The following is a 57,671-nucleotide window of genomic DNA, read 5'->3' on the forward strand; positions in this document are numbered from 1 at the left end:
GTGCCGCCGTCTCCACCCTGGTGGACGAGTTGATCCGCGCCGGGCTCCTGGACGAGCTGGGCCCCGAGCGCCCCGGCAAGGTGGGACGCCCCGGCTCCGCGCTCGCGGTGAGCGGAAGCGGGCCCGCCGGCATCGGCGCCGAAGTCGGCGTCGATCACCTCGCCGTGTGCGCGGTCGACCTGCGCGGAGAGGTACGCGCGCGTGCCGTGCGTCAAGGGGACAACCGGGGACGTGCCCCGCAACCCGTCATCAAGGAACTCGTCGCGCTGGTACGGCAGGTGAGCGAGGAGGCCCGCCAGGCAGGGCTGCGCCCTGCGGGACTGGCCCTCGCCGTCCCTGGCCTGGTCGCCCGCGGCACAGGGGTGACGGTGCGCGCCCCCAACCTCGGCTGGCAGGACGTCGACCTCACTGCCCTGCTGCCCGGCACGCTGCCGCTGACGGTGGACAACGAGGCCAACTTCGGAGCGCTGGCCGAGCTGTGGCTCGGCGATGAGGCGCCCCAGGACTTCCTCCACGTGTCGGCGGAGATCGGCATCGGAGCCGCGTTGGTCGTCGACGGGCGGCTACTGCGCGGGACGCGCGGCTTCGCGGGCGAGTTGGGACATGTGCCGGTGTGGCCGGACGGGCCACCGTGCCCGTGCGGCGGGCGCGGTTGCCTGGAGCAGTACGCGGGCGAGGAAGCGGTGTGGCGTGCGGCGGGTCTTGATCCGGGTACGGACCGCGTCGGCCTGCTGGCGGAACGCGCCGCGCACGGCGACGAGAACGTACGAACAGCGCTGCGAGGGGCGGGGGCCGCACTGGGCATCGCGCTCACTGGTGCGGTGAATCTGCTGGATCCGCACTCGGTGGTGCTCGGCGGTGCCCTGTCCCGGCTCGCGCCGTGGTTGCTGCCCTCCTTGGAGAGCGAGTTGGGGCGTCGCACGGCGGGCACGGCCTGCGCTGTCACCGTTTCCGGGCTTGGCTCGGACGGCCCGTTGCTGGGGGCGGCGCACTCGGTCGTACGGGCGGTTCTGGATGATCCGGCAGGGGTGGCGGCGTAGGGTCGCTCTCTTGTCGCACGGCTCCTTCGCCCGCTTTGATGCGGGCCACGTCCCCGTCAGCGCCACTTCGCTCCCCCTGCGAAATGCACGTCGTACTTGTCGTGCAGCTCGTCCATGCTGTCCCACCCCGCCTCGCCTCGTGCGATGCGACCCAACTGCCGGAAATAGCCGAACCGTTCGATCCCCGGGGTGAGCACGGCGAAGAACTCCGCAGGTCCTTCGGCCGACGCTCCGAAGGCGTGCACCGTTCCGGGTGGCACCACGACGAGACCGCCCTCGCCCACAGCCGTGAGTACGCCGTCGATCAGGAACTCCATGGTGCCGTCGAGCACATGGAAGAGCTCGGTGGACAAGCGGTGGTGATGCGGGCGCGTGCCGTCGGCGCCGGCGGGCAGAGCGAGCCGATTGGCCCCCAGTAGTCCACCGGTCGCACGGCTGTCCTCCAGCAACCGGAACCGGCCGCCCCCGGGCAGGGGCACTTCCTCCGCGTCTCGTGCGTGGACGATCAGGGCGTGCGGGTCGTGGGACACGTGGTACTCCTTCGGATGCTGTGCAGGCTCGTGAGGCACCAGTCCATCGCGGGAACACGGCGCGTCCAAGAAGCTGTTCATGAAGGCAGTGATCACTTGAGCCGATGAATGTGCTCGCGTGGGCCGGATGCGGGAGGGGCGCGGACACAGTGGAGCTTCGGCAGCTGGAGTACTTCGTGGCGGTCGCGGACGAGGGCGGTTTCGGGCGGGCGGCCTTGCGGCTGCACGTCGTACAGGCCTCGGTGAGCCAGCAGGTCGCCCGTCTGGAGCGGGAGTTGGGCCTGCGTCTCTTCGACCGGACCACCCGCCGCGTGGGGCTCACAGCGGCCGGGGAGCGACTGCTGCCGGAGGCGAGGGCCGCGCTCGCCGCCGCTGGCCGCGTGCGCCACGTGGCCGGCGAGATCGTCTCCGGCGGAGAGGGCGTGTTGCGCCTCGGCACCACCCGAGCGTTCGCTGAACGCGTGCATCCGGCACTCGATCTGCTGGCGGAACGCGTACCGGGGCTACGGGTACGACTGCTCCAGGAGGCTCGTGAGCGACGTATCGAGGCACTACGGAGCGGGGAGTTGGACGCTGTACTCGTCCGCGGTGACGGTCAGCTGACGGGGCTTTCGGTGACTCCGGTCTGGGACGATCCGCTGATCGTCGCACTGCCCGCCACGCATCCGCTGGCAGCCTTGCCCCGCTTCGAGCCCGCCGATCTCGCAGGCCTGCCGCTGCGGTTGGCGCCACGGGACCACAACCCGGCGTTTCACGATCTGGTGACGGGGCTGATGCGGCGCGCGGGCATCGACGTGCCGACCGGCCCGCACTTCACCACCTTGCAGGAGACTCTGGCGGCGATCGCCGCGGACTCGACGAGCGGCTCGCCTTCCTGGACCGTCTTCGACCACGTGGGTGAACTTCCCCTGGCCCGGCGTATCGCCTTCGGGCCGCTGCTCGGCGCGCGCTCAGCCGTCAGCCTTGCCGGGCGGCCGGGACCGCGATCGTCAGCGACGCAACATCTGCTCGACGCCTTGGAGGCCACACGTGCGCAGTAAGTACTGGGCCCGGCCCTCGGGAATGGCGGGACTTGAGTCTCCACTAGGGGGAGACATGAAGGTGGGGCCATGAACGGCGACACGCTCCACTCGATCGGTGATCTGGCACGGCGGACCGGACTGACGGTCAAGACCGTCCGGTTCTACTCCGACGCCGGGATCGTGCCGCCCACCGACCGCAGCCCGGCCGGCTACCGCCTGTACGGCACCGACGCCGTCGCCCGCCTCGATCTCGTACGCACCCTGCGTGACCTGGGTCTCGACCTGCCCACCATCCGCAAGGTCGTCGACCGGGAGGTCTCGCTCCCCGCGGTGGCCGCGGCGCACGCGGACGCGCTTGAGGTGCAGATCAAAGTGCTGCGCCTGCGGCGCGCGGTCCTGACGGCGGTGGCCAAGCGCGGCTCCACCCCTGAGGAGTTGGATCTCATGCACAAGCTGGCCAAGCTCTCCGAGGAAGAACGCAACCGTCTGATCGACGACTTCCTGGGCACCGTCTTCGACGGCCTTGACGATCACCCCGCCTTCGCGGCGGTCGCCCGCTCTCTCACGCCCGAATTGCCGGACAACCCCGACGCCGAGCAGGTCGAGGCCTGGGTGGAGCTGGCCGAGCTGTTCCAGGACCCGGGGTTCCGCTCCACGATGCAAGGCATGGCCAGAGATCTGGCGGCCGACCGCGCCCCGGACAACAGCACCGGCCTGCCACGCGTCCTCGCCTCGGCCGTTCGCTCGCAGGTCTTGCCTGCCCTGGCGGCGGGCACCGATCCGGCCTCGCCCGAGGCAGAACCGATCGTCACGGCGCTCGCAGGACACTACGCACACATCCTCGGCCTCCCCGACGACACCACCCTCCGCCGACGCTTGATGTCCCGTCTCGTGACCATGGACGACCCCCGGCGGGATCGCTACCTGCTGCTGCTCGCGATCATCAACGGGTGGCCCGCGCCCGAGAGCCTGACACCGGTGCTCGACTGGATCGTCCGGGCTCTGCGCGCACGACTGCCCCGGTAGTGGGCCGGACCGACTGGCTCCACACCGACCCACCCGAGGGGGCGACACAGCGCGGCCCTGTGTCGTTCCGGTGAACCGAGCGTCGTCCTCGAATTCCGGGGCAGAACCCCGAAACTGGACTGACTGAACAGGCTCGGTCGCAACCGGGTGGAACGGACAGGGCCGGCACGTGAGGGGACAGCTATGGAAATGGACCGGCACGCCCACGTCCTGAGTGGCACCAGCGGTGAAGCCGCGGGCCATTACGAGCGAGCACTCGACGCGCTGCTGTTCTTCCGTGCCGAAGTCGCCGACGAGGCTCAGGCGATGGTGGCGGAATCTCCGGATTCGGCGATGGCGCACGTCTTTGGCGCCTATCTCGGGCTTCTCGGCACCGAGGAGAAGGACGCGGCCGATGCCCGGCGTACCTTCAGTGCCTTCCGAGCCGCAATCGAACCCTCCGGGCTCTCACCTCGCGAGACGATGCACGCGGCGGCTGCCGAGGCGTGGCTGGGCGGGGACATGCTGCGGGCCGGGCAGATCCTCGGTGAGATCAGCACCGAGTTCCCTCGCGACGCGCTCGCCCTGGCCGTCGGTCACCAGATCGACTTCTTCACCGGAGACGCGCAGCGGCTGCGTGACCGGATCGGTGGCGCGCTCTCCGCGTGGGACCGGGACGACCCGCATTTCGGCCCCCTGCTGGGGATGTACGCCTTCGGGCTCGAAGAGGCCGGGCACTACGGCCAAGCCGAGGAAATCGGGCTCCAGGCCGTCGAACGTCACCCACGGGATGTGTGGGGCATCCATGCGGTCGTTCACACGTACGAGATGCGAGGAATGTTCGGCCAGGGCATCCGCTACCTGGACGCGCGGACCGAGGACTGGACCGACGGCAACTACCTCTCCGTCCACAACGCGTGGCACTACGCCCTGTACGCCCTGGAGGCGGGCAGCATCGAGCGGGTCCTCGGCGTCTACGACAACACCCTCCACAACGAGTCGTCGCAGGCCATCGCCATGGAACTCCTCGACGCTTCCGCCCTGTTGTGGCGCCTGTTCCTGGTCGACATCGACGTCGAATCCCGCTGGGCGGCGCTCGCCCAGGCATGGGCCGGGCGCAAGGTCGGTGCCTACTACGCCTTCAACGATGTCCACGCAGTGATGGCGTATGTGGGGGCAGGACGGCTCTCCGACGCCGAGCGGCTGGTGAAGGAGCGCGAGGACTGGCTCGATCGGACCGACCCCTCGGTCTCGAATCACGCCATGACGCGCGAGATCGGCGTCCCTGTGTGCCGCGCCCTCATCGCGTACGGCCAGCACCGGTACGCCCGCGTGGTCGAGTTGCTCACCCCGATCCGCCACCACCTACATTCCTTCGGCGGCAGCCACGCGCAGCGTGACGCCATCCAGCGGACGCTCGTGGAAGCGGCCATCCGTTCCGGCCGACACGACTTGGCGCGCACCTTGCTCAGCGAACGCATCAACCTGCGTCCCATCTGCCCTTACAACTGGCGGGCCCGCGCCCGACTGGCGGACCGGCTGGGCGACACGGCTCAGGCGCAGTCCGCCCGCACCCGCGCGGAGGAACAGGCCGCCGCGGGTGCGGCGGTTCTGGGCTGAGGCGGACGGCTTGACGGCCGGCTCGAGCTGCGGCGGGTTGTCCGTGGCTGAGGGGCTGAGGCGGGATGATCCATTGCCTCGGCTCTCCCCCGGTGCGCACCGGCTTCCTATGCAACCTCGGCACCCACACGAGTGACCGTGTTATCCACAATCACGGTGCCGTACACAGATTCAGATCAGGCCCTTCCACCTCAACCAGCCAGCGCCGTAACGTAATTGACGCGGCACATCATCGCCTCGGCGACGGTTTCAAGTTCACGCGGATCGGGGGATTCAGGTGTCGGATGCAAGCCGTCGTGGGGCGCGTCTCGAGGCCGTCGGGCCGCACCTGGCCCACGAGGTCCCCACGGAACGACAGAGGAGTGCGGTCCAGCCATGAACGAGCCTCGAATCCTGACCGTGCGGCCGGAACCCGGCGAGTACGCGTGGACATTCGGCGGTGCGCCACCCGTGGCGCGGATCTCTCCCGGTACGGTGCTCGACCTGTACACGGAGGACTGCTTCGCGGGGAATGTGCGCTCGGAGAAGGACCTGGTCTCCGAGGTCTGCCAGTTCCCGTTCCTGAATCCGCAGACCGGACCCTTTTATGTCGAGGGAGCGGAACCGGGTGACACCGTCGCCGTTCACTTCGCGTCGATCGAACCGGCCCGCGACTGGGCAGCGTCCACCACGGTCCCCCTCTTCGGAGCGCTCACCTCCACCCACACCACCGCGTCACTCCAACCTCCGCTGCCCGAGACCGTATGGATATGGCAGCTCGACCGGAGCCGGCGCACCGCACACTTCGGCGCGCGTGACGGCGACTTCGAGGTAGCGCTGCCGATGGATCCGATGCACGGCACGGTCGGCGTCGCACCGGCGAATCTGGAGGTGCGCTCGGCTCTCGTGCCCGACGCGCACGGCGGCAACATGGACACCCCCGAAATGCGGACCGGTGTCACCTGCTACCTCGGGGTGAACGTGGAGGGAGCGCTCCTGAGCCTCGGCGACGGACACGCCCGGCAGGGCGAGGGAGAAACCTGCGGAGTCGCCGTCGAGTGTGCGATGAACACAGTCCTGATCGTCGAACTCCTGAAGGGGATCGCCACGCCCTGGCCACGCCTGGAATCCGACAGCCACATCATCTCCACCGGCTCGGCGCGCCCGCTGGAGGACGCCTTCCGAATATCGCAACTCGACCTGGTGCAGTGGTTGGTGCGCGACTACGGCTTCAGCGAGCTCGACGCTTATCAGTTCGCGACCCAGACCGTCGAGTCGCCGCTCGCCAACGTCTGCGACACCAACTACACGTGCGTGGCCAAGCTCCGCAAAGAGTGGCTGCCCGCGCGCGAAACTCACCGGGGGCTCCACGCGCGGCTGCGAGAGACGGCGGCGCTGCTGCCCCACTGAGAAGTCCAGCTGTTCCCCCCACCGAGAGGCAGGCCAGCAATGGATCGAGCAAGAGGCTTCCCCACCAGGCGCAGGCTGTTGCAGGGCGCTGCCCTGGCCGCAGTCCCCACCGCGCTCCTCCCCGCCACCCGCGCCACGGCCCGGCCTCGGGCGGTCGACTATCCACTCGCCGAGTGGGTCCCGGCAAGCAGCTCCAACTACACGGCCGCCAACCGCCCCAGCACCTACCCCGTCGACTACGTGGTCGTCCATGTCACCCAGGAGACCTACGCCGACACGCTCGCCATCTTCCAGAACTCTGCGAAGAAGGTGTCGGCCCACTATGTGGTGCGTTCGAAGGACGGTCACATCGCCCAGTGCGTCCGCGAGCAGAACGTCGGCTGGCACGCCGGCAACTGGGACTACAACACCAGAAGCATCGGCATCGAACATGAAGGATGGGTGGATCAGCCGGAGTACTTCACCGACGCGATGTACGAGCAGTCCGCGCTGCTGACCTCGGCCATCTGCGATACGTACGACATCCCCAAGGACCGCGAGCACATCATCGGGCACGTGGAAGTGCCCGGAGCCGACCACACCGATCCAGGCCCGCACTGGGACTGGACGCGCTATCTCCGTCTGGTCAACTCTGCTTGACCGCCCCCGCCACCGTCACCGCCTCACGTCCGGCAGGTGTCGCGGCGCTCGTCAGGGCGGTTGCCGCAGCGCTTGTCGGAGCAGGCTCGCGGGGCGACGATGGCTGCATCCATCGCCGTCCCGGGAGGCAGAGTTGTCCGAACCATGGGTGGCCCTGGAAGCCGGCGCCGATCCTGTCGAGCGGGGGCGGGTGCTGCGGCACGCGCACGAGAGGTTCACCGAGGCGGGGACGCTCACACGACCGGTGCGTACCGTGGTGGCCGAGTCCTGGCGGCGCTCCGCCAAGGCCAGAGTCAGCCCCGAGGACACCGGCGCGGCGGTGGAGCTCACCGACGGGGACCTCGGTTCGTATCGCGCCGAGCACCCGCTGGCCGGGGTAATGCCGCTGTTCCGTGAGCTGATGGGCACGTTCGCGATGGACGGTGAACATCTGCTCGCGGTGTGCGACGCGCACGGCAGGCTGCTCTGGGTCGAGGGACACTCCGCGACCCGGCGGAAGGCGGGGCGGATGAACTTCGTGCCGGGCGCGCGGTGGGCGGAGTCCGCGATGGGGACGAACGCCCCGGGGACGGCGGTGGCGGTGGACCGGCCGGTCCAGGTCTTCGCGGCCGAGCACTTCATCCGGCGCGTCCAGCCGTGGACGTGCGCGGCCGCCCCGGTGCACGATCCGCGGACCGGGCGGCTGCTCGGGGCGGTGGACATCACCGGGGGCGACGGGCTCGCACATCCGCACAGCCTCGCCTTCGTGCAGGCGGTCGCTCGGGCCGCGGAGTCACAACTGGCGCTGCTGGCACCGCCGGTGGAGAGCAAGGACACCGTGGGTCTCACCGCCCTCGGGCGTGATGAGGCGCTGTTGCTGACCGGTGGTCGCAAGGTGCGGCTGAGCCGCAGGCACAGCGAGATCCTCGTCCTGCTGGCCCGTCATCCGGAGGGGCTGACCGGTGACCAGCTGCTGTGCTCGCTGTATGAGGACGAGTCGGTGACGCCGGTGACACTGCGGGCGGAGTTGGCGCGGCTGCGGCGGCTTCTGGGGCCGGAGTTGCTGAGGTCACGCCCGTACAGGATCTCGGTGCCAGTCGAGTCGGATGTCGACACCGTCGAGCGACGGCTCGGGTCGGGGGCGGTCACGGCGGCCGCCGCCGCGTACGCGGGTCCGCTCCTGCCCACTTCGCAGGCGCCCGCCGTCGCCAGGTTGCGGCGCAGGCTCGCCGGCCAACTGCGGGCCGCGCTCATCGCACGCCGCGACCCGGATCTCCTGGCGGACTGGGTGCACACGCCGTGGGGTGAGGACGACCTGGCGGTGTGGCGAGCGCTGGCGCAGGTACGGTCGACGCCGCCGGTGCTGGCCCGACTCAGGGAGTTGGACGCAGAGTTGATCGAAGCGCGATAGAGCGGAGTTGATCAGGCGCGATAGAGCGGGGTTGATCGAGGCGCGGTAGAAGAGCACTGCGCCTGCCGGAGCACCACCTCAGTCTCCCGCGACGTACCTGCAACGTGCCTGCAACGTCCGTCCTCCTAGCCTCCGGGCGAGAGCTGCCCAACGGCGGGCAGCCTTCCCCGGGGAGGCCACCAAGATGACCCGTTACGCAGCGCCCGGCACCGACGGCGCAGTTGTCTCCTACGAGTCCCGCTACGACCACTTCATCGGCGGCGAATACGTCCCGCCCGCCCGCGGCCAGTACTTCGAGAACCCGAGCCCGGTCAACGGACAGCCCTTCACCGAGATCGCCCGCGGCACGGCCGAGGACGTGGAGCGAGCCCTGGACGCGGCGCATGCCGCCGCGCCCGCGTGGGGCCGTACCTCCGTGGCCGAACGCTCGGACGTACTGCGGAAGATCGCCGACCGCATGGAGGCAAACCTCGAACAGCTCGCGGTGGCCGAGAGCTGGGAGAACGGCAAGCCGGTACGCGAGACACTGGCCGCCGACATTCCGCTGGCCATCGACCACTTCCGCTACTTCGCGGGGGTCATCCGCGCGCAGGAGGGGTCGCTGAGCGAGGTGGACGACGACACCGTCGCGTATCACTTCCATGAGCCGCTCGGCGTCGTCGCGCAGATCATCCCGTGGAACTTCCCCATACTGATGGCGACATGGAAGCTCGCGCCCGCTCTGGCGGCGGGCAATGCGGTCGTCCTCAAGCCCGCGGAACAGACCCCGGCCTCGATCCACTACTGGATGAGCCTGGTCGCCGATCTGATGCCGCCGGGCGTCGTCAACATTCTCAACGGCTTCGGCGTCGAGGCGGGCAAGCCCCTCGCCTCCAGCCCACGCGTCGCGAAGGTCGCCTTCACCGGTGAGACCACGACGGGGCGCTTGATCATGCAATACGCCTCGGAGAACATCAAGCCGGTGACGCTGGAGCTGGGCGGCAAGTCGCCGAACATCTTCTTCGACGACGTGTGGGCCGCCAACGACGACTTCCGTGACAAGGCGCTCGAGGGCTTCACGATGTTCGCCCTCAACAACGGCGAGGTGTGCACCTGTCCGTCGCGTGCGCTCGTCCAGCGCGGACACTACAGCGAGTTCATGGAAGCGGCGGTCGCCCGCACCGAGCAGATCGTGCCGGGCCACCCGCTGGACACCGACACGATGATCGGGGCCCAGGCCTCCAACGACCAGCTGGAGAAGATCCTCTCCTACCTGGACATCGGCCAGCAGGAGGGCGCCAAGGCCCTGACGGGCGGTCAGCGGGTGACGTACGAAGGCGAATTGGCGGGCGGTTACTACGTCCAGCCGACGATCTTCGAGGGCGACAACCGCATGCGAATCTTCCAGGAGGAGATCTTCGGCCCGGTGGTCTCGGTCGCGTCGTTCAGCGACTTCGACGACGCCATCAAGACCGCCAACGACACGCTGTACGGCCTGGGCGCCGGCGTGTGGACGCGCGACATGAACACCGCCTACCGCGCGGGCCGCGCGATCCAGGCGGGCCGCGTCTGGACGAACTGCTACCACGCCTACCCCGCGCACGCTGCGTTCGGCGGCTACAAGCAGTCCGGCATCGGACGCGAGACGCACAAGATGATGCTGGAGCACTACCAGCAGACGAAGAATATTCTTTGTTCATACAGCGCTCAGAAGCTTGGGTTCTTCTAGAACCACAAGCTAGGTGCCTGAAAGGGAAAAGATCTCTTCAGGCACCTAGCAGGCGCAGCCGCTGTCCGTGACCGGTCATCAACCTTCCGGACTTGTTCACCACGATTCTCCGCCTGGCTCGGACCAGCCGGGGCACTACGCGGCGAGTGCGTCGGCCGCGCCACAACGGCGGCAGACGGCTCCTTCAGCTTCCCGGACCTGGCCCCCGGCTCGTACACCCTGCGCCTCCCACCGGAGAATTTCGCCCCGCCCCACGAAGGCGTTTCCCGGCTCGGCCCCGCGCTGGTGACCTCGGAGATCATCGGAGCCTCCTGTGGATCTGGACCGGCTTCGCCATGGTCCTCATCGGAGCGGGCCTCTCGTCGCTGCCGCGCGAGACACTCGAAGCGGCCCGTATGGACGGGGCGGGCGAATGGCAGGTGTTCCGCACGATTACCGTGCCCCTGCTTGCCCCGACCCTCACCGTGGTCTTCGTGACGCTGGTGATCAACGTGCTCAAGGGTGGTCGACCTCGTCCACATCATTGCCCCCGGCCCGGTACAGGAGGACGCGCCGTGCTGGCCACTCGGATGTGGCTGGTCTCCTTCGGCGGAGGCAACGATCACGGGCTCGGCAGCGCACTCGGAGTGCTGGTCCTGCTGCTGGTCGTCCCCGCCATGGTCTTCAACGTGAGCATGCCCGCCGAGAGGACCCCGTCGCCCTGGTTGAGCATCCCTTGCTCATGAGTTTCGGGACCGGAAAGTGAAGAGTGTCGGATACAAGGCCATAAACCTCGGAAGGCCCTCACGCGCCGCCCATGGACCCTGCAGGGAGTAGACGCCGTGTACGCCATCGCCCGCCATCGCCTCGCCATCACCCGTCGCCCGGTAGCGGCGCGGACCGCAGCGGGCACCCTCCGCCATGAGGGCGACAGGAGCGAAGTACTGGAGCACCGCCCCGAAGCCGCCTCCTCTGCCCGCCGCACCACGCAGGCCGTCATGAAGCGATGGCGAGTGGGCACCGACACCACCGAAAGCGTCACCCTCATCGTGTCCGAACTGGTCACCAACGCCATCGAGCACGCGGACCCGCCCTTGGCGCTCCACCTGCGCCGCGAAACCCAGGGCGGCGCCATCTGGGTCGGCGTTACCGACGGCGGCCAAGCCGACTCCGAAGGTACCTGGACCATCTCCTGTGCCGAAGACGAGCACGGCCGCGGGCTCACCATCATCGGCACCCTCGCCGACTCCCACGGCACTCACACTCACCGCAACGGCGCCACCACCCACTGGGCGCGCCTCACCACCTGAAGGGGCCATCCTCCGGTTTCGCATGGTTCGTCAGGCCAACCGCGCGGTCCGCGATCAGGCCCTCTCACACGGATTCACCCACAGACATTGACGCGAGGGTCGCCGATTGGTTGAGTGGCGGATCCACTGAGCCACTGAGCCACTGACGGCAGGAGCCGAACCGTGCAGACACCGCTCCCACGCGAGACCATCGTGGATGTCCTGGAGAGTCGGCTGGGCGAAGACATCGTCGCCGGTCTGCATCCTGCGGGAAGCTATCTGCCTCCCGAACGGCAGCTTGCCGAGGGGTACGGCGTCACTCGCACCACCCTCAAACACGCCTTCGGCAGGCTGATTCAGGCTGGACTGCTGGAGACCAGGCACGGCATCGGCACACAGGTACGCGATTTCGCCCGCCTGGGCGGCGCCGACCTGCTCCCCCTGCTGGTTCGCCACAGCCCCGACTGGCTCGGCGAGATCTTCGAAGTCCGCCACAGCGTGGGCACTCTGATCGCGGAGCGCGCCGCCCTCCGCGCCACCGAGGAGCAACTCGGCGAACTCGCCGTGCTCCTCGATGCCGTTCGCACCGCCGAGGGCAGGGAGGAAGCTCAGCTCGCCGATATCGAGGTCCATCGTTCGCTCGCCCGCGCGACGGGTAACCGTGTATACGCACTGCTGACCAACACGCTCTTCAAGGCCTATCTGCCGATGCGGGCTTCTTTCGACGCCCCCTTCACCGACCCGGCGGCGGCCCATCGCCGCTTGAGCCCCGTAGTCGAAGCCGTGCTGGCCCGTGATGCGGACTCGGCCCGATACGCAGCTGACATGTATCTGACAGAAACTGAACGGATGATGTTGGAGGAGCTCTCGTGAGCGCGAGGGAAAGCCATTTCCGCGAGGCCATGTTCGGGTCCATGCGGCTCGACAGTGACACCCGGGCCCGCTCGGTCCGTCTGGATCTCTCCGTAGCGACGGATGGATTCCTGCGCCCCATGGGCAGCACGGAAGCCCGCGCTTCGGGGAAGATACGCATATCAGGGCTGGCAGGCCATGCGCCGGTCGACGGGACGATGGAGATCTCCCCGCTCGCCAGGCGCCGCATCCGGTACCAGCTCGCCTTCGTCGTCGACAACCGTCATCTGACTCTCGACGGCTGGAAGTCAGTGAGTCTGCTGCACCCCATCACATCGATGACCCATCTGCCGTTCACGCTGTACGAAGCGGGTACACGGGTCGGTGAGGGGACTCTCACCTTCCGCATGAGGCACCTGGCCTCCTTCCTCGGAAGTTTTCGTCTGTCCCGGGGCGAGGGTGCCGACGCCTTCTCGGCACCCCGTTGGCAGGGTGAGCCGGGCCGGACGGAGGTGTGGTACACGACGCTGACCGATCCCCACACCGGCACGGGCGTATGGCTGCATCACGAGCTGGTCGCGCCGACCGACGGATCGGCCGCCTTTGCGCACGGCTGGGCCGCGGTATTCCCCAAGGACGAGCCGGTGCAGCACGAGCGCTTCGGCCCCGAGGCGTGGTCGGGTGCCAAGGAGGGCTACACACTCAGTGCCGTGACCGCGGTTGCCGGCAAGCTAACGGGAACGGCCGGGGGGCTGCGGTGGGACTTGGCCGAGAGGGTGTCCGACGCCCCGCTGTTCACCTTCCCCCGGTGGTCGTGGCGCCACCCACTGCTGCCCGCGGCCCATATGCTGCCAGCTGCTCGGGCGACCTACAGCGGGACGGTCTCGTACAACGGCACCACCGTGAACGTAGTGGGGGCGCCCGGGGCTTCGGCCCGCATCTACGGTCACGGCAACGGACAGAAATGGGCATGGCTGCATGCTGATCTGGATGATGAAAACGTGCTGGAGATCGTGGCAGCGACCTCACGCAAACCCGGGCTGAGGCGCCTTCCCCCCATGGTCTTCCTGCGTCTGCGCACCAGGGGACGGACTTGGCCACGACGCGCCGAGCGCTCCGCCGTCGGCTGGGCCGGCCTCGGTCGCTTCCGCTGTGCCATCGGGCTCCCGTCCTGGTCCGTGGCCGGACGCGTCGGCCTGCGACGGATCCGCGTGGTGGTCACCCAGCCCGAAGAACGCACCCTGGCCCTTGACTACGCCGACCCGGACGGCTCACCGGCGACCTGCCACAACAGCGAACAGGCTGACGTCCACGTCGTGGTCGAGCGGTGGTGGGGATCCTGGCGCACAGCGGCCGAGTGGCAACTGTCCGCGACAGCACATGCAGAGGTGGGAATCCGATGAACCTGCAAGGACTGGTGGCCGCGCTCATCGCGGACGACGGGACCGAAGAGTGGCCCGGCAAGGTCCCGAGCAGGCTGGAAACAGTACTGCGCTCGATGCCGCCGCACGCGCGGACCGGGTTCACAGCCGCGGTGGGCGCCATCGACGCGTACGCCTTGGCCCACGCCGGCCGTCGGCTCACCAACCTCTTGCCGGCCGAACGCGAGAAGGTGATGCGTTCGCTCGAAGGACGGAGCGCGCTGCTCCCGCTGCTCGATGTGCTGAAGGTACCTGTCCTGCTGGCCGCAGGTACGGAAAGAATGCTGGCGTACGGGATGAAACCCGTACCCTCACCTCCCGACGACCCACAGCTGAACCTCACCGCGGCCCACGATTGGCCCACGTGCTCAACAGCAGACGCAGTAGTGATCGGTTCCGGTGCGGGTGGAGCGATGGCAGCACGAACACTCGCGCGGGCCGGACTTGACGTGGTGGTGCTCGAGGAGGGACACCACCACTCCACGGCGTCCTTCGGGAAACGTACTCCGCTGGACCGGTTCGCTGAGCTGTACCGGGATGGTGGAGCAACGTTCGCCATCGGCGCCCCACCGCTCCTGATGCCGACCGGCCGTGCGGTGGGAGGCACCACCATCGTCAATTCTGGCACTTGCTACCGGACGCCACAGCACGTGCTGACCCGCTGGAGTCGTGACTTCGGCTTCACACTCGCCGAACGCTTCGGGCCCTGCTTGGACGAGGCGGAACGTTCCCTGCGCGTGGCACCCCAGCCCCTCGATGTGATCGGCCGCAACGGCCGGCTCGCGCTGGCCGGTGCGTCGGCTCTTGGCTGGAAGGCCGCGCCTCTGCGACGGAACGCTCCCGGCTGCCAAGGATCCTGTCAGTGCGTTGTGGGCTGCCCCACGGGCGCGAAACAGAGCGTGCAACTGTCCGTCCTGCCTGACGCCTGCTCTGCCGGGGCCCGCATCGTCACCGGTGCGCTGGTAACCCGCATTCTGTCGGACCCCGATCGTCCGGGCGGCCCACGCGCAACAGGGGTGCACGCACGACGAGAGGACGGAAGCACGTTCGAGATCATCGCTCCCCTGGTCGTCGTCGCGGCAGGAGCGCTCCAAGCACCCGCTCTCCTGCGCCGGTCCGGTCTCGGCAAGCACCCTCGCATCGGCCGGAATCTCTCCGTTCACCCCGCTACGAGCGTCGCGGGCCGCTTCGCGGACCCCGTCACAGCCTGGGACGGGGTCCTCCAGAGCGTCGGGGTCGAGGAGCTGCACGCCGAAGGCGTACTGATCGAAGCCACCGCTACTCCACCGGGGATGGGGTCGTTCGTCCTCCCTGGTCTGGGCTCCGATCTGCGCCGTGAACTGGAATCCACGGATCACCTGGGAACCCTGGGGGCGATGATCGCCGACCAACCTTCCGGCAGTGTGCACGGGCGCACCCGCGCTCTCATTCGCTACAACCTGAGTCGCCGGGACGCGGCTCGGCTCATGCGGGCGGTGCGGGCTATGGGCAGGTTGCTCTTCGCGGCTGGCGCCGAAGAGGTACTCACCGGCGTCCCGGCGGCGCCTCTCGCCCGTAGTACGAGCGAACTTGATGTGGTCCTGTCCGGCGTCACCGCACGGCAACTGCACCTGTCCGCCTATCACCCCACGGGAACGGTGGCAGCCGGCCACGACCCCGAGCAGGCTCCAGCAGACCCGACAGGTTTGCTCAGGGGCGTGGAGGGAGTACTGATCGCCGACGCGTCGGTGCTGCCGAACTGCCCGGAGGTCAATCCCCAGCTCAGCATCATGGCGGCGGCGCTGGCCGTGACGGAAGCACACCTGGCCGCCCGCCCAGGGTGAACACTTCAGGAAAGCCGCACCTTTGAGATGTCCACGAACAGTCGGCGGTTCGGGCATGCCGCACCACCTCTCGATCAGGTCGGGTCCGTGGACGAGTTCGATATCCCCGCCGACGCCGGCTACGGCGTCAGCACCCCGTTCCGGCTCGGTCTCGAACAACGAGGACTGTCCTATGTCCTGGCCCTGAACGGGAAGGAAGCCGCCCACCCACAGGACGCGGAGGTCAGCGCGCGTCCAGATGAGCCAGGGCGGCCACCGTCAGGGCCGATATCCCGGTGGGCAGAGCGGTCCGCACATACGGTGCGAACCTCGGGGAGTGATTGGGCGGCGGGCCGTGCTCCCGGTCCCGCTCCGGCGGAACCGGACCGGCGGCAGGCCGCGGTGCGGCGCAACCCAGCATCCAGTAGGCGCTCGTCACCCCGCTCCTCCCATGCAGGAAGTGCCCCGCGTCCCCGTAGAGCGGGAAGTCCTCGGTCGCCATCGAGGGCGGCGAAGTGGCCACCCGTCGCGCGCCGAAGTGGGCTTCGTGGGCGGCTCGCACGACCGCGGAGGCCGATGGATCGGGGGCATTCACCGGTGACCGGGAGACGACGCGGATGTCCGGGTCGTTCTCGCACCCCGAGGCCGCGCACTCCGCCCGTACGATCCTGCGGACCGCGTTCGTCATGCGGTCGAGCACGGCGTCGGAGAATCCTCGGACGGTGAGACCCAGGGTCGCGCGCTCTGGCACCACGTTCGCGCTGGTTCCCGCGTGCAGGGACCCGACGGTGAGCGTGACGGGCTCGGCAGGGGCGGTCTCCTGGGAGACCACACCCTGCAGACGCAGGACGACGGCCGCGGCGGTGAGCACCGGGTCCACTGCCAGATGAGCGGTGGCCGCGTGCCCTCCGCGGCCGTGGACGACGATCTCCAGCGACACGCTGCCGGCCATCAGCGGTCCCGACCCGTGCGCCACCAGGCCGGAGGGGTACGGCGCCGCGTGCTGGGCGAGCACCACGTCGGGAGCCGCGCAGCGGGTGTACAGACCGTCCTCCAGCATGGCCCGCGCCCCGCTGAGGGTCTCCTCCGCCGGCTGGCCCACGACCATCAGCGTGCCGCGCCACCGACCCGCCGACCGGGCCAGCAGGGCCGCCGCTCCGGCCGCGGCGGCCAGATGCAGATCGTGCCCACAGGCGTGCATCACCGGGATCCGCCCGCCGTCGGGCCCGGGAACGGTCACCGAGCTCGCATACGCCAGCCCGGTGCGCTCCTCGACGGGCAGGGCGTCGAGTTCCGCGCGGAGCAGCACCACCGGGCCGTCACCGTTGCGCAGGACACCGGCCACCCCGTGGCCGCCGATCCCCGTGGTCACTTCATAGCCCTCGGACCGCAACCGCACACCGAACTCCCGCGCGGTCCGCTCCTCGCAGCCCGACAGTTCGGGGTGCCGGTGCGTGTCGAGGTAGAAGGTGGTCGCGGACAGCAGAATGTCCGGAAGGGCCGTCAGCGCGGTCTCGTACCCGTTCTTCTGATGCGGCATCAACGGCTTCCGTTCTCACGGCCCTTGCCGATGCCGTGTCGATCGGGTGGTGAAGGACAGAGGTGTGACAGCGGAATGACTGCTTCCGTGACAGCGGGGCCCGTTGGAATGGAGTCGTCAATCAACGACGGGCGGCACACCGTTGCGGCCGGTCCACAACCGATGGAGACGACATGGCACCGAAGAGCGAGCTGGCTTCCCTCGCCCAGGAGATCCTCGAGCTGGAGTCCGAGACCTTCGAGATCTCGGACTACTCTGACGAGAGCGAGGTCCTCCTCGCCGGGTCGACCAGCTGCAGCAGCACCAGCACCACCAGCAGCACGACCAGCACCACCAGCTGCAGCGCCTGAGCAGTGACGCCACGGGCGTCCGGGGCCGGGAAACCGGTGCCGGGCGCCCGTCCGGCGTGTTGCGGCGCACCCGTCCGTACGGCATGCTCCGCCGGACGGGGCGCCGCGTACGCCCCGGTGATCCGTTCCCCGGTCAGGGGAAGGGGTGCGGTACACGACGGATCTCGGCGTCGGAGAGATCGGTGTCCCGCCACCCCGCCCGGCGGAAGGCGGAACGCAGTCGCGGCGTCCGCAGGGCGCGCTGCCGGGACCATCCGAAGTCGATGGGCAGCAGCCCGGGCACGATCGTGCAGACGGTCCGCAGCCCGATGCGCTCCTGCTCCGGTGTCGTCTGGTCGACGACGACGACATCGAACCCCGCGTCCACCAGGGCGTCGCGGCAGTGCCGTACGTCGTCGAGCAGATCCGGCCGGCCGCCGGAACCGCCGCGCGTCCGTCCCGTCCCGTAGAGCTCCGCCATCGGCAGCGTGCGCGCCGGTGCGAGGTACTCCGGAGCGTGTCCGGCCATCCCGGGCAGCCCGAACAGCCGGGGGTGGTCGCTCAGATTCCGGACGAGGGAGAAGTCGTTCGCCATCGCTTCGAGCGCGTCGCGCTCCTCCTGGACCTGCCCCGGAAGGTGCGGGATGTAGGTAAGGACCTCGGAGAGGGCCGCGCCGACGGCGAGTTCGGGTTCGAGCGCGGAGCCGGCAGCGAAGGAGAGCCTCCCGGGACCGCCGTCCCGGCGCGACGCGAGGGCGGTGACCACCGGTACGGGCAGGTCGATCCGGTTGTCGAAGGCGTGGATGTCGTAGCCGAGGAGCGCCGCACGGTCCACCATGCCCCGGATGACGGCGCTGTCCAGCGTGTCCAGGTCGATCCGGGGAAGCTCCGCCCGGCCGTACCAGGCGAGCAGGAAGGCGTCCCGCTCGATGAGTTCGAGGAGCCCGTGCAGCACGGCTTCCTCCAGGCAGCTGCCGATGGCGCAGCCGTTGGAGCACTCGAAGACGAAGTTGTCGGCGGCGATCCCGGCGCTGTAGTGGGCCAGCCGCGCAGGCACCAGGATCGGCCGTTCGTCCCGCAGCGAGTACCCCCGCACCCACGGGATGGCTGCCGCGGGGTCGAAGGGGCTGACCATCGGGTCGTCTCGGTACGTCTCCTCGCTGTACTCCCCGCAGTTCCTCGGGTCCAGGGCCGCCTCCGCCAGGTTGTCGTAGGAGTCCACCAGAAGCGGCCCCCTGCGGCGGCGATGGGTACCGGCGTACCGTTCGAGGCCTTCGAGGAAGGCCAACCCCCTGCTGGTGGCGAATGAGTTGGCCTGGCCGCTCCAGGTCACGTCGGAGAGGCCCGCGTAGCCGCGTACGAACACGCTGCCCGCCACCGGGGAGGTGGTCGGTGACGTCACATTGATCCAGGTGCCGGCGCCGAGCGCGCCGCAGACGGGGTTGGCCAGCGCGAGGCTGGGCAGCTCGTAGGCGGTCACCGGGCGCAACCGGTAGGTGTCTTCCGCGGGCTTGGGCCGGGAGCGCAGAACGGGTTCGGTCGCCTCCGCCGCCGGGTGCAGGGGGGCGCAGGCCGGGCAGAGGGGTTCCGGCAGCAGGGGGAAGGTCCGAACCCGCAGTGTCTCCAGGTCGATCCGGGAGACCCGCGGCAGCCCCGCGTCTCCCGGTCCCCACGGCCCGGCGACCTCCTCCGCCGGCGTGGCCGGCGCCAGGACGACGGCTTCGTACAGGTCCCACACCGCGTCCACGAGGTACCCGGGGAACAGCGGCCAGCCGGCCGGCGGTGTGCAGGGGGCCGGCTGCCACCCCTGCCCCGCGGCGGCGTGCGGGGCGGCGAGTCGGGTCCTGCCGCCCGTCTCCAGGGCGTCCCGCTCGGAGCGGGAACGCAGCCGTTGCCAGCGCATCGCCAGGCACTGGCCGCAGGCCTCGGACGCGCCACCGCCCCAGGGGCCGACAAGCACGGCCTGGGCCGTCAGATGGACGTCGGCCGCGCGGCGCAGCGCGATGTCCTGCCCCGCCGCGGCGTCGAGCGCGTCGGCCGCGCCCAGGGCCGCGACCCGTGGCGGCGGTGTGCCGGGCGGGCGGGCTGACGGAGAGTCGGCGAACCGGTCGGCCAGCGCCCGTTGCAGGGTGCGCCGGGCGGTCTCCAGTGGCGTCTTGACGTCGTTCGCCGACAACGGGAGATCGGCTGCGAGAGTCGACGAGTCAGTGTTCATATGGAGTTGCTCCAGCGGAAGGTCTTGGCGGCGATCACGGAGAAGACGACCCCGAAGACGGCCAGGACACCGCAGGACACGGCGATGCCCGCAAGGTCGTGGCGGCCGGTGAGCGCACCTGCCACCGCGTCGTTCATGGGACGCAACGGCAGGATGTTCGACAGCGTCCGCACCCATGGCGGCAGGTACTCCAGGGGCAGGAACGATCCGGATAGGAAGGCCATCGGAACCATCAGGCAGTTGGCGACCGCCGCGACCGCCTCGGGCGTGTTGGCGAGGGAGCCGATCACGGCACCGATGGCGAGGAAAACGGTGACACCAAGGACCATCACGGGGACGAGCAGCGGCCAGGGTCCGTTGATGCGCAGACCCAGCAGAACGCCCACGGCAACGGTCAGCAGGGTCTGCCAGCCGGCGACCTGGAGTGCCACGGTGTAGCGGGCACCGAGCACGGAGCGCAGCGGTGCCGGCGACATCCTGATCAGCCGCAACAGGTCGTTGTTGCGCCACTGCATGAGCGTGAAGCCCACACCGAAGACAGCGGCGTTGGCCACGCCCCAGGACAGGACGCCGGAAGCGATGTTGTCGATGTATGCGCCTCCGTTCCCCGACACCTCCTGCCCCCGGTAGAGCAGCCCGAAGATGCAGAGGAAGACGAGGGGGAAGACGAAGGTGAAGAACCGCGCGGTCCAGTCGCGGGAGGCGGCGCGGGAGGTGGCCCGGGTCAGGACGGAGTAGGCGCTCATGATGCGTTCCTCGTTCCGGTGAGTTGCAGATAGACGTCCTCGAGCGTCGTGGACCTGGTCCGGATTCCGTCCAGCCCTGCGATCGCGCCGATCTCCGCGAGAACGGGGCCGGTGCTGCGGGTCCGCAGGACCACCGCGCCGCCTTCGACGGTGACTTCCTCGACACCGGCAATGGCGTGCGCGCGTTCCACCGAGAGCCGCTCGGCCGGAACCAGGAAGCTGGTGGCGCCCGAGTGCTCGCCCACCAGGGCGTGCGGGGCTCCGAGGGCGACGACCGAGCCGTCGACGACTATGGCCACCCGGTCGCACAACGCCTCGGCCTCGTCCAGGTGGTGGGTGGTGTAGACGATGGTGCGGCCCATCGCCTTGAGCGTGCGCAGCGTCTCCCACAGGGCGCGGCGCGCCTGCGGGTCCAGTGCGGCGGTCGGTTCGTCGAGGAACACCAGCTCCGGCCCGTGGACGAGGGCGGAGGCGATGGCCAGCCGCTGGCGCTGGCCGCCGGAGAGGTCCTCGACCCGTTCCTCGGCCTTGCTCTCCAGCCCGACCAGGGACAGCGCTCCGTCAGCGGCGGGGGCCTCGCAGCCGAAGAGCCCGGCGACGGTGACCAGGTGCTCCCGGGCCGTCAGCCGGGGGAAGAAGGCGGACTTCTGCGTCTGGGCCCCGACCCGCGGCAGCAGGGCCGGGTTGCGGGGCCACGGCTTCCGTCCCAGGACCGAGATCTCGCCGGAGTCCGCGATGCGCAGCCCCTCCATGATTTCGACGAGGGTGGTCTTCCCTGCGCCGTTGGGGCCGAGTACGCCGAAGAACTCGCCGCGTTCGACCTCCAGCGAGACCCGTTCGAGGGCCTGCACCTTCCCGTACCGTTTGCTGACGCCGTCGAGCTTCAGGGCCGGTCCCGAAGTGGTGTCCACTTCGCTCACCTCATCCATTCGTTCCGTTTGCTGCGCGGTACTGCGGGTTCACCCGGGCTCTGCCGTCCTGCCTCGTGGCCTTGCGACCGTGGCCGCCACCATCAGTGCGAGCAGCACGGTCGGCACGACCGTGGCTGCCGCACCGAACCGGTCGGTCAGGAAGTGCCGGCACAGCAGCACCCCTCCCGTACAGGCGCCGAGGACCAGCAGCGCGGAGCCGATCGCGTAGCCCAGATAGGCGAGCCGGACAGGGCGTGGGTAGCCGGACACCGTGGACCTGGCGTTCTGTTGACGTTTCGTCAGCAACTGCAGATACTTGCGGCTCTCCGCCGCGTAGTCCGACATCCCCAGGACATGGCTGAGGATCTGGTAACCGTCCAGTGGGGGCAGCGGGACCAGATTCAGCAGCGCCTGGCCGGTACCGGCCAGGAGCAGGGCCGCGGTGGCGTCGCGTGCGGGGTGGCCTGGCGGCAGGAGAGCCCAGAGCGGGTAGAAGGGGAGCAGGAAGAGCAAGTTCGCCGCGGCGCCGGCGGCGGCGGTCGCCACCTGGTGACGGCGGCGCGGGAGATACATGTAGTTCTCGACCTTGCAGTACATGATGATCATGGGCAGCCGCCAGCGCAGGCCGATCTCCGAGACGGAGCCGCCGAACCAGCCGGCCACCACACCGTGCGCGAGTTCGTGCAGGGCGAGGCTCACCCAGAGCAGGACCGCCACCGCCGCGAGGGAGGGCAGGTGCAGCACGGCCCGCAGCCCTTCCCTGCCGAGTTCGCTCCCCCGCAGGGCCATCCCGATCTCCATCGCGGAGACCAGCACCAGTGCGAGGACGAGGAAGAGCGGGGTCCGGGCGAAGCCGGTGAGCCGGCGCAGGCGTTCCACGCAGGCCACCGGGTCGGCGACGAGACGAACGTCGCCCCGCAGGAGGGTGTTGCGCCGGTGCGCGCCTCTGCGCCCCGCGGGCCGCACCGTCCCGCTGCCCGGCCGCCCCGGCGGCGAACCGACCAGCAGTCCGCGGCTGTGGAGCAGTCCGAGCATCCGCCGCCAGTGGGCCTGCGACAGCGCGAAGCCGAACTCCCGGGCGTAGGACTGCTCGATCTCCGCGAGGCTTCGCGTCCCGTCGAGCCGCGCGATGATGAAGTGCTCCTTCACGCCGACACGGAAGGCGCGCCCGTTGCACGGGTCCTTGAGCATGTGCACCCGGACCGCCCCACGCCGCAGGGCCGGGCTGATCAGGATGTCCGACCGCAGTGCGGGCTGCCCGCCCGCGTACGCGACGCCCCCGGTGTGCCCGGGCTCATCCATCGCTGCCACCAAGGGCACTGGTCTCTTCCAGGGTCTCCCGGAGCGAGCGGCCGAGGATGTGTGCCAGGTACGCCTCGTCGCGGATGGTGACATGGAGCCGGTTGTTCGTCATATGCATGTACGGGGACAGCAGCCGCGGCAGCGCGGCCCGCGGGTCGGTGATCGTCCCGCCGGGGGCGCCGTCGCGCGGGGAGAAGACCAGTTCGCCGCGGAGCGCGAGAGCCGTGGCCCGCTCGCGGAGCTCCGCGCAGTGCGCTGCCCAGCCGCGCAGGAAGGACGGCAGATGCGCGGTGGCACCGTCGGCGATGCAGGTGCGGATGACCGTGAAGCGGTGGCGCAGCTGGTCGGCCATCCGGTCGTAGGTGCGGTCGTACTCCTGCGTCCCGATGAACCCGGTGTCGGGGAACGCCTCGTGCCAGAAGGTGTAGTAGCGGTCCAGGTACTCCGCCAGCGCGTCCGGTCCGTCCACGAAGGTGGCGGCCATGACCATCATCAGCTGCGACGATGTGCCGAGCAGCACGGTCCGCAGATGGAGGTTCTTGGTGCGGAGTGCTTCGATGACCAGGTCGCTGGAGTGGCGGAAGTGCCACTCCGCGAGCTCGATCCCGGCCGGGCCGCCGTACTTGTCGAACTCGGGCTCGTAGACCTCGCGGTGGCAGGTGTTGTTGGGCCGCAGCTGCATCCGGCCGTCGGCGCCGAGGAACCTGGGACGGTCGTCCTCGGGGATCTCCAGGTCGAACAGGGTGTTGTACAGCTCGTTGAGGAAACCCGGGCCGACCTCGTAGAGCGCGGGACGCGCCCGGAGGAAGCCCTCGACGGCCCGCTCCGTGCGTTCGCGCACCTCGTCGGCGGCCGCCTCATCGACCGGCCGGAGCCGCAGACGAACGTGCGGTCCCTCCAGCCAGTAGTTGATGAAGAAGTAGCCGGCGAGCAGCCGGTCCGCCGTGAGCGAGTCCACCAGGGGTCTCACGCATTGGAGGAGGAGGGGCTGCGGATTGGCGGCGTAGAAGATGTGGAAGGCCTGCCAGGCGCCGGGCTCGCCGGTGCGCGTGGTCTGCGGCTGGTGCGTCGCTGTCATGTCAGGAAGTCCGAGTCGTGAAGGTCTCGACGGCAATCTCGGCCACATGGCGGCCGCGTCCGGAGCGGGCGGGCAGGTTGTCCTCGTCGGGGAGCATCTCCCGGAGCACCACGGTGGCCCCGGGGTCCTTGGCCAGGCTGTGGAAGGCGCCCAGCGACAGAGGGCTGTCGAAGTCGACGTACTGGGGCTTGGAGCCGCCGGCCCCTCCCTGGGTGAAGGAAGCGAACACTCGGCGGGGGATCCGGTGACCGCGACGCCAGCGGTTCCAGTCGAGGAAGGCCTCGTCCTCCGCCGTGTGGGGGGTCGGCAAAGGGAGGTCCCGGACCGTCGCCGTCCAGCTCCGTCGGCTCAGCACGATGGAGTCGTGGCGCACCCGCGGCCGGAAGGTCACCCCCCGGTCGGGCCTCCCCTCGGGCACACCGTCCCAGAGGTCGAGCCGGGCACGGGAGGTGGGCGAGAGCAGGAGCAGCGTCCGCGGGATCTCGGGTAGCGCGATGGGCACCAGGTACCCGAAGTACAGCGGCACGACCGTCCGTTGCAGCCTCGTCGAGTGCAGGACGAGGCGGTCCGACTCCTCGTCGTGCCGGAGGCAGAGGTCGTCCAGGTGAATGCGGTTCTCCTCCGGCACCGAACTCGTCTCGCCCGGGCAGACGATCTCGTAGTCGGCCAGCCGCCCGTGCAGATTGAGGTTGCTGCTGACGGGGCCGCCGGTGAGTTCGGCGAACACCGTCCCCTCCGGTTGGAGTTCCCGCGCCGAACGGCGCAGTGCATCGCTCAGCGACGGACTCCGGACCCCGGCGTCCTCAGGGCCGCCGGCGCCGGCCGGCGGGTCGAAGCAGTGGGTGAAGCGACTGAAGGGGAAGGACAGCGCCCCGAAGGACTGGTTGAGCACCAGGAGCGGCTCCCCGTCCTGCGCGGCGGGCTGCAGGAAGTGTGTCTGCGCCGTGAATTCCGCCTTTTGCGGGCCCAGTTCGGCCGCCACTTCAGCCAGCAGGCCCGCCTCGAGGAGGAGCTCGTCGTCACCGTCCGCACGGCCGTCCCACGCCCGGCGCATGCCCTCGACGAAGCGTTCACGAGCCCGGTCCAAGGCGGTGATCCCGGGCAGCCCGAGCCAGTTCTCCTCGGCCAGGTGGTTGCCGTCGTCGTCGAACCTCTTCCGGCGGGAGACCACGGTGAGGTACTGGTCGAAGAAGTCCTCGTGGAAGTCGTGGACCAGCTTCAGCAGGTCGTCGCACCGGCCGCCGCGGCCGTAGCGTGCGACGAAGAAGCCGGTGAAGGTGATGCGCTGCGCCAGGGTCAGGTCGAACGCCGGCATGGCCGCCTCCAGACGGCGCAGTGGGTCCGCGACCGCCTTCTCCCAAGCGCTGCCGGCCACCGGCACCGGCTCGTCGCCGACCCGTACGTCCTCGTACAGCAGGGTTTGCGGGAGCGCTGCGCCGCCTTCCCCGGCGGCTTCCAGAGCGGCGCCCAGTCCGCTCCTGAGGTCGGAGAGCAGCGCCCGGCGGGTCGCGGCGTCGGCCGCCGGATAGCGGTCGATGCAGGCGATCGGCGCATCGAGCGCGGCCGCGAGTTGCCGGCCCCAGGGCCGGTCCAGGGCGCTCACGGCGTCGCGGAAGGACTTCAGAGGATCCGGGCTGTGGACGTCGGTGTGCAGGGTGGGCACGTGCATCATGCCCAGGTCCAGCAGGGCCGCGAGATAGCGTTCGCACTCCTCCGGTTCCGCTCCCGCGTCGGTCCCGAGCCAGTGCACGAGCTCGTGGTACCGCATCGTGGGACGTTCCTCGAACCGGGCGAGCATGCGTTCCAGGGTGCCGCTGCGGCGAAGGAAGAACAGTTGGTCCCGTACCGCGTCGAAGGTGACGGCCGCAGTGTCGTCGCCCGCGGCCACCCAGCGGCGGACATACCGCACGCGGTCGTCGTCCCGGACCCAACCGGAGGCCGGTGCGAGCGGCAGATCCGCCCGCCGCACGGGGTCCGCGGCGATCCGGTCGGCGAAGCGGCCCAGCACAACGGTGTTGAGCCGCGGATGGCTGGACCAGGTGGACGGCAGCTCCAGGCCGAAGGCATCCTCCGAGGTGGGCGGGGCGAACTCCCCCAGTGCCACCCCGGTGAAGGTGCTGAAGGGGCTGGTCTTGCAGGCGGTGCGGTAGAGGTACGCCAGCAGAGAGCGTTCGATCTTTCGTCCGCGCTTGTCCGGCCGCGCGGAACCGCTGCGGACGAAACGGTCGAGCTGGGCCTCCAGGGTCGGCGACGCAAGCAGCAGTCCGAGCCGCAGTCGCTCCTCCCCCGCCAGCACGCGCAGTTCGGCCCGCGTCGCGGTCAGTTCGCGCTCCAGCAGACCGGCGCCCTCCGCGCGCAGTTCGTCCAGGGCTCGCCGCGCGTCGAGCCAGAGCGCCACCCCGTCCGCCGCGGACGCGCTGATCAAGGTGAGAAGCGCCAGGGCCGCGTCCGGGGTGGCCGGCATCCGGTTGTTGAACAGGTCCCGCCGCAACCGCAGCAGGTCCCGGCGGACCCGGTCGTCCGGGTGTCCATTGACGAGGGGGTGGAGCAGCTCGCTGAGGTCCGCCCCAGCGGCGGTCAGCCGCTCCTCCTCGTCGAGCACCAGGTCCGCCCAGCGCCGGGTGTCGGGGCAGCGAAGGGCCTGCACCATCTCGATGGGCAAGCCCGCCAGGCGCAGCATGCAGCGGCGGGACAGCGCCCAGGAAGCACTGCGCCCCCCGGCGCCGACCGGCTCCCGGGATACCTCGGAAACGTCGTGTGTCACTGTTCCTCTTCGGTCCATCGGCTCAGGCGATCTCGTAGCGGACGTCGGCAGCGAGCGGGTCCTCGCGGCCGATCATCGTGATCAGCAGCGGTGCCTCCCCTGTTCCGGAGAGCCCCAGCTCCTCGATGTAGGAGCAGTTGTCGAAGCCCAGGGCCACACCGCCGCCCAGGCCCAGGGCGGCCGCGACCGTGTAGAGGGTCTGCGCCAGGGCCCCGACCGTTCCGTTCACCAGCCGGTATCCGCGGTCGCCGACGGCGTCCAGCACTGCTTCCGCTCGGATGGTGGGCACGATGACGGCGCCCGCCTGCTCCAGGTTGTAGTTGGAAAGGAAGTAGTTGCGCTGGAGGAAGTCGCCCGAGTCTCCGGGGCGGACGATCCGGAGGTCGCGGTCCACGCTGTGGTAGGCGTACACGGCGGGCTCGATGTCCCGCACATGGTTGACGAAGGCGTAGACCTTCAGCAGGGCCGGGCCGCCGGCACCGGTCGCGTCACTGTCCAGCGACACCGCCGCGAGCGCGGACAGCACGGTCGACAGTTCTTCCGCCCTCATGGGCCGGCGTGCGTCGAACCGCCCGAAGCTGCTGCGGCGTTCGCGCAGTGCCTGCCGAACCTCCATGCCGACGGGCAGGGGCGCGGGCAGCGACCTGCGTCCCATTCCGGCGGCAGCACGAGTCGCCGCGGCGGGGGCGAGCGCGGTGGGCTCCGGCCGGTCCGCCGCACCTTCGAGGGTCGCCTCGTGCATCCGCTGGACCGCTTCGAACCGCTGAGTCCGGCGGGAGCGTTCGCTGTCCCGATGCCGGACGGTCGCCGCGGCAGGGCCGTTGTCGCCGCGGCGCGACTTCGCTGCCGGAGCAGCACGCCGGGCCGCCGGCGCCCCGGCCCCGGTGGGGAGGGTGTGCCGTTGCACCGGCTCCGCCCCGCCGGTGGCTCCGGGGCCCTCCCAGGCCAGCGGGATGACCGCGAAGACCCCCTCCTCGCCGTCCGGAAGTCCCAGGAGCCGCCCCAACTCGCGCTCGTCGAACCACAGAGCGGGCTCGATGCGCAGCCCGCGGGCCCGCGCCCAGAGCCGCCAGGTCTGCAGCAGGGCACCGACATCCATGCTGACGACGTGGTAGCAGAAGCTGTTGTACTTGAAGGAGTTGGTCCAGTACTTGACGCCGAGCACGAGGAACTGGTCGGTGTGCTGGGCCGCTTCCAGCCCGCCCAGCGTGTCCCGGACGATCCCGGACACATCCCCGGTCAGCAGCCGCTCCATGGCGTGATGCGTGGTGGAGTAGTGATGCACACCGGGCGTCATCGGGCCGCCGGGCCCCGACACCCAGTAGGTGCTGACGGGGTACAGGGCTCCTCCGGAAGCAGTACCGCGGGACCAGTTGGCCTCCGTGTAGAAGGGCAGGGCGGGCAGGTCCGAGTTGCTCTGCACGCCGAGCCGACGGCCCGTCAGTCCGTATGAATGGAGCAGCATGTCGCCGAGGAGCGGCAGACTGAAGCGGCTCTCCGGCATCGCGGGCGGCGGGTAGAGGCCCTGTTCCAGGGTCGCACCGGTGAGTGGTCCGGCGTCGGGCAGGGGGAAGGAATCCACCCCCGGGTAGAACTTGCCCTTGCGCGGGCGGTCGGACCAGTCCGGCTCGAACCGGGCGGGCTCCATGGGGACTCTGCTGCGCTGAAGAACAGCGGACAGATAGTCATGAGCGAATCCCATGACGTCCCTCCTTTCTCGTTCGTGGGCGGTGGATCCTCGGCGCATGCGCCGTGCGACCGCCGGTTCATGGGAAGGGGTGCGGAGCGGGGTTGACCTCCTCGGGTGCGAGGTCGTGGTCCCGCAGCCCCGCCTCCCGCAGGGCCGTACGCATCCGCGGCATGTGGGGAGCGCGCTGCCGCCGTCGGCCGAAGTCGATGGGGATCAGGCCCGGAACGATGACGCCGACCGTGTGCAGTCCCAGGTCCCGCTGCTCGGGGAGCGTCTGGTCCACGGCCACGACGTCGTAGCCCGCCCCGGTCACCCAGGACACGCACTGCCGCAGGTCGTCCCGGAGGTCCGTGGAGACCGGCGGTACGGACCCGTTGCCGTAGAGGTCGGCCATGGACCTGCGCGGCCGGCTGGGTCCGCCGGGCTCGGCCAGCAGGAAGTCGGCGTACCGCGCCATCTCCGGGAGGCCGTAGAGCAGTGGATGGTCGTGCAGGACCTCGACCCGGTCGAAGTCCGCGGCCATCCGACGCAGTCGGGCCTCGCTCTGCAGGGTCCTGTCGACCAGGTTGACCGCGTCGGTGGCGATCTCGCAGAGGGCCGAGTCGAGTGCGGACTCGGGGTCGAGCCCCGCGCCGGCGCCGAAGCACAGAGTGCCCATGCCCCGGTCCCGGCGGACGGCGACCGCGGTGACCACCGGAATCGGGAAGGTGATCCTGGTGTCGAAGAACCGGGCCTCGTAGCCGTACATGGCCAGCCGGTCCACCATCCGACGGGTGGCCGGGCGGGCGCTGGTCCGCGGGTCGATCTCCGGAAGCCGCGCCTGCCCGTACCAGGAGAGGAGGAACGCGTCGCGCTCGACGACTTCCATCAGCCCGAAATAGAGGGCCTCTTCGAGGCAGCCGCCGGAAGCGCAGCCGTTGGAGCTCTCCTGGACGAACCGGTTCTCCAGGCCGCCCGGCGCGTGATAGTACGTCAGGACTTCGGGTACGAGCACCGGTTGTTCGTCGCGCAGGGACCACCCCCACACCCAGGGGATCTCCCGGTCGCTTGAGAACGGCTTCACCTGCGGGTTGTCGCGGTGGAAGGCGTCGGAGTACAGACCGCACTCCCGCGGGTCGACCCGCGCCCGGTCGCCGAGGGCGTCCAGCGAGGCGACCACCTCGGTCCGCTTCGCCCGCGGCCGCATCCCGGCAGCGCGCTCCAGCCCTTCCAGGACGCCGATCCGTGTGCTGCGGCGGAAGCTGTCGGCGTGCCCGCCCCAGAAGGTCTCGCGCAGATAGTCGCCGGACCGCAGGGTGAAGCAGCCGACGGTGGCCGAGGTGGTCCTGGAGGCGACATCGTGGACGACGGACGGCCCGAGCGCCCCGCAGACAGGGTTGGCGAAGGCATCCACATCCAGGTCGTAGTCGTCGATCCCCCGCAGCCGGAAGGAACCGGGGGCGTGCTTCGGCGCGGCACTGAGCGTCAGACGTGCCCCCTCCGCGGTGTCCGGGACGCTGCGTCCGCACGCGGGGCACTCCGGATCGGGCACCAGCGGGTAGCTCCGTACGGTCAGCCGCTCCAGGTCGACCAGGCAGATCTCCGGGAGGGCAGCGCTCCCGGACGCCTCCGCGCTCCCCTCCCTCGCCCCGTCCCCGGTCCCCGGCAGCGCACTCCCGCCCGGCCCTCCCCTGCGTTCCAGGTGCGCCGCGATCAGCGCCGCGAGGGTGTCGGCGGCGAACGGGACACGGTACGGGGACGGACCGGCAGCAGTTGTTTCCCCGCCCTGTTCCAGGGCGTCCCGCAGGGAGAACGAGCGCACCGCCTGCCATCTGCGCGCCAGACAGCGCGGACAGCCGGGGCCGTCCGAGCCAGGCCGGGGCAGTGGACCCACGACGGCGTGGTGCCCGTAGAGGTGGATCGCGACGGGCTGCTCCCCGGACGGTGGTGCTGACTCGTCAGCAGGTACGGACAGTTCGTCCCGGACGCCCAGCAGGGAGATTCCCGCAGCGTCCGGGACCAGGCCGTGTGAGATCAGACTCGGGCCGAGCAGGGCGGACATACCGGCCCACGGGCCGCCTGGCGGGCCCGCCTCGGACGCTGCCGTCCGGCGGGTCAGCGGGTCAGCAGTCACGGCCGTCCTCACTGCTGAGCAGCACCCGGACGGTGGTGATCCGGCACCCGTTCAGGTCGGCGGACGTGGTCGGAACGATCCACGCGTCGCGGCCGCTCCCGTGCAGTCCTCGCAGCGCCCTCCGCCACGAACCGTCGGCCGCCGACAGGGCTTCCTGTTCTCCCCCGCAGACGAGCGTGCCGGCGTCGAAGGCGGCCATCAGCGGATCACCGGTGTCGACTCGCTCCCCGTCGGGCAGTTCGCGTGCCAGCTGCACGCCCCCGAGGAGGTCGCGTACGGCACCGACCGCCGCGGCATGCAGGCTGAAGTCCGACCCGAGGGCCCATTCCGAGTGCCCGTTGTCGGCGTTCCTGGTCCGTGCCAGCAGGACGTGCGCCGAGGAACGGCCGGCCTCGCCGAGGTCCAGCAGCTCTACCTCGACTCCGAGGTTGTCCGCCGTCCGGCTCAGGAATGTGAGTTCGGGGTCCGCCTCGGTCGGCCGGAAGGAGACCCGGCGCACCCCGCTGCCGTCGCGGACGGCCCGTTGCAGAGCGTCGTGGGACAGGGCCGAGAGCAGCCCCCGCCGGGCGGCTTCCGCGGGCGATGTGCCCGCTCCGGTCCCGGCCCGGGTGGCGGAGAACACCGCGTCGCGGTTGTGCGGGCCGAAGGGGTGCACGGCGGCCGTGGGCAGCAGCGCCGGCCGCTCGGTGACCAGCGAGGTCGCCCGCATCCACGCCGATACCTCCGGGGTGGCCGACGCGGCGGCGCCCTGCGCGGTGGCCAGCGCCGGGGCCTCGACACGGATCGGCGGCTCCTGTTCCGCCTCGGTCCCGGTCCGGGTCACCACTCCGTGGGTGGGGACCACGTGGTCGGCGTACAGCTCGGCCGCGGAGAGCAGCGCACGCATCCGGGCTCCCGCGACGTGGTGGACGTCGAAGGCGGCGATACGGCGCAGGGACCGGTGGCCGACCGAGAGCCGGAGTGTGCTGATCTTGAGCGGCGTCTGGGTCAGCGACTCGTCGTCGAAGGAGCGGAACACCCCCGTGCCCGGCTGCACCAGCGCGGCTCGGGCGTTCAGTTCCTCCATCACCGTCTCTGCCCCGCTGTCCTTCTCGGCGGATCCCGGCCCCGACGCGGCGGCCACGGCCGGGTCCGGTGCGCCGGGTGCCCAGGCCGAGGGGTCAGGCGACGCCGGTGCGCAGGCGCAGAACGGGCACCGGGGATGCGGTAGCAGCGGCTCGGAGACCACATCCAGGGAGGCCATGTCCTGGATGAGAACCTGACCGGCCGTCTCCGCCCGGAGCGCTCCGCTGGAGGCCCGGAAGATCTCGTAGCCGAGCAGGTTGCCGATCATGGCGGCGAGCGGTCCGCTGGGTGCGCCCTGATCGGGCCCGGTCTCCCGGCCCAGGCAGACACTGCTCCAGACGTCCGCGGCTTCCCGGGCCCCGCCGTTGCCGCCGAGCCGCAGCACCGCGCACGCCCAGCACCCCGTGGTGCCCCGGCCCATCGTGGGCCCCACAACGATCCGGTCCCCGAAGGTCCATGCGGGAAGCAGGGTTCGCCCCTCCGGGACACCGGCCTCCAGCAGGGCGTGGATCCGGCGCGGGCCGCTCGGACCGCCGGTCACCACGACGGTGTCGTACCCGTCGAGGTCCGACCAGGAGAGCGGGCCGCCTCCGTTGACGATCGTCGCCAGCTCGGCGGGGCAGGCTTCGCGGGTCAGCCGCACGGCCTCCGCCCGCACTTCGGCGAACGCGTTCTCGGGGGTGTCGATGTCCGGGAGTACCCCGACGGTGGCGCATCCGTTGCGCAGCAGGCTCACCACGCACCAGCGGGCCACCGGATCGTCGCCCAGCACGGCCACCGCGGTGTTCCGGAACTGCTGGAAGCGCCGGTGCGCGCCGTCCGCGTAGTGGTCGATGTACGCGATCTGGGAAGCGAAGCGACCGACCACCGCAGGGTCCATTCCTGCAGGGTTGTCGTCGCCCGGGGGTACGTCGCGGGCGAACCCGTGCTCGTACAGCGTGCTCACCAACCGGGCCACCATGCCGCGACGGTCCTCGGGAAGCTCCGCGCAGAGATCCGCCACGCAATTCTCACCGTTGAGGAACGGCACGATCAGGGAGGTGAACCGATAGGCGGAGGCGGCCTGCAGATGGAAGCCGCCCTGGGCGTTGTGGAACAGGACGCCCCGTGGCGTCTCGGTGTAGAGCACGTCGCGCTGGATCCGCGGCCGGGTGTCGGCGACCGCTTCATAGGCTGCAGCCATGGATTGTCACACTTCTCTCGTGGGCGGATCGCATCCGCCCGATTCAGGGACGGCGCGGGTGGACCGGCCAGGCACTGGTCGGTCCGATGTCCGAACCGGCGGGGAACACATCTCTCGCCTCCGGCGGACCTACGGCGTCCGGATGGCAGGCGAAGGCACGGAGCAGACCGTGCATGGTGTAATGGCGCGGCCCGCCTTCGAGCAGCCCGGCCTCGGCCAGGTGCTCCAGGACGGCTCCGGCAGTCCGGTCGGCGACGCCCAGCGCGGAAGCGCAGTCGTCGGCCGAGAACCGCTGCCGCGCTGACCGGGCGATCAGCAGGAACTGCTCGGCGAACCACCGGTCGACGCGGGCCAGGGCACCGCCGAAGACCTGCCGTACGGACAGAGCGGCGTCGTCCGGCAGCGAGAGCCGGGAGACCGGGTCCTGCCGAAGCCAGTCGGCGCCCTCCTCGACCGTCAGCTCCGGGCGGGTGAGCAGGAAGGCCGCCGCGATTCGCAGAGCGAGGGGGTAGTGGCCACAGACCTCCGAGAGTGCCCGTACGGCCTCCGGTTCACGTTCTGCCCGCGCGCCGCCCAGCATCGCGGTCACCAGGGCGAAGGAGTCGTCCGGCGCGAGAGTGCCAAGACGGTGCACCCGGCAGCCGTGTCCTGCCGCGAGGCCTGCCAGCCGCAGCCGGGTTGTCACGAGGACGGCGCTGCCGGGTTCGGTGGGAAGGAAGGGCAGCACCTGTTCCGTGCGTACGACCTCGTCGAGAAGGAGCAGCATGCCCGCGGGTACCGGTGGCAGCGGCTCGTGGGCCTCTTCACCCGTTGGATGCCGGGGGCCGGTTGTGCCGGCCAGGGCCTCCCGCCAGGCGTGCGCAGCCTCGGCCGTCGGAAGCGGTGCCCCGTCGTCCCGGCTCATCCGCAGCAGCACCCGGCCGCCGGGAAAGGTCCCGCGCACCTGGTGGGCCGTGTGGAGCGCGAGAGCGGTCTTGCCGATTCCCGGCGCACCCGACAGCACGACAAGAGCCGGTTCGGACTGCGTGCCCGTCAGTTCCCTTGCTATCGCGCTGCTTTCAGCCTCGCGTCCACGGAAGGAGGGGACGAGCGGCAGCGACGGCGAACATCGGGACCGACCCGGCGCCGGACCCGCCGGCAAGGCGGTCGGAACATGTCGGGAGAGGGCCGGGGAGCCGAGGTCGTGGCCGCGGAGGATGGCCATTTCCAGCCTCTGCAGGCGGGCACCCGGATAGACACCGAGTTCATCCCGCAGATATTCCTTGACCCTGCGGTACTCGGTCAGCGCGTCCACCTGCCTGCCGCTGCGGTGCAGAGCCTCGATGAGCTGCTCCCAGAAGCGTTCCCGGCCGGGGTGGGAGCGGATCACCGCCCGCAGGTCGGGCAGCACTTCCAAGCAGCGTCCTGCGGAGAGTTCGAGGTCGGCCAGCCGCTCCACGACGGACAACCGCTCCTCCATGAGCTGCGACACCTCGTCCCGGTGCAGGGCGTCCGAGGGGACGTTGGCCAGCAACGGGCCGCGCCACAGCGAGAGGGCCGCACGCAGCAGACCAACTTCGGCCGGCGATGCCTTACGGGCCTGCGCCGTGCGGACCAGGGAACGGAACCGCAGCAGGTCCAGGCTCTCCGGCACGGCCGCGATGCGGTAGCCGCCGGGGATGTACTCGATGGTGTGGTCGGCTATCCCGTAGCGGGCGAAGAGCCGTCGCAGCCGCTGAATGCAGGTGTGCAGGGCCGCATTCGCCGTGGACGGCTGACGCTCCCCCCAGATGCTCTGCCGGAGGTGGTCCGTGGACACCACACTGTTGGGATGCAGCAGCAGGGTGGCCAGTAGCGAGGTGGGCTTGGAGGGTTGGAGGATGACCTCGTCGGTGCCGTCCACGATGCTGAGCGGCCCCAGGAGCCGGAAGCCGAGCGCCGGGGGCCGGCAGAGAGGGTCCTCGGCGCGGTGGTCAGGTGCATGAGTCATGAGGTCGGTCCACTTCGTGCGGTCCCGTACGTGCCGTCACACCGTCGTCACGTCGGGCACGGAGATGTGCTTGATGTAGGCGTCGTCCCCGCTGGGCCAGTCGTTGTCCGCCTCGGTCGAAGCGAGGGGCAATCTGTCAGGCGCCCCAGTTCACGGGAACGCCTGGTCAGAAGAATGAGTGGTACCTACTCACCGCCATCGGTCCGGGCCCGCCGCGCGGGGCGGTGGCAGCTGTAGTCGAGGTCCACCGAAGCGGTGGGGCCGGGCGGGGAGGTCACTTCGAGAAGGGCACGGGCATGCAACCGGCCGCGTCCGTGGAAGGACCACGTCGTCTGCACGGAGACGGCCCTCTCCCCCTCCCGTACGGCCTCGTGCAGCGGAAGCGACTTGCTGCCGTCACTGCGCTTCCACCGGTAAGTGAGCGTTCCACCACCTCCGTTGGTGCGGATCGTCCCGTGTACGGTCACCGTCTGGTCGCAGCCCGGATCCCGGATGTCGGCGGCCACGCGCACGTCGCCGACGTAGAGGTCCGCCGGGTGGCGCGGCCAGAGGTGCCATACGACGGCACCGGCGACGAGGGCTGCGACCAGATACCAACTCAGGCCGGGGAGCAGCGGTCTGCGTTCCGCCCGGCGGCGGCCGCGCCCACGGGCGCCGCGGACCGCGAGCCGCTGTCGCTCCCGGACGGCGGCGCCGTCGGGGACGCCCGGGCCGAATCCGGTCCGGGTCTCCCCGACCGTCGGCGGCCCGGTGCCGACCAACGTCGCGGAGAGAGTCCCATGATCCGTGCGGAGAAAACCGGGTGACGGTCCGTCCGCCAGGTCGACCGTTGGGATCTCCGCCGCATGGGCCCTCGCGCGGGGGAAGGGCTGCTCCCGGGCCAGGGTGTCCAGTTCGACCGTGACGTCGAACGAGGAGTCCGCCAGCAGGTCCAACGGCGCCGTGTCCCACGGAAAGATCTGCAGTCGGGGGTCGGGCCGACCGCGGTCCCCCGACCGTGGAGCCCCCGGATCTACCGCACCGGCCCCGCTCCCCCGTCCGACCGGGTCCACGGTGGCGTCTTCGGGCCCGTTCACCGCGGCAGGCATGCCTGGGTCCAGCCCGATCTGTACGGCCTGGCGGCCTGGGCGCCGGGCGATGTGGTGGCCAGAACCCCACGGTACGACGTGCAGTTGAGAGCGTCGAAGAAGTGCTCGACGGCGATCGTGTAACTGGTGCGTCCCTGGAGCACGAAGGTCTGCGGGCCACCGTCCCGGTCGCCGGGTGCCCGGGCCGCACTGCCCTGGTACGCGTCGTACCAGTTCACCGTCAGCCTCACCGGCTCCGAGCTGTCGGTGGTGACGCTTATGGTGGCGGTGGCCCGGCTGTTGGCCCCCGCCGTGAAGCCGGTGACCCCGAGGAAGCTGACGCGGGCCTCCGGCACGCTGTCGGTGGTGGGCTTCGCCGACTCCGGTGCGGGGTCCTCGGATTCCCCCTGCGGATCGGCCGACGGGTCGGCCCCGGTCTCCGCCGGGGCACCGGTGGTGGTTGCGGAAGAGGTTTCTGCGGCCCCGGGATCGTCCTGGACGGTGACCGCTTCCTCGGTGGCCCCCGACGTGGTGGCGACGCCCGCGGTCGGGCTGCCGGTGCCCTTGGCCGGCCGCCCCGAGGCGGAACCGGGTGCCGGAGGGGACTCGGCGGGCGGCGTGTCCACCGGCCCGGCGACCTGTTCGGTGGCCTGCGGGCGGAGGCTCCCGCCGTCACTGCCCTGGGTTGCCATCGAGGCGACCGCGCCGAGAGCCAGGACGGCGGAACCGGCCGCGAGACTTATCTGCATCCGCTTACCGGGCATTCTGCGCCGGAGGGCACCCGCCGTCACGGCCGAGATGCCTTCGGGCCCAGTGAGCAGCGTGGCGGAGCTGTCGGACCCGCCGGAGCCGCCCGTGCCGGGCTCCGGGAGCAGGGCGAGGAGTGAGACCAGTGCGGCGAGGGCGCGGCGCCCTCGCTCCTCCCAGTCACCGCCGCACACCGAGCGCGCCACAGGTTCGAGCTCGGCGATGAACTCCTCGGCCGACGCGGGGCGTTCACTGGAATTCTTGGCCAACCCCCGAAGGACCAGACCCCGTACCTCTTCCCGGACTCGGTCCACGGGCACCGGCGCCTCGATGTGCTGCACCGCCAGGTCGGAGACCGTCGTACTGAGGAACGGCGGTGTTCCTGTGAGGCATTCGAAGAAGGTGGCCGTCGCCGCGTACACATCGGCCTGCGGGGAGGGCGGCAGTCCCTGCCACTGTTCGGGCGGCATGTAGGCGGGCGTGCCGGCAGCGTTCGCGGTGTCCCCCTGCCGCACAGCGATGCCGAAGTCCACCAGCCGGGAAATGCCGTCCTCGGTGACGAGGACGTTCCCCGGCTTGTAGTCGCGGTGCACCAGGCCCCGTTCGTGGGCCGCCGCCAGCCCCAGCAGCGACCCCTTGAGGACCGCGAAGGCAGCCTCGGCGGGCAACGGCGCATGCGTCCGCAGCATGGCCCGCAGCTCCGCGCCCTCGACCAGCTCCATCACCAAGGCGACGCCCTCGTGCGTCTCCAGGTACTCGTACAGGGCGACCACGTGCGGGGTGTCCAACCTCTCCAGCATCCGTGCTTCCGCACGGAAGCGGTCGAGCAGCTGCCCGTCGTCGCGGACCCCGGCACTGAGGTACTTGATGGCAACCGGAAGGCCCGTCCCTTCGTGCACGGCCTGGACCACGCGGCCGGTCCCCCCGGTCCCGAGCTCCCGGACCGGGTGGTAACCCGGTGCCGTCCACTCGGCCTCCCCGTCCTTGCTCAACCGATCGTTCATCTGCGGCTCCCCCCGGCCAAACTGCGTGTGCTGTGGTGTTGTGGCAGAAATCCCGGGCGCCACGCGGCACCCTCGGGGCGTCAGGTCGTTGCCCTGTGATGTCTCATCGTGTCGATCTCCGCCAGGCCTGGCATGAGTAGTGACTACGCATTTCGTCCGGGCGGGTTTGAACGCCGAGGCGATGGCCGCGGCCCCGCGCGGACGCCCGGGGGATGTCGCCGGGAGGAGCCCGAAGGGGCTCCGGCGCGATCTGCCGGCCGGCGTCGAGGGGGCCCACGTGGTGGACGACCAGTGGTCGATGCAGGAGCACGGCAGCCAGGCCGTGGTGTGTCAGGCCGCCATCAACCCGGTCGTGGCGCTGGAGCTCGTGGCATCGGGCGCCTGGGCGGGGAGCGGTGTTCTCGGCTCCGAGACCATGCCGCCCAAGCCATTCCTCGAGCTGCTGACGGAGTACGGCTCCCCATGGGGTCTGCGGGAGAAGTGACACAGCACGCCCGGCCGCACCGCCCCGGGGCGGTGCGGCCGGGCATCACCTCCTCACCGGGGCTCCCGGTTCATCGGCTTCATCGGCGCCCGCTGTTCACAGGGTGCTCTCGATGGCGACTGTCGCGGTGTCGCGACCGATCGTCAGCTTGCTCTGCGGCAGATTGCTGGCGTAGCAGCTGTACTGCGCGATGCAGAGGTTCACCGACCGGGCCATGTGCGAGTAGTAGGGCGAACCCGCACCCGTGGTGTTGAACCCGATGGGCCCACCCACCGGAGCGAAGGTCACATCGGTCACCAGCGCCTGCGGATAGGCAACGGACGACTTCTCGGTGAAGTAGTCGCTCCGGTTATACGGGGACGCGGTGATGACGCGAGTGGCCTCCACCGTGTTGACCTGGTTCGCGGTGCACCAGGAGAAGGAGTGGTGCCATGTGTAGAGCGTGTCGCCCAGGTAACTCTTCAGCGTGATCGGACGGTCCACGCTCCGGCACACCTCCTGGAACGCGGAGAGCCCCGCCGGACCGGCTGCGGCCGACGACCGGGAACCGGCCCCGGCCTTGCCGGAAGGCGCTTCGGCCTTCTTGTAAACCGACTTGCCGACCTCGACCGACACCGGCACCGTACGGGCCAGTTGCGGGTCGTTCTTGATGATGGCGAGATCGGCGGGCGTCGCCTTGCCGTTGACGGCATGCCGGATCGCGGTTTCCACCTCGGCGCCCCCAGGCTTGTCGGCAGCCGATGCGATGCCCGGATGACCCAGGACCGCCAGAGCAGCAGTGGCCGCCAAACCGACGAAAGCAGTACTCGTCCTCATGTTCCCCCCTTGGGAAATCTACGGTGGTATTTGCCTCTCACCGCAGTTTGATTTGATCTGATGAGAAAGAACCTCACATAGGCGGTAAAGCAGGCACGAGAGCAACCGCTACTCAACTCCTGATCACTCCGAAGTCTCCTCTCTGCCCACTCCTCCGTGCCCTTTTGCCGATCAACACCTCTGACTGACAAGGGAAATGACGGTCCATCAACCGCAGGGGGCACAACTCGCCGCCGACGAAAGACCGGCCAGGCCCCTTGATCGTTCTGAGTAACGACGGCTCATGTGCGGTGCCACTGGGACAGATACATTCGGCAAGCCATAACGAAAGCGGGTGGCACGCGTGCCACCGGCACCGCGCCCCGTCCTGCAATGCCCGTCACCGGACGGCAGCCTCTCCCCCACCCCTGAAAGGGCGAACCGTGTCCCGCAGGCTCTCCCGCAGCACACTGACGACTTGGGGATGCGCGGTCCTGCTCTGCGCTTCCGCCGCCCCCTGCGCGGCGGCGCAGAATCCGGCGCACACCACGATGACCGCGGTCACTGCGGATGCCCAGCAGGACGAACGCACCGCGATCGCCGACCGGTCGCGATCCGCACTCACGACGCCCGCCGGCTTCCGTCTCACCGCGGGTGGCGAGACCTTGCTCAGCGAACCGGCCCCCGGAACCAACTACCTGGGCCGGGACGGCAGCAACGCCAACCTCAACGCCTACAACAACTACAACGGCCTCGCCTGGTGCGGCTATTTCGCCGCAGCCATGTGGGACCACCGGGGCACGCCGGCGAACTACCCCGGATCGCAGTCCTGGCGCACGGACCTCGGCAGCCGCTTCCACGCCTATGCACCGGGCGAGTTGCCGGAGACCGGCGACGTCCTGGTCTGGACGGATACGGGCGACAGCAGCCACGGCCATGTCGGAGTGGTGGTGGAGGTCGACGGCACCACGGTCATCACCGTCGAGGGAAACACGGGCGATCACAGCGACAGCGTGTCGGAGCGTAACTACACCTGGTACGGTGCGGGCCCCGAGCGTGCCGGGAAGACCTTCCGAGGCTTCGCCTCCCCCTTCTGACCCGCCCCCGTTCCGACGTACACCCGCCTCCCAGAACTCTCCGTCCCGGGGCAGGCTGCCCCGGTCCCACCCGCCCGGGACCGTCCGGCTCCCGCGCCGCACGTACTGATCCCCCACAGCTGCTCGTCCCGATTGCCCACGCCGTGCGTTCCGATCCGTTCCGGACCGCAGCTGCTGATGCGGTGGGCCTTCAGCTCCGTGGACCCGACCGTACCCCCCCGTCAGCGGTCCACGGTGGTGGCGCCCGGTCCCGCGTCAGGGGCCGGGCGCCTGCGTTTTCCGCGTTGGTTCTGTTCAGCGGTGGGGGCTGCGGTCCGCCGCGGCAGTGAGGTGAGGGACCACCGGGGCACCTGCGTTCCGCTTGGGATAGCGAGCGGGGACGAGCGGATACCGCTCGCCCGGATCCGGGCTCGGCGCGCCGGACGGTCCGGACAAGGAGGGCAGGGTCGCCGTCATGATGCGTGCGGTGTCCGCCAAGCACGCCCGGACACCGAACGGTTCAGGACGGGGAGGGCAGGGCCGCCGCCATGATGCGTGCGGTGTCCGCCATGTACGCCTCGGACGCGTCGCGTGCCGCCTCCGCTTCGCCCGCGCACACGGCCTCCGCGAGAGGGCGCAGCCGGCCCGCGGCCGCTGCCGCGTCCCGGAACGGTTCTGCCAGCAGGCTTCGGACCGGTAGATAGGCATTGAGCAGTGTGTTCGTCAGCAGCACGTACACCCGGTTGTGAGAGGCCACGGCCAGGACGCGGTGGAAGTCGGCGTCGGCGAGCTGGACCTCGTCCACGGACTCCGCGGCCTCGACGATCTTTACCTGCCGGCGCAGTTCACCGCGATCCCGGTCGGATGACTCCGCCGCGGCACGGGCCGCGATCAGCGCTCCGACGCTCTGCCGCGCCTCGAACACCTCGGCCATCCATGTCGGATTCTTCATGACAATGGCGGGCAGCAGGTCCGCGCTGCCGAGGCGTAGGAAGTCCCGCACCCGGGTGCCGACACCGTGACGGGTCTCGACCAGACCGGCATGAACGAGACGGACGAAGGCGTGTTTGAGCGTGGTCCGGTTCACCCCGTACCTGGCGGCGAGTTCACGCTCCGGCGGAAGCAGACTGCCGACGGCGTACCGGCCTTCGAGAATGTCCTCCTGCAGGCGGCGTTCGAGCTGGTCGACCGCAGAATCCCGAGGGATCGGATCCACTGTCACCACTGTCCTCTTTCCGGTTGTCCGAGGCGGGTTGAGCTGTGATTTTTGCAGTGGCCCAGTCACCGCACAAGTGACTCCGGGACAGCGTGCGGAGTCCACTACAGGAGCAAGCAGGAATCTTGACGCTCCGCGTGGATGTGTGCGTGACTTGAACAGACCACCCAGTGGCTGGACCACTGAGCCACCATGGCGCAGAGGAGCTGATCATGTCCTTGTGCTCGGGACGATTCCCGGCATCGGGCACGCGGGGACCCCTCGCCTCAACTCGCCCCCGGCGTGCCCCGATTCTGGAGTCGATCGCCTTTCGGTTCGCGATCGGCTGGGTCTAGCTGCTTTCACCGGCTACTGGCCCGGACGCCTGCCCCGGGCCGATCCCGCCGCGGTTGCACCACGTCCTCCCTCGCGCCCGTGGGCCGAGGACCACCGCGCCATCCCCGCGGGCCCCTCCCCGTTCTGCCCGCCCTTGCCACCCCACGTGCCTTTCCTGCTGCCACGTCCCCCACGCCCCCGGGCGACGACGCCGCGCGGCGAACTGTCGCACGACCCGTCGCTCCCTGGAGGAGCACATGACCACACTCCCCCTCGCACCGCCGTGGCCCCTCGTCGGCAGGGCCGACGAACTCGGCGAAGTCACCGGGCTCCTCAGCACTCCGCACAGCCGCGGAATCGTCATCTCCGGACCGCCGGGCGCAGGCAAGACCCGCCTCGCGCACGAGGCCTGGGAATGGGCCGGACGGCGCGGGCACCCCGTCGTCCGCGCGGCGGCGACCCGGGCCTCGCGCTCCGTACCGTTGGGAGCGCTGGCGCCGCTGCTGTCCCCCCGCCCGCGGGACCGGGTCGCGCTGCACGTCAGGCGCCCTCGGCCTGCCGAGGGCCCGGAACAGCACCGGCCCGTACTCCTCATCGACGACGTCCACCTGTTGGACGACGCCTCCGCCGAACTGCTCCGACCGCTTCTGGCATCCGGGGAACTGCTGCTGATCGCAACCACGACCGCCGAAGGCAGCCGGGGGACCGCCGGCGGCCGGATCGCCGAGGACCTGCACCCTGTGAACCTCCGGCCGTTGTCCGGCAAGGTCGTGCAGTCCCTGCTCGAAGACGTTCTGCGCGGCCCGGTCGAGCGGCGTACGGCGCGGCATCTGCACGGTGCCAGCGGGGGACGGCCGCTTTACCTCAAGGAGCTCGTCACGGGGGCTCTGACCGGTGGCGAGCTGGTGTGCGAGACAGGTCTGTGGCGGCTGGCCGCCACCCTCGCACCACCGCCCCGCCTGGTGGAACTCGTCCGGTACCGGCTCTCGACCATCGACGAGCCGGGACGCGCCGTACTGGAGGACCTCGCCCTGTGCGGACCCGACGCAGTGATCCACTTCCCGCGGGACGTCGTGGAATCGCTGCGCGCGGCAGGGCTGGTCCGCACCCACGGCAGCGGGCGGGAAGCCGTTGCGGAGCTGGCGGACCCGCTGGACGGCGAGGTCCTGCGGACGACCGTCCCCGTGCACCGGTCGCGCCGGATGATGCTGGCGCGGGCCGAACGCACCGAGACGGGAGGCGTCCCGGCCGACGCGGAGCTGTTGCGCTCGACGCTGTGGCGGCTCGACGCGGCGGCCGGGGTGCCACCCGAGCGTCTGACCGTGGCTGTCGAACTCGCCCGCGCGGTACACGACTTCCCGGCTGCACTGCGCCTCGCCGGCGCCTTGGTCAGGGCCCGCCCGGATGCCCTGTCCCATCTGCTGCTGGGAGAGTTCCGGCATGCGTGCGGCTGCCCCGAGGATGCCGAACAGGCACTGGCCCGCGCCCTGGAGCTGGCGACCACCCCCGACGAGCGGCTGCTCGGGGTGGTGCTGCGCACCCAGAACCTGGCCCAGGGCCTGCTGCGGACCGGCGAGGCGTTCGAGGTCAATGCCGCCGAGCTCCGCAACGCCCGCGACCCCGCGATCCAGGCCGTGCTCCGTGCCAACGAGGCCTCGCTGTGGACGCTCATCGGCGACATCGACCGGGCCGGTGCCCTGTTGGAGAGCGTCGCGGCCGAGGGCGGTGATCGATCGGCTCTGATCGCCGCGGTGCCGAGCGTCTACTGCCTGTCCGAAGCGGGCCGCCCCGACGAGGCGCTGGCCGCCGCGGACCGGCACCGCGAGCGGCCCGAGTGTGCGCGCGCCGACAGCGTGGCCCATCCCGCGCTGCTGCAGAGCGCCGGCGCCCGGGCACTGGCCGAGGCGGGCCGGCTGAAGGAGGCCGAGAGCCTGGCCCACCAGGCATACGACCACGCAGTCGACACCCGTGCGGTGATGGCGCAGATCCGATCGGCGACCGACCTGGCCTGGATCTGCTATCTGCAGGGCAGCATGACCCGGGCCAGGTACTGGTTCGCCTCCGTGGTGTCGTGCTCCCGGGATCAGGGATTCCTGTCCGGGCTCTGGGCCGGTCTGGCCGGGCGGGCGCTGGTGGATGCCGTGACCGGCCACCTCGACGACTCCGACGACGCCTGGGCCGAGGCCCGGCGCATGCTGCCCGACGGGTGGCAGCGCCCCGAATGCCTGCTCGTCGAGGCCTGGCGGACCGCTGCTCTGGGACGGTTGGGCGAGGCGCGGGCCGTGCTGCGCACCGGGGCGCGCTCGGCCACCGGGACAGGACTGCTGACGCTGGCTTCCCACCTGCTCTTCGACATCGCCCGGCTGGGGGACGCCCACGGAGCCCTGACGGAGCTGACCGAGCTCGCCGACCGCTGCCCCAACCCGTTCATCGCCCTCCGTGCCCGCACGGCCCGGGCGCTGGCCGAGGACGCGGGGGACGAACTGGAGCGGTGCGCAGAGGACGCGGAGTCCATGGGCGCCCTGCTGGTCGCAGCCGAGACCTGGACCGCGGTGGCGGGTACGCACACCGCGTCCGGAGCGCACCGGAAGGCCGCGCGGTGCCGGGCCGAGGCGGAGCGGCTTGCCGCGCACTGCGGGGCCAGCACCCCGGGCCTGACCCCGCACGCGGTCCGCGACAGTCTGACCGGCCGGGAGATGGAGATCGCTCTGCTGGCGGCCAGCGGTCTGGGCAACGCGCAGATCGCCGAACAGCTGGCGCTGTCGGTCCGCACCGTCGGCAACCACCTCCAGCGCGTCTACTCCAAGATCGGCATACGGGGCCGACCGCTGCTCAGGGAGGCGCTGCGGGGCCAGCCGGTGCTGCCCGGGAGGGCGTGAACCGCAGCCGGCGCCGGTCGGCAGGGGCAGCGATCGTCCGGCGATGAGCAGCGGGTGGGCGGACCGGATGAGTAAAGAGTGCTCATGTGCACGACGGACGGAACGGCCATGCTCTTCAAGGTTTGGTAGCAGTCGGGCCGCCGTGATCCCGGGTCTCGTACCCGGACGACATGGAGTAGCGCGTGAAGTCCAACCGGTTCACCTCCCCACCCAGCGGCCGGCCGGGGGCCGGTTCCGGCAACCCGCCGGAGCCGTCATCCTCTGGCCGCGAGCGCTGGCCCTTCACGGCCAGAGAGGAAGAGCTCGACGCGTTCACCGCCGCCCTCGACGACCTGGCCACCACGGCCGTCATCGTCCACGGCCAGGCGGGGGTGGGCAAGAGCCGCCTCGCCGACGAGTGCCTGCGGCTGGCGGCGCGCAGAGGTCACCGGGTCGAGAAGGCGGTGGCCACGCCCTCCGTCGCCGCACTGCCGCTCGGGGCACTGGCACATCTGCTGCCCGCCGACGCCGTCTCGCACGACCCCGTCGACGCCTTCCACGCGGCGGCGCGGGCGTTCGGTCTGCGCCCGGAGCCGAAACACCGGCCGGGTGCACCGGACCGGCGGGCGGTCCTCTTCATCGACGACCTGCACCTGCTGGACAATGCCTCGGCGGTGCTGCTCGGCCATCTGCTGTGGGCCCGCGCGGTGTTCCTCATCGCCACCGTCCGCGACGGCGCGCCCCCCTCCGACGCCGTCGAGTCGATCGACCGCAGCGAATCGACCCGCCGCATCGCGGTACGGCCCTTCAGCCGCGCCCAGGTCCGCAATGTCCTGCGCCGCTGCCTCGGCCACCCCATCGAACACGCCGCCCTGGATGCCCTGGTCGACTCCTCCCAGGGCAACGCCCTGTTTCTCTACGAGCTCGTCAGCGGGGCGGTCGACGACGGCACACTCGAACTGGGCGACGGCCTGTGGCGCCTGAACGGCCGCCCCACCGGCACCCGCCGGCTCTCGGCCATCATCCGGCAGCGCCTCCAGGGCCTGTCCGGTCCGCGCGAGGAACTGTTCGAACTGGTTGCGCTCTGCGAGCCGATCCCCCTCTCCGCACTGCGCCCGGCGGGCTCCGGGGCCGGCGATGTGGAATGGCTGGAGAAGCAGGGTCTGATCCAGGTCCACGCCAACGGCAGACGCACGTACTGCACCCTGGGCCACCCTCTGTACGGCGAGGTCGTGCGACGCCACATCTCACCCCGCCGACGCCGGGAGGTCTACACCGCGCAAGTGCGGAGACTGCGCTCACACGGCGTGCGACGCCGGGAGGACGCGCTGCGCCTCGCCTCCTGGCAACTTGCCGCCGAACTGCCCGTGGACACGGAGCTGTTGATGTCCGCGGCGGCCATGGCACGGCACGTACGCGACTTCCCGACCGTACTGGAACTGCTGTCCAGGCACCCGGATTCCCAGGCACCGTTCGCCGTGTGGCTGATGCGCGGCGAGGCCTACCACCACACCGGCAACTGGGAGCGTGCCGAGCAGTGCCTGTCCAGGGCGCAGCAGTCGGCCGGCGGGGAGGCCGAGCTGCTGACCGCGGTCATGGAGCGGACCCAGAACCTGTTCTGGGGCTTCGGGGACACCCGGCGGACCCTGGAGGTGAACGCTGCCTCGGAAGCGGGGCTCGGCGCGAGCGGCCGACGGGTCCTACGCATCAACGAGGCGGGCTACCTCATGTACTGCGGGGACATCCGCACCGTTCTGCATCTGCTGGCGGATGCGGAGAAGGTGCATGTCCCGCGGCTGCGGATGTGGGGCCAGTTGCAGATGTCCCTCGCTCTGTCGTACCTGGGCCGCACCCGGGAGGCCGCGGAGCTGAGCCGGCGGGTCCACGAGGAGCTGACCGGCGCGGCGGCTGAGGAAGGGCGCTACGATCCCTCCTCGCACTGCAGCGGTCCCGCCATCTACCGGGTAGTCGCACTCACCGAAGCCGGGCGTCCGGACGAGGCACGGACGATCGGCGAGGACGCCTTCACCCGCGCGGTGGGTGCCCAGGCCGTCTATTTGCAAGCATGGATCGCGGCCCATATGGGGCGCTGCGAGCTGATGGCCGGGCGGCTGGAACAGGCACGGGACTGGTACGCCGAGGCCATCTCGCTGGCCCGGGCGAACGACTGCCCCCGTCCGCTGGTGCTGAGCTGCGCCGGACTCGCCGCGGTCCAGGCCCAGTTGGGCGCCGTCGCGGACGCACGGTCGGCGCTGGAGGGCGCCCGGAGCGCACCGGATCTGCAACAGGCGTCGAACCTGTCGATCCAACTCGCCGCCGCCTGGATCGAGGCGGCCGACGGACACCTTCCGGAGGCCCGCGCCCTGCTGACCGCCGCCGCACATCGAGCCGGCGAGGTGGGCATGCACTCCTACGAGGGCTGGCTGCTCAGCGATGCCGCCCGGCTGGGCGGCGCGGCTCAGGCACAGGACCGGCTGGGGGAGTTGGCGCGGACAAGCGACAGCGATCTGGCGCGGGCCCGGGCGATCAGCGCGCGGGCGCACGCGACCGGATCGGCCGACGCGCTGCGCACCGCGGCAGACCAGTGTCTGCTGGTGGGCGCGGAGCTGCTGGCGGCCGAGACCGCCTGCGAGGCGTCCCGGGCGGCCGAACGGGAGGGGGACCAGCGGGGCGCAGCCGCCGCGGCCGTCCTGGCCGGACGCTCCCTGGCCCGCTGCGGTGGAGCGCTGACCCCGGCGCTGGGCGTCGGGGCGGCCCGCCCGCTCACCCGCCGGGAGTCCGAGATCGCCGAACTGGCGGCGGAGGGGCTCACCAGCCAGGAGATCGCGGGTCGGCTCGTGCTCTCGATCCGTACGGTCGACAACCATCTGCAGCGCGTCTACAGCAAACTCGGGATCGCCTCGCGCACCCAACTGGCTGACGCACTGGCGGGCCTGGCCGAGATCCGGACACCTGCTGCCCGACGCAAGGGGAGTGATGCGTACTCATGAAGCCCGCTCCCGTTCGGCCGGGACTGTTCGGGCCCCGAGCCGGGCGCCCGCTCCGGCTACATCCCGCTCTACCGCAACGTCGAATCCTTGGTGTACGCACTCGTCGAGTTCCGGACTCTCGAGATCAACCTCGACAACGACGTGGACCCCGAAGAACTCTCGGCACGCCTCAAGGAAACCGTCGGCGCCTTCGACCCCATGCCCTTCACCGACGAGGACTCCCAGTGGAACCTCTCACTGGAAAGAGCTGAAACACGGCACCGGTATCACCGCAGCCCCGGGAAGGAGCTATGCCGGAGGCGTTCCATCAGCGTGGTCGTTGATCCATGACAGGCCGCCCGGGTCGAGCCGGTGGCGGGCGCGGGTGACCGCGACATGGGCAAGCCGGGCTAGTGCTGGACGAGCCGTTCGTAGTCGCGGGCGTGGCGGCCGGCGTGCATCATCCAGGCAGTGCTGCGTTCGACGACCCAGCGGCGGAGTAGGACGACGAAGCCGGAGGTGCTTTTCGGACGGCCGCTCGCTAAAGACCTGCCGCTCGGAGACAAGTTCGTAGAGGTCATCGGCCCGAGGGGCCGACAGCTGACGCATCGCGAAGTCGTCGAAGATGAACACGTCGGGGCGGATCAGGTCGCGCATGCGCTTGTCCCAGGTGCGATCCGCGTGACCGCCGGCGAGTTCGCCCAGGATTCGGCTGGTCTTGCTGAAGCGGACATTGGCGCCCTGGCGGACGGCTTGGTGGCCGAGGGTCTGAGCAACGTGTGTCTTCCCGACGCCGACCGGACCGAACAGAATTACGGACTCGCCGGAGTGGAGCCATCGCAGGGCTGCGAGGTCGCGGATCTGGGCGGCAGGCAGCTTCGGGGACGCGTGGAAGTCGAAGCCCTCCAAGGTGACCTGCTGCTCGAACCTGGCCCGGCGCAGGCGCCGTTCGAGGGCGACGGTTTATCAACGTCCTTCGGAGCAGTCAGCGGGAGGCGGTGTAGGACGGTCGAGGGAACCGAGGATGGGGAGGATGGAGGGAGCGCCGCACCGGCTCAGATCCTCGATCGAAAGCAGCTTGAACGACCCGTGGTCGTCGGCCGCCTTCTCTGGGGGTAACCGTGTGGCGCGAGGCGACTGGAAGCCACTTTGTGCAGCTCGGCGCAAGTGTGGACGACAGTATCGTGTGCAACACCTTTGGCACCCCGGCTGAGAGCGATGGTGATGGTCATTGGCCCACGGTGCCGCCGTTGGACGGATTCACGGCGACAGCCTTGAAGAACGTGTAGTGGAAGGTGCCGTCGGCCTGCGCGGTGCGGTGCAGATCCGTGATCCCGCGATCCCAGTGGGCCGCGGTCATGAGCCCAGCGGTCAGTGCCTCGTCTCGGACGGATTCGACCATGGCGATGAACGTGTTGCGGGTGAAGCCGTCGACCAGTGCGGGCCGGGTCCGGTCGGCGTAGACCGTGCGAGGGCGAACCACGATGTCGTCGTATCCTGCTCGAGCCAGCAACGGTTGCAACTGCCGACCGATCAGGGCGTTTCCGCCGACGACTGACTGCAGTTGAACCTGGCATTCGATCACTGCTTGGGCATACTCGCTGGCGGGATGGAACAGCGCCGAACCGTGATCTCCTTCGACCACGGTGATGGTGCCGTCGGGCCGCAGCACGCGCCGCAGTGCGTCCAGCGCTCGCCGGGGGTCCGGCAGATGCTCCAGGACGAAACAGACGAAGACATGGTCGAACTCCGCGTTGGAGAAAGGGAGATCTGCCAGATCGGCGTGATACCACTCCACATCCGCCCCTGGCGCCTGGGCAACGACGCGGGCACGGGCCTGTGCAAGGGAATCAGCAGAGTGGTCGACAGCGGTGATATGCGCCCCGGGGCTGGCTTGGGCCAGGTGGACCGTCTGGGCGCCAACCCCGCAGCCGATCTCCAATACCCGGCTGCCAGTCGGATAGGCCGTGCCCGCATGCACCAATGCTGCCAAAGTGTCCGCCTGGTCGCCGAGCCGATCCGCCTCGCGCTCGGAGTACCCGTGCACATAGCCGGCCGTCGCTCTCGCTTCAGGAAGTGCCATCGCTGTATCCATGCGGCCACCCTGTTGCGATTATGGCCCGATGAACAGGTCCAATCGATGTCCAACTGACCAGTCCATAGTCTCCGGGTCCGATTTCCTGCAGCTGAATATCCTCGATGCGCCGGTGGGCAAGCGATCCGACTGGCTGGCTCAGCAGCTTCGGCTCGCGATAGCGGATCGCCGTCTGCCGATAGGGAGCAAGCTGCCGGCCACCCGCGTTCTGGCCGGCGAGCTGCGGGTATCCCGCGGCGTGGTCACGGAGGCGTACCAGCGACTGATAGATGACGGGCACGCGGCAGGACACAGGCGCAACGGAACGATCGTCGTCGCCGCTCCCGCCGCGCCGCCGGAAGCACCCCGGACCAGCCCGGTCGCTTCGCCGCCGCCAGGTGCGTTGTTCGACGACGTACCCGGCGCGGAAATCTTCGACTTGATGCGAGCGGCACCTGCCCGGATTGATCTGTCGCCGGGCACGCCCGACCTTGCCGCATTTCCGCGGTCTGCTTGGCTGCGCGCCGAACGCTCCGCACTTACGAGCCTTTCGGCGTCCGACCTCGGGTACGGAGACCCGCGCGGGACACCGGCGTTGCGTCACGCCATTGCCAACTGGCTTGCCCGCAACCGCGGGATCAGGGTGGATCCAAACGACATACTCATCGTCGCTGGCACCGCCCAAACACTCAGTTTGCTGGGACAGGTGCTGCGCGATCACGGGATCTCCGCGGTGGCCGTGGAGGACCCGGGATCACTCGGGGCCCGCCAGCACCTGAACAATCAGCGGTTGGACACCCCGCCGGTCCCGGTCGACGCCCAAGGCATGTGTGTCGACGTCCTGCGCGACGTGGCCACTCGAGCGGTCTTACTGACTCCCGCACACCAGTTCCCGACTGGAGTGGTGCTCAGCGGGGCACGGCGTCGTGAACTGATGTCCTGGGCCTCCGAAAACGACAACCTGATAATTGAGGACGACTACGACGCCGAACACCGCTACGACCGGCCTCCGGTCCCTGCCCTGCGATCCGTACTCCCCGACCACGTCTGCTACGCCGGGAGCGTATCCAAGCTCCTCGCCCCCGCACTGCGCATCGGCTGGGTCCTTGCACCGCCGAAATACCGGGATGCTCTGGTCGCTGCCAAACGGTTCGCCGACCTGGGCAACGCCGCACTGCCGCAGCTGGTGCTCGCGCAGCTCATGGAATCAGGTGAGATGGAGCGTCAGTTGCGGCTCCTGCGCACACGCCACCGCCGTCGCCGCGACACCATGGTCGATGCGATCAGAACCCACCTTCCGGATGCGGAGGTACACGGCGCCGCAGCGGGCCTGCATCTGATGATCTCATTCGACGCCAAATTCGCCGACACTGACCTCGCTGCCGCTGCCCTTGCGCAGGGAGTGAAGGTGCAGCCACTGTCATGGCATAGCCAACGCTCACCACGCCCCGGGCTGGTCCTCGGCTACGCAGCGAGCGCGCCCACCGCCATCAGCGAAGGTGTGGCAATCCTCGGTGACGTCCTACGGCATCTGCTCTGAACAGCGGCCGATCGCCCGATAGCCCCGGGCCGCCTCGCGTGCTGACGACCCGGGTCGGTGACCGCCTCAGCCACGTTGGTTCAGCGCTCTGGTCAGGTCCCGGTTGGCCTCCCTCGCGGCATCGAGATCGGATCGGGCCTCCTCCAACGCGGAGGTCAGTTCAACGTTGTGCTGCTCCAGCCTCGTGATCTTCCGCTGGAGCTCGTTGATGTCCGCTGGGGCTCCGAGCCCTGACTCCTGCCATGCCTGAGCTCCCAGCGCCTGCGACAGTCGCTTCTCCAACTGCTGGACGCGGGCGGTCAGGCGGGCGTTGCGGGCCTGGGCGTTGGCGAGGTCGGCTTGGGGCGAGGCCCCGGCTCACCGGCGATTTACCGGCCGGGTCCTGGGCTGCCGGTTCGAGTTCGGCGGCGTGGACGATTTCTAGGAGATCGCGGTGACGGTAGAGGAAGCTGCGGTCGACTCCGGCTTGCCGGGCGATGGCCGAGACGCTGATCGGGGTGCCGTTCTTCTTCGCGGCGTTCTTCACCGCTGGGCCACCCGCTCGCGGCGGCGCTCGGTGTCTGCCTGGCGGCCGTCGCGCATGGCGGGGATCACGGCATCCTCCAGGGCCTGACATCGGGAAATGGCTGGCCGACGCGGGGTATACCCAGCATCACCACGCGGCTGCGGCGGACCACGGCGACGGCTTCCTCGATCTGGGCGCGTTCCTCTTCTGACAGGTCGTCCAGGTCCGCCTTGACCCGGTTGATCAAGCGGCGGACGCGGCGGATCTCCTCTTCGGAGGGTATGGCCTCGCTACGGGCCCAGTCGTCGGCTTCGAACGTCGACATGAGCCGCTCGCGGCTGCGGAGCAGATCAGAGGCCGTCGACCTCCTGGCCGCCTAGTGGTTGGACCGTCGGGTCCCGGAAGGACGGCCGACGGCCGGGCAGGTCACCAGTCGCGGGCGCGGTCCAGCAGATGGGTGCGTACGGCCGTGATGGACGGGGTCTCCAGGGCGTCCGCCCGGCACGCGAGGAACAGGGTGTTCAGCGGCGGGACCTCGGGTTCGAGGAGGGGTACGAGGTCCCCGGCGGCCAGTTCGGAGGCGCACAGGTAGTACGGCAGCACGGTGACTCCGGCGCCGGCCACCACCGCCGACAGGATGGCCCGCAGGTCGGGCACGACGACTGCCGGGATCTGGCTGGAGCGGGTGCCGAAAACGGACCGCCAGTAGCGGCGGACGATCGGCCGGTCCTCGGCATAGGAGAGCAGCGGGAGGTCGCGCAGCGGTGCCAGATCCCCGGCCACCAACCGGGCGCTGTCGATCCCGGCGGCCAGTTCCGGGGAGCCCACCAGCACGAACTCCTCGTCCATCAGCGGCACGGCGACCACCGCCCGGCCTCGCGGCCGGATGCTGGAGACGACCAGGTTGAAGCGGCCTGCCGACAGCCCGGCGAGCAGTTCGTCGGCCAGGCCCAAAGTGACCCGCAGCCTCAAGCCCCGGCGGACCAGCGGAGCCAGTGCCGGGAGCACGTGGACGGCAGTCAGCTCGGCCGGGCCGCCCAGGTGCACCGGCTGGGCGAAGGTGTCGGCCGGGCCCGCCACCCCGCGCTCGCCGATGGCGACCAAGGCGTCCACGTGCGGTGCGCTCTCGGCGGCCAGTTCGTCAGCGACGGTGGTCGGCACCACTCCGCGCGGCACCCGGCGGAAGAGCTGTGCCCCCAACTGCTGCTCCAGGGAACGGATCTGTGCGGTCACGGTCGACTGGGACAGGCCTACCTGGCGGGCGGCGGCGGTGAGCGAACCGGTGCGGTACGCGGCCAGGAAGGTCCGCATCAGTGACAGGTCCATCGCGTCCGTCCTATCCCTTCCGGTCCCCGCGCGCCGGGGTGGCCACTGCCATCGGTTTTCCGATGGCAGCAGGCGCATTCTTTCATTGGCGGCTCAGGGGTCGCTCGTCTTACCGTCGACGCATATCGGGACCCGCCCCCGCGGCCCGCTGAACCTCACCCTCTCTCTGCAAGGAGTCCGCCATGTCCGCCACGCGTGCCGTCCTGCTGGTGCTGACCAGCCACGACCAGCTCGGTGACACCGGTCGCAGCACCGGCTTCTACCTGCCCGAGGCCGCCCATCCATGGAAGGTGCTGTCCGAGGCGGGCTTCCGGGTCGACCTCGCCTCGCCGGCCGGTGGCCGTCCTCCGATGGACGGAGCCGACCTCGCCGACCCGGTGCAGCAGGCGTTCCTGGACAACCCGGAGATGGCCCGCAAGCTGGACGCCACCCTGCGCGTCCAGGATGTCGACGCGGCCGACTACGCGGCGATCGTCTACGTCGGCGGCCACGGCACCATGTGGGACTTCGCCGACGACCGCACTTTGGCCGGCATCGCCCGGGACGTCTACGAAGCGGGCGGCGCGGTCGCCGCGGTCTGCCACGGACCGGCCGGACTGGTGAACATCACCCTGTCTGATGGTTCTTACCTGGTCGCCGGCAAGAACGTGGCCGCCTTCACCAACTCCGAGGAGGCCGCCGCCGGGCTCACCGACGTCGTACCCTTCCTACTCCAGAGCACCCTGGAGGAGCGGGGCGCCAAGCACACCGGCGCCGCCAACTGGGAGCCGCACGTGGTGGTCGACGGCCGCCTGGTCACCGGCCAGAACCCGGCCTCGGCCACCGGTGTCGGCGAGGCCCTGGTGAAGGTGCTCGGCGATGCTTCCTGACGGCCTTCACTGGCCACTGGCTGATGCACGCACCGGCCAGGTCGTGGTGGTCGCCCGCTGGCAGCCCGGCCCGGGCAACCGGTCGACCGTCACCGCCGCCCTGGAACACTTGGCCGCCGACTCCCGCGCCGAGGCGGGCTGCCTCGGCTACGAGGCGTACGACGGCCCGGACGGCGAGATCATCCTGATCGAACGCTACGCCGACCACGCCGCCCTGGACGCCCACCGGGCGAGCGGCCACTTCCGGCGGTTGGCCGTGGGACGGATCGTGCCGCTCCTTGCGCACCGCGAGGTCGTCGTCACCATCGTGGAGTGACCGACGCCCGGGTAAGTCCGCGGGCGGTTGCCGCCGCCTGCTCATCCGGCCCCCGACCGTCCGCCTGTCCTTGCGTTCGGGCCGGGGGCTCTGCGCAGGTATGCGGGAACCGCCCTCTCGTCCGCGCGGCGGGTCGTCAGCGGCGAAGCATTTGTGAGCCTGTCGGGCACCGGGCTCCTGAAGCTGCCCGGTTGTGAAGCAGCCTGTTTGGGAAGCACCCACGCAGACGCCGACGCCGACCAGTCAGCCGTGGTGCATTTCATGGCTGCATGCGTCGTCGGCGTGCGGACTGGATCGTCAGTGGAGGCGGGTCCAGCGCTTGTCGCAGACAAGCTTCTTGCCGGGGCTGACACATGAGGTCTCGTACACGTGGCCGTCAGTGGTAATGGCCTTGATCCAGACGGTCTGGCCCTGCTCGCTGAGGGTGATGTCGCAAGCGCGTGCCGGGTAGCCCTTGTTGTCGGACAGTTTCTGCCACACGACGGTCTTGGCCTTCTTCTCCCAAGCACCGGCGTAGGCGTGGCCGTCGGTGATGACGACGGTGTGCTCCTCGTTCTTGTTGGGAGCGTAGGAGTCAATGGCCTGGCAGTTCGGCCCGCCGTGGTGTGGCCCGGTGGCGGCATGCGCCGGCGTGGTCAGGGCGGCCAGCGCCAGTACGAACGGGGCCGCGATGCCTACGGCGCGGTGCGCGTTGAAGGTCATAGTTCCTCTTTGCCGATCGGGGGTTGATGCCCGGGGGGTGAGTCGCAGGCCCGGGCCCCCCTTTCATCGGCGGCCGGTGACCGCCCCTGGAGACGACCGGCGCAATGATCACCCTTTTGTCGTACGAGCCGCCCCGAGTGTGCGGTCGACAGCCTGACCAGCACAGCGGCACATGGTCTTCTCGCCGGAGCTCCGGCACTGACTGGTGGCGCGTAGCGGTCGGGCTTGCGAGGGGGGCGGGTTTTCTCCGACGGGGCTAAGCCGACTGCTTGGGACTGGGCTGCTTCGCGGGCTTCGTTGCGTACGCGGGCGCAGCTTTCCCGTTCAACTTCACTGCCCCTGAAGCGAGCAGCTGGTTGTGTTCGAAATCGAAAACTCGACGCTGTGTGACCATTTGATGGGGTGTGGGGTCGATTCGATCGACGTACGTCTGCTCGGAGATCACATCAGGAGGTGGCCGTGCGATGACGCCCGCCCCGCTCTTCGACGAGCGGTACCCCCACCGTCGTATAGGCGAGCCACCCTCGCTGGTGCGCCCGTTCCTCCAGGGACCAGCAGACCGTGCCCCCGCGCCTTGAGAAGAGCGACCTGCACAGACCACGCCGGCTAACACCGAGTGTGAACACACAGGTGCGCAGTGAGGCTCCCCCGGATGCGGAGGAGGGTGGCATGGGTGCAGATGAGACTCGTGACGCCCTGATTGCTTAGGCGCTACGCCACAGCCTGGGGCGTCCGCGGTCGAGCACGGAGCGCCTGCCCCATCGCCCGTTCGATCGAGATCAGAAGGACGACGCGCTCAGGGTCCGGGGGCGGCGCTCGACTGGGAGGTCCTGGGGCTCCTTTCCTTCGAGGAACACCTGCAAGCCATTGCCTCGCTCGACACCGTCGCGGGCCAGCACCTGGAGCTGTACTACACCGACCAAGGCGGTACGGAACGCATCCTGCTGCGGGTGTCGTGCGTGAGCTGCCCCAGTCAGCATGTGCACGAGGTGACGCCCCTGGAACAGCTCGGCCAGCTGCTTTCCCAGACCCCCGCCTGGCAGTCCATCAACCCGCGCGACGGAGGAGACCTCTGATGTCCCGCGCGCACATAGCGTCGACGGCGACCGAGCCACAGGCCGTTACAGCCTTCGCGGTATGACGGCCTGGGACCGCTCCGCGATCATCCTGCTCGGCGCGGCCGGCTTTGCCTTCTCCTATGACGCACTGCGGCAGATCGCCGTTGCGCTTCATGCGCGGGAGACGTTGAGTTATCTGTTTCCCGTGTTCATCGACGGGTTTATTGCGTACGGGGTTCGAGCGATCGTGCTCCTTCGTCACCAGCACTTCGGCGCTCGCTTGTACGCCTGGTTTCTCTTCCTCGCAGCCACCGGGGCGAGTCTCGGCGCGAACGCCCTGCACGCCATCACGCTGAACCACGGTCCGCAGGCCGGACCGTCCGCACTGCACCTCACGGACAGCGTGGTCGGCGTGCTGTCGACGCTCGCACCGCTGGCGCTGGCCGGCTCCGTGCACCTCTACATCTTGATGGCGCGGACCGCCGAATTGTCGGTCCCGGACGGCTCGGCCAGCGGTCCGGGACCGGTCCACCGAGACGCCCCGCATGTCGACAGCATCGCCGTCCCGGCTAAGCCTCATCCGCTGGAGGCGACCCAAACGCGTAGCGTCGCGGCTGGTCCGTCCGCAATGGACACCCCTGTTAGCGCCCCTGTGGACCTGCGGAAACACGGGGCCGCCGAGACTGTGAAGCCTCGTGCGGACGAGCCGAGCACAGGACCGTCAGCGAGTGCGGACGGCGTGGGTGCGGAGCCGGACCGCGCGGACGTACTGGCCGCCGCCCTCGCGGACCGCGGTGACGCTACGCCGCCCCCTGCGGTTGCTGAGTCCTCCGTCCCGGAGCTGGTCCATACCCATGCGGACAGCGAAAGGTCTCCGGTCCCGGACCGCACCGAGTTGCCGCAGGACCGGGAGGCTGACGACGAGTGGGTGGCGGACCTGCTGCCGATCGCACGGGCTGCTTCCGAGAAGGCCGGACGGATCAGTCGTGACGCAGTCAAGGAAGCCGTCCGCGCGCGCCAAGGGATCAGCAACGACCGACTTGGCATCCTCCTGGCCCGGCTGAAGGAAGAGGAGAACTAGGCCGCGAAGACTCCCGCCGCTGCCTCTAGCGCCCTCTGGTGATCTCATCTCATGAGTGCCCGTGGCCTCTGCCGCGTCCCGCCGCAGAGGCCACGGTCGGTCCGCTTGATCAGGAAGGAAAGGCCATGTGGCGACGCCGACAGAACCACTCGGAAAACACCGTCCGTCCCGACGCCGTACAAGCAGCGACCGCGCTCGCGCAGCACCTCCAGAACTTGCGCCGGTCCAGGTGGCGGACCTTTCCCTCACAGACGGGGAGATCGCCTACGCGGACGTGACGTGCTCGGCCGCCCGTTTCTACGGAAGCGACATCGTCTACCCGCGCCGGGCCGGATACTTCGAGGACTACCCGGCCTTCGGCCGACGCTGGGTCCCGAACCACCGGCTCGACGCACGGCGACGCCAACAAGCGGAGACCGCCGTATTCCGCAGTGGCGCGATCACACCCCGGCTCGGGTCGTCCTGACCTCCACTGGAGTACGGCTCAGGCCGTCCGGGGCGCCGACCTGGATGCCGTTCGACCACGCCCTTCTGTCCGGGGTCGGGGCGCGACAGCCCGAAGCGTGCTCTCGTACACCGTGTGTGCCCCGCTGCTCCTCTCCGGCCATCCCGCACCGTGGCTCGGCGTAGCGATCGAGCACCTGCGCCAGGCCGCTGCTAGTACTCCAGTGGGACTTCACCATTTCCGCTGGTCAGAGGAATAATTTCGAGCTTAGCGAGCTGACGGCGCCTCAGCAGCGGCCCCGGTGAAGTCGAGGTGGGAGGCAGGACGGTCCGTGCAGGCTCGGGACATGATGGGCGACTTCGTCCTCGGACGCTGGAGTGCCGAACTCGAGGAGACCTGTTCCTGCGGGTGGGTGGAGGGTTCGGCCGGGTGGAAGTGCGGCGCCGGATGCGCGATTACGTCCGGGGCCTGCTCGGGCTGGTGGGCCGCAAGAACAGCTGGCAGCTGGCCGAGTACGCCGGTCACGAGGGTCCGTATGGGCTGCGGCACCTGCTGGGGTCGGTGGGATCCCGATGCACTGCGCGATGGATCTGCAGGAATACGTGGCCGAGCGACTCGGGGCGCCGGACGGCG

The 57,671-nt window shown here is 70.0% G+C and carries 42 protein-coding genes and 7 pseudogenes (2 of these 49 running past the window's edge); 27 read left to right on the plus strand and 22 right to left on the minus strand.

From position 1 onward, the window contains the following. Positions 1 to 1,040: the 3' portion of an ROK family protein gene (locus tag ACZ5U5_RS02320; RefSeq protein ID WP_469015197.1), read on the plus strand. Its footprint begins 163 nt before the window's first position; the window shows 1,040 of its 1,203 coding nt (coding positions 164-1,203); its start codon lies off the left edge, out of view; the stop codon is at positions 1,038 to 1,040. A 56-nt stretch (positions 1,041 to 1,096) separates the two neighbouring features. Here the strand turns inward: ACZ5U5_RS02320 and ACZ5U5_RS02325 are convergent, their stop codons facing one another. Beyond that, the gene (locus ACZ5U5_RS02325; RefSeq protein WP_469015200.1) at positions 1,097 to 1,570 is read right to left on the minus strand and encodes a cupin domain-containing protein; all 474 of its coding nucleotides are present in this window, start codon (positions 1,568 to 1,570) and stop codon (positions 1,097 to 1,099) included. A gap of 149 nt (positions 1,571 to 1,719) precedes the next feature. Between ACZ5U5_RS02325 and ACZ5U5_RS02330 the strand changes: the two genes are divergently transcribed. The 13 genes and pseudogenes from ACZ5U5_RS02330 to ACZ5U5_RS02390 all read left to right on the plus strand — a co-directional run. Continuing rightward, a complete protein-coding gene (locus ACZ5U5_RS02330) occupies positions 1,720 to 2,610 on the plus strand; it encodes a LysR family transcriptional regulator (protein ID WP_469015202.1) in 891 nt (296 codons plus the stop codon). A 69-nt stretch (positions 2,611 to 2,679) separates the two neighbouring features. Continuing rightward, the gene (locus tag ACZ5U5_RS02335) at positions 2,680 to 3,618 is read left to right on the plus strand and encodes a MerR family transcriptional regulator (protein ID WP_469015205.1); all 939 of its coding nucleotides are present in this window, start codon (positions 2,680 to 2,682) and stop codon (positions 3,616 to 3,618) included. Between the two features lie 183 nt (positions 3,619 to 3,801). After that, positions 3,802 to 5,217, plus strand: a complete 1,416-nt coding sequence (locus tag ACZ5U5_RS02340; protein ID WP_469015208.1) for a tetratricopeptide repeat protein — start codon at positions 3,802 to 3,804, stop codon at positions 5,215 to 5,217. 375 nt (positions 5,218 to 5,592) lie between these two features. Further along, positions 5,593 to 6,606 (plus strand): acetamidase/formamidase family protein, encoded by a 1,014-nt coding sequence (locus tag ACZ5U5_RS02345; RefSeq protein WP_469015211.1) that lies wholly within the window; start codon positions 5,593 to 5,595, stop codon positions 6,604 to 6,606. Positions 6,607 to 6,645: 39 nt separating this feature from the next. Further along, entirely contained in the window at positions 6,646 to 7,245 is a 600-nt protein-coding gene (locus tag ACZ5U5_RS02350; RefSeq protein ID WP_469015212.1) for an N-acetylmuramoyl-L-alanine amidase, read from the plus strand. Positions 7,246 to 7,378: 133 nt separating this feature from the next. Further along, positions 7,379 to 8,635, plus strand: a complete 1,257-nt coding sequence (locus ACZ5U5_RS02355) for a GAF domain-containing protein (RefSeq protein ID WP_469015214.1) — start codon at positions 7,379 to 7,381, stop codon at positions 8,633 to 8,635. 184 nt (positions 8,636 to 8,819) lie between these two features. Further along, positions 8,820 to 10,343 carry an acetaldehyde dehydrogenase ExaC gene (exaC, locus tag ACZ5U5_RS02360; RefSeq protein WP_469015217.1) on the plus strand — a complete coding sequence of 508 codons (1,524 nt, stop codon included), beginning with the start codon at positions 8,820 to 8,822 and terminating at the stop codon, positions 10,341 to 10,343. Positions 10,344 to 10,484: 141 nt separating this feature from the next. Further along, positions 10,485 to 11,068 (plus strand): annotated as a pseudogene (locus tag ACZ5U5_RS02365) (carbohydrate ABC transporter permease); the annotation flags it as partial. Positions 11,069 to 11,164: 96 nt separating this feature from the next. After that, complete coding sequence (locus ACZ5U5_RS02370; protein WP_469015220.1) at positions 11,165 to 11,632, plus strand: ATP-binding protein; 468 nt, start codon at positions 11,165 to 11,167, stop codon at positions 11,630 to 11,632. A gap of 162 nt (positions 11,633 to 11,794) precedes the next feature. After that, on the plus strand, positions 11,795 to 12,484 hold the full coding sequence (locus ACZ5U5_RS02375) for a FadR/GntR family transcriptional regulator (protein ID WP_469015223.1): 690 nt from the start codon (positions 11,795 to 11,797) through the stop codon (positions 12,482 to 12,484). Then, positions 12,481 to 13,866, plus strand: a complete 1,386-nt coding sequence (locus ACZ5U5_RS02380) for a hypothetical protein (protein ID WP_469015225.1) — start codon at positions 12,481 to 12,483, stop codon at positions 13,864 to 13,866. Before ACZ5U5_RS02375 ends, ACZ5U5_RS02380 begins: the two co-directional genes overlap by 4 nt. After that, on the plus strand, positions 13,863 to 15,707 hold the full coding sequence (locus tag ACZ5U5_RS02385; RefSeq protein ID WP_469015228.1) for a GMC family oxidoreductase: 1,845 nt from the start codon (positions 13,863 to 13,865) through the stop codon (positions 15,705 to 15,707). Before ACZ5U5_RS02380 ends, ACZ5U5_RS02385 begins: the two co-directional genes overlap by 4 nt. A 27-nt stretch (positions 15,708 to 15,734) precedes the next feature. After that, positions 15,735 to 15,950: pseudogene (locus ACZ5U5_RS02390) on the plus strand (transposase); the annotation flags it as partial. Here ACZ5U5_RS02390 and ACZ5U5_RS02395 read toward each other — a convergent pair. Then, positions 15,931 to 17,226, minus strand: a complete 1,296-nt coding sequence (locus ACZ5U5_RS02395) for an amidohydrolase (RefSeq protein ID WP_469015231.1) — start codon at positions 17,224 to 17,226, stop codon at positions 15,931 to 15,933. The pseudogene ACZ5U5_RS02390 and the gene ACZ5U5_RS02395 overlap by 20 nt on opposite strands. A 173-nt stretch (positions 17,227 to 17,399) precedes the next feature. On the opposite strand from ACZ5U5_RS02395, the gene ACZ5U5_RS02400 reads away from it, so the two are divergent. Next, entirely contained in the window at positions 17,400 to 17,576 is a 177-nt protein-coding gene (locus ACZ5U5_RS02400; protein WP_097215166.1) for a thiazolylpeptide-type bacteriocin, read from the plus strand. Between the two features lie 133 nt (positions 17,577 to 17,709). Here ACZ5U5_RS02400 and ACZ5U5_RS02405 read toward each other — a convergent pair whose 3' ends face one another. From ACZ5U5_RS02405 to ACZ5U5_RS02460, 12 genes are all read right to left on the minus strand, one after another. Continuing rightward, on the minus strand, positions 17,710 to 19,770 hold the full coding sequence (locus ACZ5U5_RS02405) for a TOMM precursor leader peptide-binding protein (RefSeq protein ID WP_469015234.1): 2,061 nt from the start codon (positions 19,768 to 19,770) through the stop codon (positions 17,710 to 17,712). Then, positions 19,767 to 20,516, minus strand: coding sequence for an ABC transporter permease (locus ACZ5U5_RS02410; protein ID WP_469015237.1), 750 nt, complete (start codon positions 20,514 to 20,516; stop codon positions 19,767 to 19,769). The genes ACZ5U5_RS02405 and ACZ5U5_RS02410 overlap by 4 nt, the downstream gene beginning before the upstream one ends. Beyond that, complete coding sequence (locus ACZ5U5_RS02415; protein ID WP_469015239.1) at positions 20,513 to 21,445, minus strand: ABC transporter ATP-binding protein; 933 nt, start codon at positions 21,443 to 21,445, stop codon at positions 20,513 to 20,515. Before ACZ5U5_RS02415 ends, ACZ5U5_RS02410 begins: the two co-directional genes overlap by 4 nt. Before the next feature lie 30 nt (positions 21,446 to 21,475). Next, positions 21,476 to 22,729: a site-2 protease family protein gene (locus tag ACZ5U5_RS02420; protein ID WP_469015242.1), complete on the minus strand. Its 1,254-nt coding sequence runs from the start codon at positions 22,727 to 22,729 to the stop codon at positions 21,476 to 21,478. Beyond that, complete coding sequence (locus ACZ5U5_RS02425) at positions 22,722 to 23,807, minus strand: lantibiotic dehydratase C-terminal domain-containing protein (protein WP_469015244.1); 1,086 nt, start codon at positions 23,805 to 23,807, stop codon at positions 22,722 to 22,724. The genes ACZ5U5_RS02420 and ACZ5U5_RS02425 overlap by 8 nt, the downstream gene beginning before the upstream one ends. Position 23,808: 1 nt before the next feature. Then, positions 23,809 to 26,571 carry a lantibiotic dehydratase gene (locus tag ACZ5U5_RS02430; protein ID WP_469015247.1) on the minus strand — a complete coding sequence of 921 codons (2,763 nt, stop codon included), beginning with the start codon at positions 26,569 to 26,571 and terminating at the stop codon, positions 23,809 to 23,811. A gap of 22 nt (positions 26,572 to 26,593) precedes the next feature. Beyond that, a complete protein-coding gene (locus tag ACZ5U5_RS02435; RefSeq protein WP_469015249.1) occupies positions 26,594 to 28,273 on the minus strand; it encodes a nitroreductase family protein in 1,680 nt (559 codons plus the stop codon). Between the two features lie 64 nt (positions 28,274 to 28,337). Next, a complete protein-coding gene (locus ACZ5U5_RS02440; RefSeq protein ID WP_469016870.1) occupies positions 28,338 to 30,302 on the minus strand; it encodes a TOMM precursor leader peptide-binding protein in 1,965 nt (654 codons plus the stop codon). A 61-nt stretch (positions 30,303 to 30,363) separates the two neighbouring features. Continuing rightward, positions 30,364 to 32,622 (minus strand): TOMM precursor leader peptide-binding protein, encoded by a 2,259-nt coding sequence (locus ACZ5U5_RS02445; RefSeq protein ID WP_469015252.1) that lies wholly within the window; start codon positions 32,620 to 32,622, stop codon positions 30,364 to 30,366. Positions 32,623 to 32,665: 43 nt separating this feature from the next. Continuing rightward, entirely contained in the window at positions 32,666 to 34,591 is a 1,926-nt protein-coding gene (locus ACZ5U5_RS02450; RefSeq protein WP_469015255.1) for an AfsR/SARP family transcriptional regulator, read from the minus strand. A gap of 185 nt (positions 34,592 to 34,776) precedes the next feature. Continuing rightward, entirely contained in the window at positions 34,777 to 35,526 is a 750-nt protein-coding gene (locus tag ACZ5U5_RS02455) for a hypothetical protein (protein ID WP_469015258.1), read from the minus strand. A gap of 137 nt (positions 35,527 to 35,663) precedes the next feature. Then, the gene (locus ACZ5U5_RS02460; protein WP_469015261.1) at positions 35,664 to 37,409 is read right to left on the minus strand and encodes a protein kinase domain-containing protein; all 1,746 of its coding nucleotides are present in this window, start codon (positions 37,407 to 37,409) and stop codon (positions 35,664 to 35,666) included. Between the two features lie 268 nt (positions 37,410 to 37,677). Here ACZ5U5_RS02460 and ACZ5U5_RS02465 point away from each other — a divergent pair. After that, positions 37,678 to 37,893 (plus strand): annotated as a pseudogene (locus ACZ5U5_RS02465) (ATP-binding protein); the annotation flags it as partial. A gap of 96 nt (positions 37,894 to 37,989) precedes the next feature. Here ACZ5U5_RS02465 and ACZ5U5_RS02470 read toward each other — a convergent pair. Further along, on the minus strand, positions 37,990 to 38,709 hold the full coding sequence (locus ACZ5U5_RS02470; RefSeq protein ID WP_469015263.1) for a hypothetical protein: 720 nt from the start codon (positions 38,707 to 38,709) through the stop codon (positions 37,990 to 37,992). A 422-nt stretch (positions 38,710 to 39,131) separates the two neighbouring features. Between ACZ5U5_RS02470 and ACZ5U5_RS02475 the strand changes: the two genes are divergently transcribed. Continuing rightward, entirely contained in the window at positions 39,132 to 39,785 is a 654-nt protein-coding gene (locus ACZ5U5_RS02475; protein ID WP_469015266.1) for a CHAP domain-containing protein, read from the plus strand. Positions 39,786 to 40,284: 499 nt separating this feature from the next. On the opposite strand, the gene ACZ5U5_RS02480 is transcribed toward ACZ5U5_RS02475, so the two are convergent. After that, positions 40,285 to 40,980: a FadR/GntR family transcriptional regulator gene (locus tag ACZ5U5_RS02480; protein ID WP_469015269.1), complete on the minus strand. Its 696-nt coding sequence runs from the start codon at positions 40,978 to 40,980 to the stop codon at positions 40,285 to 40,287. A gap of 572 nt (positions 40,981 to 41,552) precedes the next feature. On the opposite strand from ACZ5U5_RS02480, the gene ACZ5U5_RS02485 reads away from it, so the two are divergent. From ACZ5U5_RS02485 to ACZ5U5_RS02495, 3 genes are all read left to right on the plus strand, one after another. After that, positions 41,553 to 44,174: a helix-turn-helix transcriptional regulator gene (locus ACZ5U5_RS02485; protein ID WP_469015272.1), complete on the plus strand. Its 2,622-nt coding sequence runs from the start codon at positions 41,553 to 41,555 to the stop codon at positions 44,172 to 44,174. 182 nt (positions 44,175 to 44,356) lie between these two features. Further along, the gene (locus tag ACZ5U5_RS02490; RefSeq protein ID WP_469015274.1) at positions 44,357 to 47,143 is read left to right on the plus strand and encodes a LuxR C-terminal-related transcriptional regulator; all 2,787 of its coding nucleotides are present in this window, start codon (positions 44,357 to 44,359) and stop codon (positions 47,141 to 47,143) included. Positions 47,144 to 47,230: 87 nt separating this feature from the next. Then, a complete protein-coding gene (locus ACZ5U5_RS02495; protein ID WP_469015276.1) occupies positions 47,231 to 47,473 on the plus strand; it encodes a hypothetical protein in 243 nt (80 codons plus the stop codon). A gap of 62 nt (positions 47,474 to 47,535) precedes the next feature. Here ACZ5U5_RS02495 and ACZ5U5_RS02500 read toward each other — a convergent pair. From ACZ5U5_RS02500 to ACZ5U5_RS02510, 3 genes and pseudogenes are all read right to left on the minus strand, one after another. Beyond that, a pseudogene (locus ACZ5U5_RS02500) lies at positions 47,536 to 47,655 on the minus strand (IS5-like element IS4811 family transposase); the annotation flags it as partial. 16 nt (positions 47,656 to 47,671) lie between these two features. Next, positions 47,672 to 48,085, minus strand: a pseudogene (locus ACZ5U5_RS02505) (ATP-binding protein); the annotation flags it as partial. Positions 48,086 to 48,350: 265 nt separating this feature from the next. Further along, positions 48,351 to 49,217: a methyltransferase domain-containing protein gene (locus ACZ5U5_RS02510; RefSeq protein WP_469015277.1), complete on the minus strand. Its 867-nt coding sequence runs from the start codon at positions 49,215 to 49,217 to the stop codon at positions 48,351 to 48,353. Positions 49,218 to 49,245: 28 nt separating this feature from the next. Here ACZ5U5_RS02510 and pdxR point away from each other — a divergent pair, with 28 nt between their 5' ends. Then, entirely contained in the window at positions 49,246 to 50,736 is a 1,491-nt protein-coding gene (gene pdxR / locus ACZ5U5_RS02515) for a MocR-like pyridoxine biosynthesis transcription factor PdxR (RefSeq protein WP_469015280.1), read from the plus strand. A 590-nt stretch (positions 50,737 to 51,326) separates the two neighbouring features. On the opposite strand, the gene ACZ5U5_RS02520 is transcribed toward pdxR, so the two are convergent. Further along, the gene (locus ACZ5U5_RS02520) at positions 51,327 to 51,566 is read right to left on the minus strand and encodes a hypothetical protein (RefSeq protein ID WP_469015282.1); all 240 of its coding nucleotides are present in this window, start codon (positions 51,564 to 51,566) and stop codon (positions 51,327 to 51,329) included. Positions 51,567 to 51,667: 101 nt separating this feature from the next. Next, entirely contained in the window at positions 51,668 to 52,567 is a 900-nt protein-coding gene (locus ACZ5U5_RS02525; protein ID WP_469015283.1) for a LysR family transcriptional regulator, read from the minus strand. A 182-nt stretch (positions 52,568 to 52,749) separates the two neighbouring features. Here ACZ5U5_RS02525 and ACZ5U5_RS02530 point away from each other — a divergent pair, with 182 nt between their 5' ends. Next, positions 52,750 to 53,436, plus strand: a complete 687-nt coding sequence (locus ACZ5U5_RS02530; RefSeq protein ID WP_469015285.1) for a type 1 glutamine amidotransferase domain-containing protein — start codon at positions 52,750 to 52,752, stop codon at positions 53,434 to 53,436. Further along, on the plus strand, positions 53,426 to 53,752 hold the full coding sequence (locus tag ACZ5U5_RS02535; protein ID WP_469015288.1) for a putative quinol monooxygenase: 327 nt from the start codon (positions 53,426 to 53,428) through the stop codon (positions 53,750 to 53,752). Before ACZ5U5_RS02530 ends, ACZ5U5_RS02535 begins: the two co-directional genes overlap by 11 nt. A gap of 297 nt (positions 53,753 to 54,049) precedes the next feature. Here ACZ5U5_RS02535 and ACZ5U5_RS02540 read toward each other — a convergent pair whose 3' ends face one another. Then, the gene (locus ACZ5U5_RS02540; protein ID WP_469015291.1) at positions 54,050 to 54,454 is read right to left on the minus strand and encodes a hypothetical protein; all 405 of its coding nucleotides are present in this window, start codon (positions 54,452 to 54,454) and stop codon (positions 54,050 to 54,052) included. 821 nt (positions 54,455 to 55,275) lie between these two features. Between ACZ5U5_RS02540 and ACZ5U5_RS02545 the strand changes: the two are divergent. From ACZ5U5_RS02545 to ACZ5U5_RS02560, 4 genes and pseudogenes are all read left to right on the plus strand, one after another. Continuing rightward, positions 55,276 to 55,530 (plus strand): annotated as a pseudogene (locus ACZ5U5_RS02545) (DUF6195 family protein); the annotation flags it as partial. Positions 55,531 to 55,591: 61 nt separating this feature from the next. Then, on the plus strand, positions 55,592 to 56,593 hold the full coding sequence (locus ACZ5U5_RS02550) for a DUF2637 domain-containing protein (RefSeq protein WP_469015292.1): 1,002 nt from the start codon (positions 55,592 to 55,594) through the stop codon (positions 56,591 to 56,593). 229 nt (positions 56,594 to 56,822) lie between these two features. Continuing rightward, positions 56,823 to 57,059, plus strand: a complete 237-nt coding sequence (locus tag ACZ5U5_RS02555; RefSeq protein WP_469015295.1) for a hypothetical protein — start codon at positions 56,823 to 56,825, stop codon at positions 57,057 to 57,059. Between the two features lie 325 nt (positions 57,060 to 57,384). Next, a pseudogene (locus tag ACZ5U5_RS02560) lies at positions 57,385 to 57,671 on the plus strand (transposase) (its annotated part continues 29 nt past the right edge of the window); the annotation flags it as partial.

This window comes from Streptomyces sp. NPDC033177, assembly GCF_055577715.1.

Coding starts and splice junctions, on each gene's coding strand:
- ACZ5U5_RS02335 (WP_469015205.1), top strand. CDS start 2,680: ATGAACGGCGACACGCTCCACTCGATCGGTGATCTGGCACGGCGGACC.
- ACZ5U5_RS02340 (WP_469015208.1), top strand. CDS start 3,802: ATGGAAATGGACCGGCACGCCCACGTCCTGAGTGGCACCAGCGGTGAA.
- ACZ5U5_RS02345 (WP_469015211.1), top strand. CDS start 5,593: ATGAACGAGCCTCGAATCCTGACCGTGCGGCCGGAACCCGGCGAGTAC.
- ACZ5U5_RS02350 (WP_469015212.1), top strand. CDS start 6,646: ATGGATCGAGCAAGAGGCTTCCCCACCAGGCGCAGGCTGTTGCAGGGC.
- exaC (WP_469015217.1), top strand. CDS start 8,820: ATGACCCGTTACGCAGCGCCCGGCACCGACGGCGCAGTTGTCTCCTAC.
- ACZ5U5_RS02385 (WP_469015228.1), top strand. CDS start 13,863: ATGAACCTGCAAGGACTGGTGGCCGCGCTCATCGCGGACGACGGGACC.
- ACZ5U5_RS02395 (WP_469015231.1), bottom strand. CDS start 17,226: ATGCCGCATCAGAAGAACGGGTACGAGACCGCGCTGACGGCCCTTCCG.
- ACZ5U5_RS02400 (WP_097215166.1), top strand. CDS start 17,400: ATGGCACCGAAGAGCGAGCTGGCTTCCCTCGCCCAGGAGATCCTCGAG.
- ACZ5U5_RS02405 (WP_469015234.1), bottom strand. CDS start 19,770: ATGAACACTGACTCGTCGACTCTCGCAGCCGATCTCCCGTTGTCGGCG.
- ACZ5U5_RS02410 (WP_469015237.1), bottom strand. CDS start 20,516: ATGAGCGCCTACTCCGTCCTGACCCGGGCCACCTCCCGCGCCGCCTCC.
- ACZ5U5_RS02415 (WP_469015239.1), bottom strand. CDS start 21,445: ATGGATGAGGTGAGCGAAGTGGACACCACTTCGGGACCGGCCCTGAAG.
- ACZ5U5_RS02420 (WP_469015242.1), bottom strand. CDS start 22,729: ATGGATGAGCCCGGGCACACCGGGGGCGTCGCGTACGCGGGCGGGCAG.
- ACZ5U5_RS02425 (WP_469015244.1), bottom strand. CDS start 23,807: ATGACAGCGACGCACCAGCCGCAGACCACGCGCACCGGCGAGCCCGGC.
- ACZ5U5_RS02435 (WP_469015249.1), bottom strand. CDS start 28,273: ATGGGATTCGCTCATGACTATCTGTCCGCTGTTCTTCAGCGCAGCAGA.
- ACZ5U5_RS02440 (WP_469016870.1), bottom strand. CDS start 30,302: ATGTCCGCCCTGCTCGGCCCGAGTCTGATCTCACACGGCCTGGTCCCG.
- ACZ5U5_RS02445 (WP_469015252.1), bottom strand. CDS start 32,622: ATGGCTGCAGCCTATGAAGCGGTCGCCGACACCCGGCCGCGGATCCAG.
- ACZ5U5_RS02450 (WP_469015255.1), bottom strand. CDS start 34,591: ATGACTCATGCACCTGACCACCGCGCCGAGGACCCTCTCTGCCGGCCC.
- ACZ5U5_RS02460 (WP_469015261.1), bottom strand. CDS start 37,409: ATGAACGATCGGTTGAGCAAGGACGGGGAGGCCGAGTGGACGGCACCG.
- ACZ5U5_RS02470 (WP_469015263.1), bottom strand. CDS start 38,709: ATGAGGACGAGTACTGCTTTCGTCGGTTTGGCGGCCACTGCTGCTCTG.
- ACZ5U5_RS02485 (WP_469015272.1), top strand. CDS start 41,553: ATGACCACACTCCCCCTCGCACCGCCGTGGCCCCTCGTCGGCAGGGCC.
- ACZ5U5_RS02510 (WP_469015277.1), bottom strand. CDS start 49,217: ATGGATACAGCGATGGCACTTCCTGAAGCGAGAGCGACGGCCGGCTAT.
- pdxR (WP_469015280.1), top strand. CDS start 49,246: ATGAACAGGTCCAATCGATGTCCAACTGACCAGTCCATAGTCTCCGGG.
- ACZ5U5_RS02520 (WP_469015282.1), bottom strand. CDS start 51,566: ATGTCGACGTTCGAAGCCGACGACTGGGCCCGTAGCGAGGCCATACCC.
- ACZ5U5_RS02525 (WP_469015283.1), bottom strand. CDS start 52,567: ATGGACCTGTCACTGATGCGGACCTTCCTGGCCGCGTACCGCACCGGT.
- ACZ5U5_RS02530 (WP_469015285.1), top strand. CDS start 52,750: ATGTCCGCCACGCGTGCCGTCCTGCTGGTGCTGACCAGCCACGACCAG.
- ACZ5U5_RS02535 (WP_469015288.1), top strand. CDS start 53,426: ATGCTTCCTGACGGCCTTCACTGGCCACTGGCTGATGCACGCACCGGC.
- ACZ5U5_RS02540 (WP_469015291.1), bottom strand. CDS start 54,454: ATGACCTTCAACGCGCACCGCGCCGTAGGCATCGCGGCCCCGTTCGTA.
- ACZ5U5_RS02550 (WP_469015292.1), top strand. CDS start 55,592: ATGACGGCCTGGGACCGCTCCGCGATCATCCTGCTCGGCGCGGCCGGC.